The organism is Edaphobacter paludis (assembly GCF_039993895.1).
Lineage (GTDB): Bacteria > Acidobacteriota > Terriglobia > Terriglobales > Acidobacteriaceae > Edaphobacter > Edaphobacter paludis.
The window spans coordinates 690,847-747,811 of sequence record NZ_CP121194.1; the positions used below are offsets into that span (position 1 = coordinate 690,847).

At 59.1% G+C, this 56,965-nt stretch carries 50 protein-coding genes (1 of these 50 cut by a window edge); 23 read left to right on the forward strand and 27 right to left on the reverse strand.

Annotation, left to right across the window (positions count from 1 at the left end):
* Window positions 1–45: 45 nt before the first annotated feature.
* The gene (locus P4G45_RS02525; RefSeq protein WP_348268123.1) at window positions 46–489 is read left to right on the forward strand and encodes a response regulator; all 444 of its coding nucleotides are present in this window, start codon (window positions 46–48) and stop codon (window positions 487–489) included.
* Between the two features lie 42 nt (window positions 490–531).
* Here the strand turns inward: P4G45_RS02525 and recG are convergent, their stop codons facing one another.
* Complete coding sequence (gene recG / locus P4G45_RS02530; protein ID WP_348268124.1) at window positions 532–2,826, reverse strand: ATP-dependent DNA helicase RecG; 2,295 nt, start codon at window positions 2,824–2,826, stop codon at window positions 532–534.
* 69 nt (window positions 2,827–2,895) lie between these two features.
* Between recG and P4G45_RS02535 the strand changes: the two genes are divergently transcribed.
* The 5 genes from P4G45_RS02535 (at window position 2,896) to P4G45_RS02555 (ending at window position 6,910) form a co-directional block, all read left to right on the forward strand.
* The gene (locus P4G45_RS02535) at window positions 2,896–3,813 is read left to right on the forward strand and encodes an ATP-binding cassette domain-containing protein (protein ID WP_348268125.1); all 918 of its coding nucleotides are present in this window, start codon (window positions 2,896–2,898) and stop codon (window positions 3,811–3,813) included.
* Window positions 3,806–5,044, forward strand: coding sequence for an ABC transporter permease (locus tag P4G45_RS02540; protein ID WP_348268126.1), 1,239 nt, complete (start codon window positions 3,806–3,808; stop codon window positions 5,042–5,044). The genes P4G45_RS02535 and P4G45_RS02540 overlap by 8 nt, the downstream gene beginning before the upstream one ends.
* An 89-nt stretch (window positions 5,045–5,133) precedes the next feature.
* Window positions 5,134–6,303, forward strand: a complete 1,170-nt coding sequence (locus P4G45_RS02545; protein ID WP_348268127.1) for a M24 family metallopeptidase — start codon at window positions 5,134–5,136, stop codon at window positions 6,301–6,303.
* A gap of 20 nt (window positions 6,304–6,323) precedes the next feature.
* A complete protein-coding gene (locus P4G45_RS02550) occupies window positions 6,324–6,737 on the forward strand; it encodes a DUF6677 family protein (RefSeq protein WP_348268128.1) in 414 nt (137 codons plus the stop codon).
* On the forward strand, window positions 6,734–6,910 hold the full coding sequence (locus P4G45_RS02555) for a hypothetical protein (protein WP_348268129.1): 177 nt from the start codon (window positions 6,734–6,736) through the stop codon (window positions 6,908–6,910). Before P4G45_RS02550 ends, P4G45_RS02555 begins: the two co-directional genes overlap by 4 nt.
* Here the strand turns inward: P4G45_RS02555 and P4G45_RS02560 are convergent.
* The gene (locus P4G45_RS02560) at window positions 6,900–8,939 is read right to left on the reverse strand and encodes an EAL domain-containing protein (protein ID WP_348268130.1); all 2,040 of its coding nucleotides are present in this window, start codon (window positions 8,937–8,939) and stop codon (window positions 6,900–6,902) included. The genes P4G45_RS02555 and P4G45_RS02560 overlap by 11 nt on opposite strands.
* Window positions 8,940–9,001: 62 nt before the next feature.
* Between P4G45_RS02560 and P4G45_RS02565 the strand changes: the two genes are divergently transcribed.
* The gene (locus P4G45_RS02565; RefSeq protein ID WP_348268131.1) at window positions 9,002–9,337 is read left to right on the forward strand and encodes a cupin domain-containing protein; all 336 of its coding nucleotides are present in this window, start codon (window positions 9,002–9,004) and stop codon (window positions 9,335–9,337) included.
* Between the two features lie 51 nt (window positions 9,338–9,388).
* Here P4G45_RS02565 and P4G45_RS02570 read toward each other — a convergent pair whose 3' ends face one another.
* The 7 genes from P4G45_RS02570 to rfbC all read right to left on the reverse strand — a co-directional run bounded on the left by P4G45_RS02570 (window position 9,389) and on the right by rfbC (window position 18,871).
* The gene (locus P4G45_RS02570; RefSeq protein ID WP_348268132.1) at window positions 9,389–10,234 is read right to left on the reverse strand and encodes an IclR family transcriptional regulator; all 846 of its coding nucleotides are present in this window, start codon (window positions 10,232–10,234) and stop codon (window positions 9,389–9,391) included.
* 112 nt (window positions 10,235–10,346) lie between these two features.
* Window positions 10,347–10,853: a hypothetical protein gene (locus P4G45_RS02575; protein ID WP_348268133.1), complete on the reverse strand. Its 507-nt coding sequence runs from the start codon at window positions 10,851–10,853 to the stop codon at window positions 10,347–10,349.
* A gap of 11 nt (window positions 10,854–10,864) precedes the next feature.
* A complete protein-coding gene (locus P4G45_RS02580) occupies window positions 10,865–11,491 on the reverse strand; it encodes a response regulator transcription factor (protein WP_348268134.1) in 627 nt (208 codons plus the stop codon).
* On the reverse strand, window positions 11,484–14,429 hold the full coding sequence (locus P4G45_RS02585; RefSeq protein ID WP_348268135.1) for a two-component regulator propeller domain-containing protein: 2,946 nt from the start codon (window positions 14,427–14,429) through the stop codon (window positions 11,484–11,486). The genes P4G45_RS02580 and P4G45_RS02585 overlap by 8 nt, the downstream gene beginning before the upstream one ends.
* 18 nt (window positions 14,430–14,447) lie before the next feature.
* Window positions 14,448–16,274, reverse strand: a complete 1,827-nt coding sequence (locus tag P4G45_RS02590) for a CRTAC1 family protein (protein ID WP_348268136.1) — start codon at window positions 16,272–16,274, stop codon at window positions 14,448–14,450.
* Between the two features lie 501 nt (window positions 16,275–16,775).
* Window positions 16,776–18,116: a glycosyltransferase family 39 protein gene (locus P4G45_RS02595; RefSeq protein WP_348268137.1), complete on the reverse strand. Its 1,341-nt coding sequence runs from the start codon at window positions 18,114–18,116 to the stop codon at window positions 16,776–16,778.
* A gap of 185 nt (window positions 18,117–18,301) precedes the next feature.
* Complete coding sequence (rfbC, locus tag P4G45_RS02600) at window positions 18,302–18,871, reverse strand: dTDP-4-dehydrorhamnose 3,5-epimerase (RefSeq protein WP_348268138.1); 570 nt, start codon at window positions 18,869–18,871, stop codon at window positions 18,302–18,304.
* Window positions 18,872–19,252: 381 nt separating this feature from the next.
* Here rfbC and P4G45_RS02605 point away from each other — a divergent pair, with 381 nt between their 5' ends.
* The 5 genes from P4G45_RS02605 to gatA are packed head-to-tail and all read left to right on the forward strand — an operon-like array spanning window position 19,253 to window position 23,285.
* Window positions 19,253–19,987 carry a sugar transferase gene (locus P4G45_RS02605; protein WP_348268139.1) on the forward strand — a complete coding sequence of 245 codons (735 nt, stop codon included), beginning with the start codon at window positions 19,253–19,255 and terminating at the stop codon, window positions 19,985–19,987.
* A complete protein-coding gene (locus P4G45_RS02610) occupies window positions 19,974–21,185 on the forward strand; it encodes a glycosyltransferase (RefSeq protein WP_348268140.1) in 1,212 nt (403 codons plus the stop codon). The genes P4G45_RS02605 and P4G45_RS02610 overlap by 14 nt, the downstream gene beginning before the upstream one ends.
* Window positions 21,185–21,481, forward strand: coding sequence for a DciA family protein (locus tag P4G45_RS02615; protein WP_348268141.1), 297 nt, complete (start codon window positions 21,185–21,187; stop codon window positions 21,479–21,481). Before P4G45_RS02610 ends, P4G45_RS02615 begins: the two co-directional genes overlap by 1 nt.
* The gene (gene gatC, locus P4G45_RS02620; protein WP_348268142.1) at window positions 21,478–21,804 is read left to right on the forward strand and encodes an Asp-tRNA(Asn)/Glu-tRNA(Gln) amidotransferase subunit GatC; all 327 of its coding nucleotides are present in this window, start codon (window positions 21,478–21,480) and stop codon (window positions 21,802–21,804) included. The genes P4G45_RS02615 and gatC overlap by 4 nt, the downstream gene beginning before the upstream one ends.
* 41 nt (window positions 21,805–21,845) lie before the next feature.
* Window positions 21,846–23,285 (forward strand): Asp-tRNA(Asn)/Glu-tRNA(Gln) amidotransferase subunit GatA, encoded by a 1,440-nt coding sequence (gatA, locus tag P4G45_RS02625; protein WP_348268143.1) that lies wholly within the window; start codon window positions 21,846–21,848, stop codon window positions 23,283–23,285.
* 30 nt (window positions 23,286–23,315) lie between these two features.
* Here gatA and P4G45_RS02630 read toward each other — a convergent pair whose 3' ends face one another.
* The 5 genes from P4G45_RS02630 to P4G45_RS02650 all read right to left on the reverse strand — a co-directional run bounded on the left by P4G45_RS02630 (window position 23,316) and on the right by P4G45_RS02650 (window position 29,449).
* On the reverse strand, window positions 23,316–23,939 hold the full coding sequence (locus P4G45_RS02630; RefSeq protein ID WP_348268144.1) for an HPP family protein: 624 nt from the start codon (window positions 23,937–23,939) through the stop codon (window positions 23,316–23,318).
* A 26-nt stretch (window positions 23,940–23,965) separates the two neighbouring features.
* Entirely contained in the window at window positions 23,966–25,633 is a 1,668-nt protein-coding gene (locus tag P4G45_RS02635; RefSeq protein WP_348268145.1) for a molybdopterin-dependent oxidoreductase, read from the reverse strand.
* A gap of 108 nt (window positions 25,634–25,741) precedes the next feature.
* Window positions 25,742–26,485, reverse strand: a complete 744-nt coding sequence (locus P4G45_RS02640) for a hypothetical protein (RefSeq protein WP_348268146.1) — start codon at window positions 26,483–26,485, stop codon at window positions 25,742–25,744.
* Window positions 26,486–26,530: 45 nt separating this feature from the next.
* On the reverse strand, window positions 26,531–27,868 hold the full coding sequence (locus tag P4G45_RS02645; RefSeq protein ID WP_348268147.1) for an MFS transporter: 1,338 nt from the start codon (window positions 27,866–27,868) through the stop codon (window positions 26,531–26,533).
* 90 nt (window positions 27,869–27,958) lie between these two features.
* Window positions 27,959–29,449 carry a TolC family protein gene (locus tag P4G45_RS02650; protein ID WP_348268148.1) on the reverse strand — a complete coding sequence of 497 codons (1,491 nt, stop codon included), beginning with the start codon at window positions 29,447–29,449 and terminating at the stop codon, window positions 27,959–27,961.
* A 128-nt stretch (window positions 29,450–29,577) separates the two neighbouring features.
* Here P4G45_RS02650 and P4G45_RS02655 point away from each other — a divergent pair, with 128 nt between their 5' ends.
* On the forward strand, window positions 29,578–30,252 hold the full coding sequence (locus P4G45_RS02655; RefSeq protein WP_348268149.1) for a thioredoxin domain-containing protein: 675 nt from the start codon (window positions 29,578–29,580) through the stop codon (window positions 30,250–30,252).
* Window positions 30,253–30,344: 92 nt separating this feature from the next.
* On the opposite strand, the gene P4G45_RS02660 is transcribed toward P4G45_RS02655, so the two are convergent.
* The 4 genes from P4G45_RS02660 to P4G45_RS02675 all read right to left on the reverse strand — a co-directional run bounded on the left by P4G45_RS02660 (window position 30,345) and on the right by P4G45_RS02675 (window position 34,241).
* Window positions 30,345–31,403, reverse strand: a complete 1,059-nt coding sequence (locus tag P4G45_RS02660; protein WP_348268150.1) for a radical SAM protein — start codon at window positions 31,401–31,403, stop codon at window positions 30,345–30,347.
* Between the two features lie 45 nt (window positions 31,404–31,448).
* Window positions 31,449–32,423 carry a PDZ domain-containing protein gene (locus tag P4G45_RS02665; protein ID WP_348268151.1) on the reverse strand — a complete coding sequence of 325 codons (975 nt, stop codon included), beginning with the start codon at window positions 32,421–32,423 and terminating at the stop codon, window positions 31,449–31,451.
* Window positions 32,424–32,441: 18 nt separating this feature from the next.
* Complete coding sequence (locus P4G45_RS02670; RefSeq protein WP_348268152.1) at window positions 32,442–33,404, reverse strand: HEAT repeat domain-containing protein; 963 nt, start codon at window positions 33,402–33,404, stop codon at window positions 32,442–32,444.
* A gap of 81 nt (window positions 33,405–33,485) precedes the next feature.
* Complete coding sequence (locus P4G45_RS02675; RefSeq protein WP_348268153.1) at window positions 33,486–34,241, reverse strand: RNA polymerase sigma factor; 756 nt, start codon at window positions 34,239–34,241, stop codon at window positions 33,486–33,488.
* 146 nt (window positions 34,242–34,387) lie between these two features.
* On the opposite strand from P4G45_RS02675, the gene P4G45_RS02680 reads away from it, so the two are divergent.
* The gene (locus P4G45_RS02680; RefSeq protein ID WP_348268154.1) at window positions 34,388–35,068 is read left to right on the forward strand and encodes a ribonuclease HI family protein; all 681 of its coding nucleotides are present in this window, start codon (window positions 34,388–34,390) and stop codon (window positions 35,066–35,068) included.
* Here P4G45_RS02680 and P4G45_RS02685 read toward each other — a convergent pair.
* The gene (locus tag P4G45_RS02685; protein WP_348268155.1) at window positions 35,055–35,516 is read right to left on the reverse strand and encodes a MarR family transcriptional regulator; all 462 of its coding nucleotides are present in this window, start codon (window positions 35,514–35,516) and stop codon (window positions 35,055–35,057) included. The two genes, P4G45_RS02680 and P4G45_RS02685, sit on opposite strands and share 14 nt — an antisense overlap.
* Window positions 35,517–35,682: 166 nt before the next feature.
* Here P4G45_RS02685 and P4G45_RS02690 point away from each other — a divergent pair, with 166 nt between their 5' ends.
* Window positions 35,683–37,494, forward strand: a complete 1,812-nt coding sequence (locus P4G45_RS02690; protein WP_348268156.1) for a TonB-dependent receptor domain-containing protein — start codon at window positions 35,683–35,685, stop codon at window positions 37,492–37,494.
* 110 nt (window positions 37,495–37,604) lie between these two features.
* Here P4G45_RS02690 and P4G45_RS02695 read toward each other — a convergent pair whose 3' ends face one another.
* A complete protein-coding gene (locus P4G45_RS02695; protein WP_348268157.1) occupies window positions 37,605–38,072 on the reverse strand; it encodes a GatB/YqeY domain-containing protein in 468 nt (155 codons plus the stop codon).
* A gap of 77 nt (window positions 38,073–38,149) precedes the next feature.
* On the opposite strand from P4G45_RS02695, the gene P4G45_RS02700 reads away from it, so the two are divergent.
* Window positions 38,150–39,337: an alanine--glyoxylate aminotransferase family protein gene (locus P4G45_RS02700; protein WP_348268158.1), complete on the forward strand. Its 1,188-nt coding sequence runs from the start codon at window positions 38,150–38,152 to the stop codon at window positions 39,335–39,337.
* A gap of 120 nt (window positions 39,338–39,457) precedes the next feature.
* The gene (serA, locus tag P4G45_RS02705) at window positions 39,458–41,074 is read left to right on the forward strand and encodes a phosphoglycerate dehydrogenase (RefSeq protein ID WP_348268159.1); all 1,617 of its coding nucleotides are present in this window, start codon (window positions 39,458–39,460) and stop codon (window positions 41,072–41,074) included.
* Window positions 41,075–41,239: 165 nt separating this feature from the next.
* Here the strand turns inward: serA and P4G45_RS02710 are convergent, their stop codons facing one another.
* From P4G45_RS02710 to rpmE, 3 genes are all read right to left on the reverse strand, one after another.
* Entirely contained in the window at window positions 41,240–41,500 is a 261-nt protein-coding gene (locus tag P4G45_RS02710; protein ID WP_348268160.1) for a hypothetical protein, read from the reverse strand.
* Window positions 41,501–41,502: 2 nt separating this feature from the next.
* A complete protein-coding gene (locus tag P4G45_RS02715) occupies window positions 41,503–42,750 on the reverse strand; it encodes a tRNA-dihydrouridine synthase (RefSeq protein ID WP_348268161.1) in 1,248 nt (415 codons plus the stop codon).
* 71 nt (window positions 42,751–42,821) lie between these two features.
* Window positions 42,822–43,058 (reverse strand): 50S ribosomal protein L31, encoded by a 237-nt coding sequence (gene rpmE / locus P4G45_RS02720; protein WP_348268162.1) that lies wholly within the window; start codon window positions 43,056–43,058, stop codon window positions 42,822–42,824.
* 230 nt (window positions 43,059–43,288) lie between these two features.
* Between rpmE and P4G45_RS02725 the strand changes: the two genes are divergently transcribed.
* Window positions 43,289–44,044 carry an ATP-binding protein gene (locus P4G45_RS02725; protein ID WP_348268163.1) on the forward strand — a complete coding sequence of 252 codons (756 nt, stop codon included), beginning with the start codon at window positions 43,289–43,291 and terminating at the stop codon, window positions 44,042–44,044.
* On the opposite strand, the gene P4G45_RS02730 is transcribed toward P4G45_RS02725, so the two are convergent.
* Window positions 44,010–45,008 carry a DUF72 domain-containing protein gene (locus P4G45_RS02730; protein WP_348268164.1) on the reverse strand — a complete coding sequence of 333 codons (999 nt, stop codon included), beginning with the start codon at window positions 45,006–45,008 and terminating at the stop codon, window positions 44,010–44,012. The genes P4G45_RS02725 and P4G45_RS02730 overlap by 35 nt on opposite strands.
* A 55-nt stretch (window positions 45,009–45,063) precedes the next feature.
* Here P4G45_RS02730 and fdhF point away from each other — a divergent pair, with 55 nt between their 5' ends.
* From fdhF to P4G45_RS02750, 4 genes are all read left to right on the forward strand, one after another.
* Window positions 45,064–48,081 (forward strand): formate dehydrogenase subunit alpha, encoded by a 3,018-nt coding sequence (gene fdhF / locus P4G45_RS02735; RefSeq protein ID WP_348268165.1) that lies wholly within the window; start codon window positions 45,064–45,066, stop codon window positions 48,079–48,081.
* Window positions 48,082–48,103: 22 nt separating this feature from the next.
* Window positions 48,104–48,565 carry a DUF1641 domain-containing protein gene (locus P4G45_RS02740; protein ID WP_348268166.1) on the forward strand — a complete coding sequence of 154 codons (462 nt, stop codon included), beginning with the start codon at window positions 48,104–48,106 and terminating at the stop codon, window positions 48,563–48,565.
* Between the two features lie 223 nt (window positions 48,566–48,788).
* Complete coding sequence (locus P4G45_RS02745; RefSeq protein ID WP_348268167.1) at window positions 48,789–49,901, forward strand: XdhC/CoxI family protein; 1,113 nt, start codon at window positions 48,789–48,791, stop codon at window positions 49,899–49,901.
* Window positions 49,898–50,452 carry a nucleotidyltransferase family protein gene (locus P4G45_RS02750; protein WP_348268168.1) on the forward strand — a complete coding sequence of 185 codons (555 nt, stop codon included), beginning with the start codon at window positions 49,898–49,900 and terminating at the stop codon, window positions 50,450–50,452. Before P4G45_RS02745 ends, P4G45_RS02750 begins: the two co-directional genes overlap by 4 nt.
* An 86-nt stretch (window positions 50,453–50,538) precedes the next feature.
* On the opposite strand, the gene P4G45_RS02755 is transcribed toward P4G45_RS02750, so the two are convergent.
* The 3 genes from P4G45_RS02755 to P4G45_RS02765 all read right to left on the reverse strand — a co-directional run bounded on the left by P4G45_RS02755 (window position 50,539) and on the right by P4G45_RS02765 (window position 56,123).
* The gene (locus tag P4G45_RS02755; RefSeq protein WP_348268169.1) at window positions 50,539–52,902 is read right to left on the reverse strand and encodes a hypothetical protein; all 2,364 of its coding nucleotides are present in this window, start codon (window positions 52,900–52,902) and stop codon (window positions 50,539–50,541) included.
* Window positions 52,903–53,021: 119 nt separating this feature from the next.
* A complete protein-coding gene (locus P4G45_RS02760) occupies window positions 53,022–55,085 on the reverse strand; it encodes a S9 family peptidase (protein WP_348268170.1) in 2,064 nt (687 codons plus the stop codon).
* An 81-nt stretch (window positions 55,086–55,166) separates the two neighbouring features.
* The gene (locus P4G45_RS02765; protein WP_348268171.1) at window positions 55,167–56,123 is read right to left on the reverse strand and encodes an aldo/keto reductase; all 957 of its coding nucleotides are present in this window, start codon (window positions 56,121–56,123) and stop codon (window positions 55,167–55,169) included.
* 673 nt (window positions 56,124–56,796) lie between these two features.
* Here P4G45_RS02765 and rpsL point away from each other — a divergent pair.
* Window positions 56,797–56,965: the 5' portion of a 30S ribosomal protein S12 gene (gene rpsL, locus P4G45_RS02770; protein WP_014263802.1), read on the forward strand. 215 nt of this gene lie beyond the right edge of the window; only the first 169 of its 384 coding nucleotides appear in the window; its start codon is at window positions 56,797–56,799; its stop codon lies beyond the right edge, outside the window.

The window sequence follows — 56,965 nt, forward strand, 5'->3', positions numbered from 1 at the left end:
GCCGCGACCCACCTACCCGTGGCGTCCGGCAGAATGTGAGACCGCATGCGCCCCAAGAAGACGATCCTCTGTGTCGACGACAACGAACAAGTACTCGCCGTCCGTACCTTTCTGCTCGAAACCCGTGGCTATCGCGTCATCTCTGTAACCAGCGCGCAACAGGCGCTCGATATCGTTCACCAGTCGGCTCCCGGCTCACTTGATCTTCTTCTCTGTGATCTTCTTATGCCCCAGATGGACGGCAACGAACTGGTCCGCCGCGCCAAGCAGCATCACCCCTGCCTGCCTGCCATGATCGTCTCCGGCACCGTCAACGCCTTCGACCGTGCCTGCTCCGCCGACGTCTTCCTGCCCAAGGGAGCCTGCTCTGCCGCCGAGATGATCGAGCGCATCCGCGTGCTCGTAGCTCGCAAGCGCGGCCCCAAGAAGGCCTACTCTGTAAATCCGCATGCTCAGCTCTCTGCCTACACCCCGGCCATCGCCAGCTAAAGTTTGGCCGTTAGCTTCACCCGAAAGCTAACGGCTTTTTGCTCAGGCTTCCACCAGCCCATATCGCCGCTGCCACTGCTGCTTCAGCCTCGCCCATACAGCGTCTTTCTCTTCATGCGAAATCGCCGGATCGGGCTGCTCCGCAAACCTCGAAGCCTCCTTCTTGGCCAGCTCCAGCAAAGCGCGATCGCGTATCAGGTTGGCTACACGAAACTCCGGCAATCCAGCCTGGCGCGTGCCGAAGAACTCTCCCGGCCCGCGCTGCTGGAGATCGAGCTCAGCCAGCTCAAAACCATTCTGCGTGCGCACCATCGCATCCAGTCTGGCCTCGGCTTGCTCGCTCACCTTTCCGCCGGTCATCAGGATGCAGTAGCTCTTCGCCGCTCCGCGACCCACGCGCCCGCGTAACTGATGCATCTGTGCCAAGCCAAATCGCTCCGCATGTTCGATAACCATCACCGAAGCATTCGGGACATCTACACCCACTTCAATGACGGTGGTGGCGATCAGCACATCAGTATCGCCCCGTTGAAACCGCCGCATCGCTACCTCTTTGTCGTCAGCACTCAAACGCCCATGCAACAGTCCCAGCCGCAGCCCAGCCAATGCGCCTTTGCGTAACTCCTCATACATATCGCTGGCCGCACGAAGCGGCTTCTTAGACTCAAACAACTTCTCCGTCTTCGCAGCTTTTCCTTTAGAGGTCTTGGCCTTCTTCCCAGCCGCCTTCTCTGATCCCTGTTCTTCCACATCATGCGCAAAATCCAACTCGGGCTGATCGTCCTTTGCTCCTTCAATCACGGGATAGACGATATAGGCTTGTCGTCCAGCCGCAACCTGCTTCCGTACAAATCCCCAGACATCCTCTGCCCGTTCCTCCGTCGTCCTCCGCGTAACAATTGGAGTTCGCCCGGGCGGCAGCTCATCGATCACGCTGGCATCCAGATCGCCATACAAAGTCAGCGCCAGCGTCCGGGGAATCGGAGTGGCCGTCATTACCAGCACGTCCGGGTCGAGCGCAGTGTCCTTCTTCATCAGCCGAAACCGCTGCTGCACGCCGAACCGGTGCTGCTCGTCCACAATCACAAGGCCCAGATTTTCGAAGTCAACCTTGTCCTCAATCAGCGCATGAGTCCCAATCGCCAGATCGGTCTCTCCGCGAAATATTCTTCCGCGCGCCTCCCGCTTCGTCGCCTCATCGAGCGACCCCGTCAACAGCGTTACGCGATAAGGCTTGCCCGTCCTCGGCGAAAGCACATTCCCCAGCAGCTTTCGTGCGGACAGATAATGCTGCGTCGCCAGAATCTCCGTCGGAGCCATTAGCGCGGTCTGGTAACCGTTCTCGATCGCCACCAGAGCCGCCTGCATCGCGACAATCGTCTTGCCCGAACCCACATCGCCCTGCAACAGCCGCCGCATCGGTTGTGGCTTGCGCATGTCGTCGGCAATCTCTCCCAGCACGCGCTTCTGCGCGGCGGTGGGGTGAAAGGGAAGCACCTGCTTGATCGCTTCGCGGACTTTTACATTCGTCACAAACGCGGTGCCCTCGCGTTCGCGCATTCTGCGTCGCTTCAGCTCCAGCCCCAGTTCCAGATAAAACAGCTCCTCGAAGATCAACCGCCGATGCCCCGGAGTCGCCGCCGACATCAGCTCCACCATCGGCGTTCCCGCCTCGGGAAAATGAATCGACCGTAGCGCCTCCATCCTTCCCGGTAGCTTCAGCCGCTTCAGCAGCGCCGCCGGTACAGTCTCCGGAACAGCGCCCGTCTTCTCTTCCAACTCCTCGAAGATCCCCCAAAGCACTCGCCGCAGCCATCGCGAGGTCAGCTTCGCGCCCCACGCCGTAGTACCGCCGAGAAACTCATACACGGGCACGATTCGTCCCATCTCCAGCCGTACAAACTCAGCCTCAGGCCCATCCTGAGCAGGCAGAATCTCAAACTGAGGCTGGATCATCTTGAATCGACCAGCGGTGGACCGCGACGCCTCAACGCGCCCGTATAGCGCCACCATCTGTCCCACGCGAAACTTATCGCGCAAATACTCGCCGTGGAACCACATGCACTTCACCGTGCTTAGTCCCTGCCCGACGGTCATCTCAAATAGTGGCATGCTGCGCGTCTTCAGCAGTGCCGTACCGCGCACCTCGCCGATCACACTGGCCATCGCCCCGGCCTTCAGTCCGCTGATCGGCAACGGATTCAGCCGGTCTTCATAACGAAAGGGCAGATGATAAAGCAGATCCTCGACGGTCTCCACGCCCCTCTTGGCCAGGGCTTCGGCGACGCGTTCCCCCACGCGCTTCACATATTTAATTGGAGTCGAGAGTTCCAGCACAGACCGATGCTATCAAGAAGCCAGTGGACCATCGGAATCACCCTGCTAAACTTGAACTTAAGAGAACCCATGCACATCGTCGAGCTCCACAAAGTCCGCAAGGTCTACGACACAAAAGTCGCCGTCAACGACATCAGCTTCAACATCGAACCCGGCACCATGTTCGGTCTCCTCGGCCCCAATGGCTCCGGAAAAACCTCCACCATCCGCATGATGATCGGCATCACAGTGCCCGACTCCGGCTCCATCAGTCTCTTCGGACAGCCGTTCACCCGCAAGAATCTCCATCGCGTCGGTTATCTGCCCGAGGAACGTGGCCTCTACAAAAAGATGAAGGTGATGGACCAGCTCATCTTCCTCGGTCAGCTTCACGGCCTCAGCGCGGCGACTGCCAGCAAGCGAGCGCATGACTGGTGCGAACGCCTCGGTATCTCCGCATCCATCGGCAAAAAGACCGAAGAGCTCTCCAAGGGAATGCAGCAGAAGATCCAGTTCATCTCGACCTTGCTGCACGAGCCCGAGCTCATCATCATGGACGAGCCATTCAGCGGACTCGATCCCGTCAACGCCACGATTTTGCAGGACACCCTCGTCGATCTCCGCAGTCAGGGTCGCACTATTCTCTTCTCAACCCACCGTATGGACCAGATCGAAAAACTCTGCGACTCCCTCACGCTCATTCACAATGGAAACCTCGTCCTCTCCGGCTCCATGCGCGACATCAAGTCTCGTTACCCCCGCAACCGCGTCGAGATGCTCTTTGAAGGAGACACCAGTTTCCTTCAGCATCCCTCCATCGAAGAGGCCAGGACCTACAGCGGCCGCGCCGAGATCAAGCTTCGCACCGTCGATGGTATCCCTCCCGATGCCCAGCCGCTGCTTGCCGATGCCATCCAGCGCGGCACCCGCATCAACCGCTTCGAGGTGAAGGAACCCACACTCGAAGAGATATTCATAGAGAAAGTTGGAGGCAAGGTCGATGCATAATGTCTGGCTCATCGCAAAGCGCGAGTACCTCGAGCGCATCCGCACCAAGGCCTTCCTCTTCTTCACCATCATCTTCCCACTGCTCATGGGCGGCGGAATCATAGTCGACGCCATAACAACTACCCATGCGCGAGCGACCTCGCACATTGCGGTCGTCTCGCACGATCAGCAGCTTGCGACCGATCTTCAGGCGGAACTTGAGAGCGGCAAAGACAGCACGATGACGGTCGACGTCATCTCCCCTCCCGGCACGGACACCCGCGCCGTGCTCGACGGCGAACTTGCAGATAAAAACCTCGACGGGTATCTATGGATCACCCCTGCCACTCAGTCGAACGCCCGCCCGAGCTTCGCCTACACGCCGCGCTCCGCACGCGATGTCTCCACCAGGAACGCCATCAGTTCTGCCCTGCGTGCGGTGCTTCTGCGGGAGCATCTAGCTCACCAGGGCATGGTCGCCTCTGATGTCAACTCGCTGATGCAGCCGGTTGAGGTCGATTCGACACAGGCCGGCAAGAACGCCGACACCACATCCACGTACATCGCCATCTACGTGCTGTTTTTCCTCATGTACTTCGTCATCATGCTCTATGGCATGAACGTCGCCCGCTCCATCATTGAAGAGAAGACCTCGCGTGTCTTCGAGGTCCTGCTTGCCACCATCAAACCCGAGGAGATGATGGCCGGCAAGATGATTGGCGTCGGTTCGGTCGGGCTAACTCAGGTCTTCATTTGGCTGATTGCCGCAATTCTGTTGACCAGCACCTCGCTGGTCTCGTCGATCGCGGGCGGCAATGTGCACGTCACGCTCAGCGCCATGCAGATCATCTTCTTCGTCGTCTACTTTGTCCTCGGCTTCATGCTGTATGCCAGCATCGCCGCGGCTCTCGGTGCGATGACGAACTCGGAACAGGAACTGCAGCAGCTCAACATGTTCCTCGTGATGCCGCTTGCCTGCTGCTTCTTCGCGATGGGCATCATCGTCTCGAACCCCAATTCGGTCCTGTCGACTGTTCTTTCGCTCATCCCCTTCATGACGCCGCTGATCATGTATCTGCGCATCTCGCTGGCCACGCCGCCAATGTGGCAAATCGCGCTCTCCGTCGCCCTTATGGTGGCCACGATTTACGGAATTCTCTGGGTAGCGAGCCGCATCTACCGTGTGGGCATCCTCATGTATGGCAAGAAGCCGACGGTCTCGGAGATTCTCCGATGGCTGAAGTACAGCTAGCGACCACAAGACTAGCCGCAGCAATCGCTTTTGCTCGTAACCTTTGATCCTGTATGCCGCTCTTGGGGCGGAACAGATAAGATTGCGGCATGAATCTTGCTGCCATTCAGTCCGCCCTTCGTGACCAGAAATTTGACGGATGGTTGTTCTATGACCACCATTACCGCGACCCGCTGGCGTATCGCATTCTGGGGATGGCCGAGGGGCCGCTCGTCTCGCGCCGCTGGTTTTATCTGATTCCGGCCGAGGGCGAGCCGAAGAAGCTGGTGCACCGGATCGAGTCAGGAAAACTGGATGCGCTGCCCGGCTCGAAGGCGGTGTACTCCTCGTGGCAGGAGTTGGACGCCCAGGTAGAGGCGATGTTGGCAGGCCGGACCCGGATTGCCATGCAGTACTCGCCGCGGAACGCCATCATGTATATCTCGCTGGTCGATGCCGGAACAATCGAGTTGCTGCGGGGAATGGGCAAGGAGATTGTCAGCTCAGCCGATCTCGTCAGCCAGTTTGAAGCCGTGCTCTCCGAGCAGCAGATGGCCTCCCATTTTGTGGCGCAACAGAAGATTGACGCCATTCTGGACGCCGGATGGAAGGAGATGGGCAGCCGTGTTCGGGCCGGGGGGACCGACGAGTTTGCCATGGTGGAGTATTTTTGCGAGGCGATGGGGCGCGAGGGCTTGCTCTGGGACCATGGCCCGAATGTAAGCGTGGGCGCGAACTCTGCTGATTCGCACTATGAGCCGAGCGCGGCGACTTCCAAACCCATTCGCCGTGGCGATTTTGTTCTGATCGATATCTGGGCGAAGCTGGAGCGGGCGGGCGCCTGTTTTTATGACATCACCTGGACGGGAGTGGTAGACCGCGAGCCGACGGAGCGCGAGCAGATGATATTCGCGACCGTCCGCGATGCCCGTGACGCGGCGGTGACGGTAGTGCGCGAGGCGTTCGCGGAAGGCAAGCCAATTGCCGGCTGGGAGGCCGACGACGCCGCGCGTGAGGTGATCCGACAGGCTGGGTTCGGAGAATGGTTTACCCACCGGACAGGGCACAATATCGGCACCGTTCTCCATGGGAATGGAGCGAATCTCGACAACCTTGAGACGCATGATGAGCGCCTGATTCTGCCAAATACCTGCTTCTCCGTCGAACCGGGAATTTATTTTCCCGGCGAGTTCGGGGTCCGGAGCGAGATCGACATGATCACCCGGCCAGGCAAGGCCGAGGTTACTGGCAGGATACAGACCGAATTGGTTCGGGTGTAACTGCTATGATGACAACTGAAATGGCGAACACTGTACAGGTCCCGGCGCGCGCCGCTGGTAGGTCTTCTTCGATGGCGCTTCTGGTGCTGATTGCCGGATGGCTGGTTCCGGGCGCAGGACACTTTTTGCTGGGCAAATGGGTGCGCGGACTGCTGCTGTTTGCGACGCTGGTGCTGATGTTCAGCATTGGGATTGCGCTGCATGGCAAGATCTACTCGCCGAATACGGGCGATCTGCTGGATATTCTCAACTTTGCGGGTGACCTGGGAACTGGCGTGCTGTACGGCGTGGCCAGAATCTTCGATCTGGGCGCGACGGCGGTGGTAACGGTCTCGGCTGACTACGGGACCAAGTTCGTTGTTGTGGCTGGGTTGTTGAATGTGATTGCGGCAGTCGACGCGCATTCGCTGGCGACCGGAAGGAAGGCCTCTTGACGATTACGCATTTTGACGCGGTACTCTTGTTCTCTCTGTTCACTTCGATTGTGTTCGGCATCACCCAACGGGCCGAGCCGCGAATGATGATCCGTTTCGGCGCATTCTGCTTCGGTCTGTTTGTGCTGGGAACGGTGGCGGCAAGCTGGCTGATGTGGCTGATTAAGCATTAGTCTTTGCCGCTTTTAATTGACGCTCCAACTCTGCTATGCGGTCCAGGAGTCTTTGTTTTTCCTGCACTGCATTGTCGATGTCCTGAATAGAGAGCGCAGCCCCCGCAATGCCGCCGCTTTTTCCGCGAACAGGAGCGGCGGTGACCCTGATCCAGGCTTTGCTGCCATCACTGCGGCGATAGAGGAGATCTTCAGGTTCTGTGGTTTTGCCACTCCGGATAGCGCATTCCATGGGGTATTCGCCGGACTCCAGGTCAAGTCCATCGGCATGGGAGAGGATTAATTGACGATAGGTGTCGAGGTTGGCGCCGGGGGGGAGCAAGCGCTGAAAGATCTCTTCTGCGCGACGATTGCACATGATAATGCGGTTGCCGGGGAACTCCGAGATGATGAGACCCACTGAGACGGCCTCAAAAACCGCCCGCAGCAGAGCCTCACTTTCGCGGAGCGCGCGCTCTGCCTTTTTGCGATCGTCGATATCTTCGACGGTGCCATACCAGCGGATAATTTTTCCCGTCTCGTCGCGCCGTGGGGCTGCGCGGGAACGCATCCAGCGCCACACTCCGTCGCCGCGGCCGATGCGAAATTCGACATCGATGGGTTTGCCGCTTCGCAAATGTTGCGCCCATTTGCGCAAGGTTGGTATGACATCGGCCGGGTGCAGGGCCTTCACCCAACCCTGATCGAGCGCCTGCTCCCTCGTCCATCCTGTGGAATTCTCCCAATGAGGGCCTGCTTCAAGAACCCTTCCTTCGGCATCGCTGGTCCATGGAATCTGAGGATTTAATTCGACGGAATTGCGGTAGTGGTCTTCACTTTCGCGAAGCGCTTCTTCGGTGAGCTTGCGACTGGTGATATCGACCACAGCAACAGAAACACCAACGATCTCCTCGGCTTCATCGCGAACGGGCTGATAGGTAACGATCAAGGTAAGATTGCCCCCTTCGGCATTCTTACGGGGACTGGTTATTTCGAGATCGTTGATAGTCTCGCCCTGAAGTGCCCGGCGGAGATACGGCTCAATTCTGAAGAAGACTTCGGGAATGACCTCGGCGACGCTTCTTCCAAGATGTTCGGCGATGGGCACGCCGTTCATCTCGGCGAGCCTCCTGTTGATGCTGACATAGCGCAGATTGCAGTCGAGAAAGCAGAGGCCGACGGGAGCGCTCTCGTAGATGGCCTGCAATTGCGCGAGCCGCTGTGCGGGATGGGCCTCCAGGTTCGGTAGCCTGTTGCTCGAAGGAAAGCTGCTGATAGCGTGGATGGGGGACAGTGAACGTCTCGAAAGGAAGTCAGAGAGATCATCCGGAGGAACGGGAGGGCCATAAAGCCAGCCCTGGCCTATGTCGCAGCCCAGACGGACCAGCATGTCTGCCTTGTCCTTTGTCTCAATGCCTTCGGCGACCGTGGTGAGGCCCAGGCTATGTCCGAGTCCAATAATGGCGGCGACGATTTTTCTGCTCTCTCTCGTGTCCGATATCTCGCGGACGAAGCTGGCATCGACTTTAAGCTCGTCGAAAGGCAGCGACTGGAGATGACGAAGGCTCGAGTAACCGGTGCCGAAGTCGTCGAGTGCAAGGGAGATGCCGTGCGCCTTCCAATCCTGAGCAATGGACTGCGCCTGGTCGATATTGTCGATGAGCGCGCTTTCCGTGATCTCGAGGATGAGACGCTTCAGCGAAAACCCTGCTAATTGAGCAGCTGAATCTATCTGCCGCGAAAGTGATGGGTCCCGAAACTGGAGCGGAGAGATGTTGAATGAGATGCAAAGCTCTTGGGGGAGGGAGGCAGCAACGCTGAAGACCCGGCGTAATAGATTTCCGGTAAGCGTGCCGATGAGCCCATGCTCTTCAGCGAGAGGAATGAATATCTCCGGTGAGATGGGGCCGTGAACCGGATGCCGCCAGCGCGCGAGAGCCTCAAAACCTGTGAGAACACCGGTACGTAGTTCAACAATAGGCTGAAAGTAAGGAACGATTTCATCCGCATCGAGAGCTCTGCTTAAATCGATTTGGCGAGTGGCTACCATGGCTGCGCAGAAGGATACACTGTCTCCGGTTGTGATGCACTTTTTTGAAGGGTCGGCTTGAAATGAGTTCAGTTAAATCACAGGATGCACGAAGCTTCACCCCAGAGCCGGGAATGACGCGGCAGGTGCTGGCCCATAGCGATGAGTTGATGCTGGTGCGGCACTATTTTGAGCCCGGTTGGTCGGGAGCGCGGCATAGCCACCCGCATCATCAACTGGTGTACGTCATCCGCGGTGCGCTGCGTGTGGACCTGGGGGGCGAGACGTTCGATGTGTTCGCCGGGGACAGCTTCGTCGTCAATGGAGGCGTGGAACATCAGGCCTGGGCACTGGACGCCTCAGAGGTGCTGGATGTGTTTACGCCGGTGCGAGAGGACTATCGGGAGTTGCTGAGGTAAGGCAAATCTCTCTTGTTCCAGTGATGAAGGTCTTCGGTTCTGCTCATCGGCCTATTCTGGCAGGGCTTTTGGGGGGCGCTTTGTCGCTCGCTTCGGCGCCTTCTGCTCTTCCTCTTCGACTGGCGACAAAGCGCCGATCGCCTCCGATATCTGTCGGCTGGCTTTGCGCAGCGTAACGATGATCTCTGGGATGCCAATGTTGTCCTCAATACGTTTTACGTAAGGGACAGTGAGGCCGGCCACGGCGTTTCCCTGCGCGTTAAGGATGGGGAAGCTGATGTTGACTACGCCTGTGACCTCGTAGCTGGCGCGCCGTTCGTATCCACGAACGCGAATCTTCGCAAGATGCTCGTCTAGATCGGCGGGTTTCTTCTTCTTCGTCTCAAGCTCCCATTCTTCAATCGCACGCTGGCAGGAGTCTTCGTCCTGATGCGCGAGGATCACGTGACCAGTGGCAGCGTGCATCAGGTCAACCTTGGATCCAACTTTGACGAAGAAGCCGGTTGATTCTGGTGAATCGACCTGGGCGAGAATGACGACGTGTCCTCCATCGAGTACGCCAAGATGACAGGACTGGCGAAGTTCGTGGGCCACCCAATGCATGGTGGGCAAAGCTTCGGTGATGAGGCGCTTGGTGGGAGGATGCTCCTGTCCCAGCCGAAAAAGGCGAAGCGTGAGCTGATACCGTTCTTTGTTCGCCGATTGAGCGAGGTATCCACGTTGTTCCAGGCAGAGCAACATACGGAAGATCTCGGACACTGTACGGTTCAATCTTCTTGCGACTTCGCTCACCGTAAGGCCGGCTGGCGTGCTCGCGAAGAGCTCCAGAATATCCAGACCTTTTTCCAGGGCAGGGGTTGGGTAGTATCGCTTTCCTGCGGATTTATCTTTAGCCATGAATGTGCTCGGGAGTGGGTAGATTAAGCATCCCCCCACGGTAACAAATGTTCTATCAGGTGTGTCGAATATTCACGGAAGAATGATCGTCAACTCGCGTAGTGAGCAAAATTTATGCGCCCGGCGTGTAGGAAAGCGTGAAGCGGCCAATCTGAATCATCGAATGGTCCGAAGGTGGCCAGATGCGAAAGGATTCAACACGCGACCCTGTAGGCAGGCGATGTGCGGTAGCGGTGCCGCGCTCTTCGCCGGTCGCGGCATCATAGAACTTGACGATGAGGCTCTCTCCGCTGCGCTGCCAACCGAGAACGTAATTGCCCGCCGGGAGAGCGATATCGCCGATAGTGATCGGCGCCTGCACCAGGAAATAATGGGAATATTTACCGTCGGCGGAGTACCCTGCGGTGATAAGGACGACGCCGGCAATGATCTTGCCCTGTCCGTTGATGATGCCAGAGGCGGTGCGCATCTCGGTTTCGATACGCTCTTTTTCAACCTGGGCACGGGCGGGCAAAGCATTTTGCAGCTCTGCCGATGTCGCTGAACGCCAGGAGGATTTTGGCTGCGCAATCAGAGGCGTCAGCGTAGTGAGAAGCAGGGCAAGGGCAAGGAATTTCATGGAGGACCGTTTCATTTGAGATGTACTATACCGCGCTGCAGTGCGACGGTCGCAGCGTGCGTACGATCGCTGACACCCAACTTGCTCAGCAGGTTATTGATGTGCGATTTGACCGTCGCTTCGCTGATGTCGAGATCCGCAGCGATTTCTTTATTGGCGCGGCCGGCGACGATGCGCTCCAGAACGCCCAGTTCGCGTGCAGTGAGGGCGTGGCTGCTCATTCTTTCGGCAAGCTTCTCTGCAATGGCGGGCGAGATGCGGGTCTTGCCGCTGTGCACAGCTTGAATGGTCGAGAGCAGTTCTTCGATGGTCATGCCTTTAAGCAGATAGGCCTTAGCCCCCGCCTGGAGTGCGCGGAAGATATCCTCGTCTCCGTCGAAGGTGGTCAGGACGACGAAACGTGCAGCAGGGTCATCGGCGCGAATTCTTTGGATGGCCTCGACGCCCCCCAGTTTCGGGAGTTGCAGGTCCATTAGGGTGATGTCCGGCCGCAGGCTGCGATAAAGTTCGATTGCCTGCAATCCATCACTGGCTTCGCCCACCACTTTGATCGCAGGCATGATGTTGAGCAGCGCCACGAGGCCTTGCCGGACGACGTGGTGGTCATCGACTACAAGGATGCGAATCGGTTCAGCCATTGGATGTAGCGCCTTTCTGTGTGGCGATTGGAGCTTCCAGCTTAACAGTAGTGCCCCGTCCGGGCGAACTCTCAATGCTGAGTCGAGCGTGAATCTGTGCCGCCCGTTCGCGCATCCCCTGTACGCCGAAGTGGCCCTTGGCTGGAAGTGAATCGTCTGCTGCCTCGAAGCCTCGGCCATCGTCGGTGATGGTTAATGTCAGCCGGCTTGAATGATAACGCAGATCGATGGAGACATGGGTGGCGTTGGCATGGCGAGACACATTGCTGAGCGCCTCCTGTGCGATGCGGAGAATCTCGTCTTCAAACACCGGAGCAAGAGCGCGATAAGTGCCTCCGATGTCGATCTTGATGGGGAGACTCTCCGTGCTCGATTGCTCCGCCAGCCGCGTGAGGCGCGTTGGCAGCGTGTGCTGGGCTGTGATGGCACGAAGGTCCCAGATGCTGCGGCGAGCCTCGGCTAAGCCCTCGCGCACATATTCGCGAGTGCGGTCGATCTGCTGACCGGCTGCGGCGACCTGGGATTGAGCGAGAAGCTGCGCGGTAAGTTCGAGCTGCACGGAGACGCCGACAAAACTCTGCGCCAGCGTGTCGTGAATCTCACGGGCCACTCGGTTACGTTCGGCTAGCACTGCCTGAAATTGCGAGTGAAGACGGCGCAGGCGCAGGCGATAGAGAAGGATGGCGATTGCGCCGACGAGAAGCACAGCCAGCAAAAGGAACCAGGGCTTGCGGTAAAACGGAGGCCGCACATAGAAAGCCAGAGATGCTCCGGCTTCATTCCATACGCCATCATTGTTTGCAGCCTGCACGCGAAACCGATAGTGGCGCGGCGGCAGGTTGGTGTAATAAGCGATGCGCCGTGAACCGGCCTGCGTCCATTGCTTATCGAAGCCTTCGAGGATATAGCGGTAGCGAACTTTAGACGGCGCTGCGTAACTGAGCCCGGCGTATTGAAACGCGAAGCTGTTGTGGCCGGGAGGAATGTTTTGTTCGGCGGTTGCGAGCGGAAGCTCTATGTCGTCGAGCGTAAAGCGTTCGATAACAACAGGCGCAGGAACGCGGTTCTCGGATAGGTGATCAGGATCGGCGGTGGCAACGCCCTTACGTGTTGCAAACCAGAGCTTTCCCTGCGCAGTCTTCCACGCCGCCGGGTGGCCGATTGCGGAAGCCTCTTCGGTAGGCATCCCGTCGGAGCGCCCATAGGAGATGGGACGTGGGTTGCAATCAGGGGATACACCGCAGGCGATCAGGCTGGATGCTGAGACGCGCGTAATGCCGTGGGTTGAGCTTAACCAGAGATTGCCGTGATCGTCCTTCAGAATGGAATCCACCGTCAGCGGGAGGTCGTGCCGCTGGAGAGAGGTCAAGACGCCGTTGGAATAGATGCTGAGGCCATCGCCGTTGGTTCCGATCCAAAGCGTGCCGTGTTGGCCTTCGGCGAGCGAGGTGATGACGTCTCCGGAGAGGCCGTCTTTCGTGGTGTAGGTCGATATCTTGCCGTCGTGAAGCCGTGAGAGACCATTGAGTGTGCCGATCCATAGATCTTGGTGAGAATCGGAAGTATGAGGCTGGAGAAGAGCTCCGATGAGGTTGCTCTTCAGTCCATTGGTTTGCGTGAAGATGGTGAAGCGGTTGTTCTGCCAGTGCGCGAGGCCGCGGCGCGTGCCGATCCAGAGAGAGCCGTCGCTGTCGACGAGCAGCGAGCGGATGAGGTCGTCGGGCAAGCCATCGGCCGAAGTGTAAGACGTGACTTTGCCGGCTTCGATGTGGTTCAGTCCGTCGGCAGTGCCGACCCAGACACTGCCGTTGGCTCCGGGAGCAAGGGCGAGGATGATCTCGCTCAGCAGGCCGTCGCGGATTGCGTAATGCCGCAGCTTTCCTGACTGCCAGCGGTCGAGACCGTCGCCGTTGGTGCCGACCCACATCGCTCCGTCCGAGGTTTGTACGATGGCGGTGATGACGTGATCGGAAAGTTCAGGAATCGTGCGGAAGTTCTGCTGCCGGAGGATGTCGAGGCCGCTGGTTTCGGTGCCGATCCAGAGATTGCCCTCGCGGTCTTCGAAGGTGGAGAGAATGCTGCTGGAGCCAAGTGCCAGTTGGCGTTGCGGCTGGCTGCTGCTTTTGTCCAGCATGAAGAGGCCTTGATTGGTTCCGATCCATAGGTCTCCGCGCGAGTCGGACAGCGCGGACTGGATGCGCGCGGCGGGTAGATCGCGGCCTGCCTGCAGAGTGCGTTGATGGCCGTTCTGAATGAGGGTAAGGCTGTTCGTGCTGCGTATCCAGATGCCGTTGGCGGGAAGTGCTCCGATGCCTTCGATGTTCGTCAGGTTGGGAGCGAGAGATGCTGGCCGAAGCTGATCGTGCTGGTATTGAAAGATTCCGGCGGTCGAGGCGATCCAGAGGCTTCCGTCGGCTGCTTTGGCGATTGCGGTTGGCGTGGCGCCGGAGGGAAGCGGCAGCGGCGTGAAACCGTTTCCGTCGAAGCGGAGGACGCTGCTGTTGGTGAGGACGACGAGAGTGCCGTTGTCTGTTGTCGAGAGCGAGACGATGTGCTCGGCGATGGGAAGATGGCGGAACGTGCCCGATGCGAATTGGACAAGACCGTCGGAGGTTCCGATCCAGAGAGAGTTGTTTGAATCCTGCACGATGCAGCAGGTATCGCTGCTGGTAAAGGCGGCGGTGTTTTCGTGGTTGAAGATTTTGAAGTCGATGCCGTCGAAGCGGGCGATGCCGTCTTCGGTGGCGATCCAGATATAGCCGTCGCTTGACTGGAAGACCTGATGGACGCTGTTTTGCGGAAGTCCGTTTTCAGTCGACCAGGATTGATGGCCGAGACTATTGACGCTCTGCGCGCTGGCGGAGAGGGCGATAGTTCCGCAGAGTGTCCAGAAGAAGAGGCAGCGCAGGACGGCATGGAGATTGGGAATTGGTTTCATGCGGATTGCAACGGCTGATTACATCCTGTTTCCTTTGCCTTCTGTGAGAGTAACGATCTGATCGACCTTTGCGATAGAGAATTTTTCTTTCGCTCCGCTGGGCCAGTGCACTTCTACGGAATCGACTTTGGTGGAGTCGCCGAGGCCGAAGTGGACGCGTGGGTCGTGGGTGGAAGCAAAGCTGCCGCCTGAGAAGATATCGTCGCGCTGGCGCATTCCGTTTGCCGTCACGAATACCTTAGCGCCCATGGCGTCGCGCGGGCTCCTGGGGCCGCCTATGAGCTTGAACTCGATCCAGTGATGATGGTCGGAAGACACGTTACGCAGAAGCGCGGGATGACCGTCGAGGACGTTGATGACGACGTCCTGTTTGCCATCGTTGAAGAGGTCGCCGACGGCCAGGCCACGGCCAACGTAGAGTGAGGCCAGGGCGGTGCCTTCCACGGCTGGTTCCACTTCGAACTTTTTGCCTTCCAGATTGTGAAAGAGCAGTGGGCGCTGCTTCCAGGTGGTGCCCCAGGTGGTGTGATCAACCTGCGGATAGACGTGACCGTTGGCGATGATGATGTCTTTCCAGCCGTCGTTATCGAAGTCAAGAAAAGCGTCCCCCCAGCCGAGGAAGGGAATGGTCGGTTCGGCCATGCCCATCTGGTAGCTGACATCGGTGAAGTTGGCGTCGCCGTCGTTGCGGTAGAGCGGGTTGTAGTCGTCGGAGAAGGTGGTGTTGTAGAGGTCGAGCAGACCGTTGTTGCGGTAGTCGCCGATGGCGATGCCCATGGAAGCTGTCTCGCGGCCATTCTCGTTCAGCGCGTAGCCGGAGGCGTAGCTGTCATCCTCGAAGGTTCCGTCGCCCTTATTGATGTAGAGGTAGTTTGGAGTGGAGTCATCTGCAACGATCAGGTCGGGCTTGCCGTCGTCATTCACATCAACAAAAGCAGACGCGAGGCCGTAGTAGCCGTTTTTATCCGAGACTCCGGCTTTTTCGCTGACATCGGTGAAGGTGCCGTCGCCGTTGTTATGGAAGAGGTGGTCGGGTTCGCCTTTGAGGCCGCGAGGGCCGCACATCACCTTTTCGCCGCGGAACTGGCAGCCATAAGCAGGCTGGTTGGCCATGTCGTAGTGGACGTAGCCGGGAACGAAGAGGTCGAGTTTGCCGTCGCCGTCGTAGTCGCCCCAGGTCGCTCCGGTGGACCAGTTGCCCAAGGTAACCCCTGCTTTTTCTGCCACATCGGTGAAGGTTCCGTCGTGGTTGTTGTGGTAGAGGCGGTTCTCGCCGAAGTTCGAGACGTAGATGTCGGGCCAGCCGTCGTTGTCGTAGTCGGCGATGGCGACACCGACGCCCCAGCGGTCGTTGGTGACTCCGGCTTTGGCGGCTACGTCGGTGAAGGTTCCGTCGTGGTTGTTGTGGAAGAGTGCGGCGTGCGGCGGGGTGGTCTTTCCGGAGAGCGCATCGTAGGTCGAGCCGTTGAGGAGATAGATGTCTAGCCAGCCGTCGTTGTCATAGTCGAAGAGGCCCACGCCGGAGCCGTTGGTCTCGATGATGAAGTTCTTTTCGGGTGTGCCCATGGTGTGGGTCCAGGTGGTGAGCCCGGCTTTTTGCGCGATGTCCTGAAACAGGATGGGACCGGTTTTGACGAAGCCGCCAGCGGTGATGGGTCGGTGCTCGCTATCGAGGACAGCTTCGTGAGCGGCTCCGGTATTGACGCTCATGCCTGCTGGGGGGCTTTGTTGCGCCGGCGCGGGTGATTGCGCGAGCAATGCTCCTATGGCTCCAGCGCCGAGGAAGATGCAGAGAGCGAAGATAGATAAAGCGGAGCCGGATTGCGAGCGGTGGAGATGGGGCATTGGGGCGAATTCCTGACGCGGTATCTATTGGGTGGGTTGCGGTTCTGTTTACGAATCCGCCAAAAGGGCCAAATCGTTCCGGCATCAGGTTTATCACAGTGCAGGAGCTACTTTTTCGAGGTACCCCCCTCTGGGTACTTTTGATGTAAAGTCTTCATTATACAGTAGTTAATTTTCAAAGTATTGATTCTAAAGGTGTTACTTGGTTTGGGCTGAAACTTCTGTTATTTCTGAGCCTTCTTTTATTTTAGCGAGTGGAGGGGAACTGATTTGCAGTTGGGGGGAGATTTATTTCACAGAATTAAACTGCTTATTTTGTGTAACTTATCAGGTTGTGAGCAGCGAAGTTGATGACTTTGGGGCTTGACAGAGTTTCGCGAGGGATAGGGGTGGAGTAGAACAAGCAACGGCAAAACCGAAATGCAGGGGTCTCTCCACTCCGGCGGCAAAGGCGCTGCCTCCGGTCGAGATGACGTGAGTTGTAGTGGGGTTTCGGGCGTTTCAGGCGGGGATGAAAACGGTTTGTGAATCTTCGTCGCGGGGTTGCTGATTGGCTTTGAGGGCGGGACGGTTGAACCTCTTTAAGGAGAGGATGCCGGTGCTGACCAAGGCGATAATCTCGGGTTCGATGGGCTGACGGTAGTCCGGTGAAGCGTGGGTGAAGAAATAGGTGAAGGGAAAGAGTGCCATCAGGATGACATAGGGGAGCGCCGCGGTCTTGTCCCTGAGCCATAGTTTGCGTGCACCGACGAGCATGAAGATCGTGAGGCCGATGGAGAAGAACATGTCGGGGATCTGGGTCGGCTGGTCTGCGAGGTAAGCTCGGCTGAAGCTCCAGTAGGCGGTCCAGAAGCAGAGGGCGCGGCGGAAGGAGTTTTTAAGGAAGACGACCGGATGCTGGCGGATGAAGGTGACGGCCAGGGTGTGTTTTTCGGCCAGATAGCGGGCCTCGCCAAGAGACTCGAAGCGCTGCATCTCGGTGGGGTTGCTGGCTGGATGGGCCCAGCGGTCGTTGGACTCGAAGGTGCTGCCGTCGTTGCCCGCCCAACACTCGAGCCAGAAGTTGTCGCGGACCGGGGTGAGCATGTGCAGGGCGCGATAGTTGCGGACGGTCCAAGGAGTAAGGACGGCGAGGACACCGAGGGTGGCGACGAGGCTGTGCGCCAGCCACTTTTCTTTGCGGCGATGGAGGACGACGGCGGTGAGGATGAGGAAGACCGGAAACATCGAGAGAACGGATGGGTTGGAGAGTCCGGCGATACCGTAAAAGACGCCGAAGCCCAGCCACGCGAGGACTCGGCGTTGGCGGTGAAGGCGTTGCGCGAGGCAGAAGCAGGTGGTGAAGAGGAGGCCGGTAAGGGCGTAGTCCCACACACGGGCGGCGGAGAAGTAGATGGCAAAGGGATAAAAGACCCAGGCCCAGGCAGCGAGGGTGGCTGCGCGATCTCCAATGGCATAGCGGGTGCTGAAATAGAGCGGAATGCAGGTGAGGGCGGAGAAGAGACTATTGATGGAGAGGATGGCGATGGCCGAGGCAGCCGTGTATACGCCGAAGATGCGAAAGATGGTTGCAACAAAGTAGGGAAAGATGGGTGGGACAAGGGCGGTGGGTCCCGTGGAGGGCCAGAAGGGTGAGCTGAAACCGTGGCCCTGGGCGATGGAACGGGCGACCCAGCCCATCTCCCAGCCGAACTCATCGAAGTGATCGGTGGGGTCGACGGTCTGACGGAAGATGCAGGCGACGAGGATCAGCCGGAGGGTAAGGGCGGCGAGGACGATGATGGAGAGTTGGGTGCTCGTCGATTTCTGGCGGAATGATCGGACGAGAGGGTTGTTCAGCAAACAGGGTTCTCCATCTTGGGCATCGGTAAAGTGCGAACCGACCACGGATGATTGGGGGATTAAGACTGATAGATACGGCTCTCTATCATCTTAGAGTGTTTCCCATGGGATGACCCGGAAACGATGACCGTATCCTCCGCCTGAGGCAAAGGATGACAATATTCGGTGCTGGATTGCCTGGACGACTATACGGGGGGCAGATCGGCTTCTAGGAAAGCTTTGCCTTGGGCGTCTTTGGGACTGACGGAGGGGGCGACGCCGTTGAGGGCGTCGAGCGGCCAGGCGATGTTGAGGGTGGGGTCATTCCAGAGAATCGAACGCTCGCCCTGGGGATAGTAGAGGTTAGTGGTCTTATAGAGGACTTCGGCGGTCTCGGAGAGGACGAGGAAGCCGTGGGCGAAGCCTTCAGGGATCCAGAGGGAGTGGATTTCGCCTTCATCGGTGAGCGGCTTGAGGTGGAAGCCGGCCCATTTGCCGAAGTCGGGGGAGTTGCGGCGGAGGTCAACGGCTACATCCCAGATATGGCCGGAGAGGACGCGGACGAGCTTTCCCTGCGGCTGGCCAAGCTGGTAGTGGAGACCTCGGAGGACGCCTCGGGTGGAGAAGGACTGGTTGTCCTGAACAAATTGGGCCGGGAGGTGGGCGTCGCGGAAGGAATTTTGGTTGAAAACTTCAGTGAACCATCCACGATTGTCGCCAAAGCGTTTGGGTTGAATCAGTTTGACATCAGCAAGCGCGGTGTTGAGAATGAGCATCCAAGTAGTTTACCGGGGCGGGGTGGGAGATGGAAGTCGTTGAACCTGCTACCGAAATGGAACGAAGAAAAATGGTCCGGCTACGAAATTGGTTCGCATCGGGGCATCGTCCTAGTAAACTGGCTGAACTGAAATAAAGCGACTGCATTTCCTTTTCCGGGTTGAGGATAGAGACGGCCGACTGGTTCCACCAAGAAACCAGCGCGAACAATGCAGTAACGAATGAGAAGGCATAACGGATTTGTGGACGTTTGCGGGCTGGTTCGGCTGCAAACGCGGGCGGCAGACAGCACGCCGCAAAACTTGGATGAACGAGTAACCGTACAAATTGCATAACGCAGAGGACGGCGTGGCCGCAGTTTGTTCAGACACAGGATTGCAATGCAGGCTGAATCTACCGAATCGCCGGTTGCGGTAATAGAAGATTCATACTCGTACGCGGAACTGGCGGGTTCTTCCCTTTGGAGAACGCCATGGACGGCGGAATCGCCGACCCAATATTTCCGCTATCGAGTCATCAAGCGCGGGCTTGACCTGCTGCTGGTGGCGGTTTCGATACCGGTGACGCTGCTGGTGTTGGGAATCGTGGCAACGATGGTCGCTGTGAGCTCTCCGGGTCCGATCTTCTATTCGCATCGGCGTATTCGCAAACACGGAGCGTTTTTTTCGATGTGGAAGTTCCGTACGATGTGCGTGAACTCGGCTGAGGTGCTGGAGAAGTACCTGGCAGAACATCCCGAGGCGAAGGCGGAGTGGAGCAAGACGCATAAGCTGCGGAATGATCCACGGATTACGAGGGTTGGGTCGTTTTTGCGGAGATACAGCCTGGATGAGCTGCCGCAGATGTGGAATGTTGTCACCGGCCAGATGAGCCTGGTGGGGCCGAGGCCGATTGTGGCGGCGGAAGTAGAGAAGTACGGTGACTGTTTTAGTTGTTATTGCAAGGTGAAGCCGGGGTTGACCGGTCTCTGGCAGGTCTCGGGGCGCAGTTCGTTGACCTACGACGAACGGGTGGCTTTGGATTGCGAGTATGTGGGGAACTGGTCGCTGGCCAAGGACGCCGTGATCCTGTTGAAGACGTTCTCGACGGTGGTGAACCAGGATGGCGCATTCTGAAGGCGAGCGCCGCGGGGAGTTGGGGCGGGGGGAATTGGGACGACGGGTGCGGGTCGCTATAGTTCATCATTGGTTTGTGACGCGGGGTGGCGGCGAACGCGTGGCAGAGTGCATCGCGTCGTTGTTTCCTGAGGCGGAGATTTTTACGCTGGTGGCGGACGCTCCGGGAATTCCTGACGGGTTGCGCGGACGGCGGCTGCATACATCGTTTTTGCAGCGGATTCCGCTGGCGAAGAACTATCATCGGCACATGATGCCGCTTTATCCGATGGCTACGGAAGGGCTGGACTTAAGGGGGTTCGACCTGGTGATCTCGTCGGACTCGGGGCCGGTGAAGGGCGTGCGCGTGGACGCGGGAGCGGTGCATATTTGCTATTGCCACTCGCCGATGCGATATCTGCATGACGGCTATGAGGCTTACCGAGCGCAGATGGGAGCGGTGACCCGAATGGTGTTTTCGGCCACGGCGGGGTGGGTGCGGGCGTGGGATGTTCGGGCGGCCCAGAGGGTGTCTTACTTTATTGCAAACTCGAAGTATGTGGCCGATCGGATTCGACGGTGCTATGGGCGGGAGAGCGTGGTGATTCATCCTCCAATTGATCTGGACCGGGCACGGATGGCGGTGCCGGGAGAGCATTATCTTTGTGCTGGACGGCTGGTGGGGTATAAGCGCACCGAGTTGATGGTTGAAGCTTGTTCGCGGTTGGGGCGGAGACTGAGGATTGCGGGGACGGGCCCCGAGGAGGCTCGGCTGAAGCGGCTGGCTGGGGGAGCGGACGTCAGGTTTCTGGGCGAGATGACGACCGAGGCGCTTTGGCAGGAGTATGCGGCGTGCCGTGCACTTTTGTTTGCTGCGGACGAGGATTTTGGCATGGTTCCGTTGGAGGCGCAGGCCTGCGGTCGGCCAGTGATTGCTTATGGGGCGGGCGGTTCGCTGGAGACGGTGCGGGGGCTCGGCGTGGCTGCGGATGGTGCTACCGGGATATATTTTGCGGAGCAGACGGTGGAGTCGGTGATGGACGGGATTCTGCGGTTTGAGGCTGCGGAGGCCGCAGGGATGTTCGATGCGGCGGTCGCCCGGCGATGGGCGGAGGGGTTCGCTACGCCGGTGTTTTTGCGGAAGCTGAGAGAGTTCGTGCTGGAGAAGATGCCGGAGGCGGCGGGTGCGATGGTGCCGGTTGCCGCGGAGACAACATAATGGCGATGGAAGGAATGCGGGATTTGTTGCGCGGGTCGCTGGGGCGGAGCCTGAAGGCGATGCGGCCGGAAGATAAGCTGGCTGCGGCGTGGCCGGTGGCCTGTGGCAAGGCGCTGGCGGAACGGGGAGAGGTGGTGGGCTATGTCGATGGAGAGGTCTGGATTGAAGTGCAGGACGGTACCTGGCTGCGGCAGATGATGAGTATGCAGGGTCAGTTGGCGGGCCAGATGGCGCGGATCGCAGGGGTGAAGGTGGGCAGGATACACTTTAAAGTGAAGAGGAATGACGGGCGATGAGTGAGCAGACGAGCGTAACGATTGAGGATGTTCGACGGGTGGCGGAGCTGGCCAATCTGGAGCTGACGGCGGAGGAAGAGCCGCGCATGCAGCGGGATTTGAATGCGATCCTGGGGCATATTGCTCAATTGAATGAGCTGGATACGAAGGACGTTGTTCCCATGGCGCAAGTGGGCGAGATGCTGGGTGGGGCGGGGCATGACTGGGGCGAGACGCTGCGGGAGGACGTGGTGCGGCCTTCGCTGGACAGGGCTGTGGTGATGGCGACGGCTCCAGAGACAGATGGCCGGTTCTTCAAGGTTCCAAAGGTGATTGAGCGTTGATAAAAAATATTTCCGAGAGCTCAAAAGGGATAGGCACTGAGATGGATTTTACGATTGATGGGGTGCGGGCTGGTGTAGCGGACGGGTCGGCCACTGCTACGGCTTTGGCGGAGCTGCACTACTCGCGAATTGCTGCGGATGACGGGAACGAAGGCAAGGCAATCAATAGCTTTCTGGCTTTGAGCAAAGATCGGGCGCTTGCCCAGGCGGCGAAGATCGACGCGCTGGCGGCAAAGGGTAAGGAGCTGCCTGCGCTGGCCGGGGTTCCGGTGGGGATCAAGGACGTGCTGACGATGCAGGGTGCTCCGGCTACGGCTGGATCGCTGATTCTAAAGGGATATTTGCCTCCTTATGACGCTACCGCGGTGACGAAGCTGGAGGCTGCCGGGGCGGTTTTGCTGGGGAAGTTGAACTGCGACGAGTTTGCGATGGGATCGTCGAATGAAAACTCGGCTTATGGGCCGGTGCTGAATCCGCGGGCTCTGGATCGGGTTCCGGGTGGGTCGAGCGGTGGTAGTGCGGCGGCGGTGGCGGCGGGATTTGCCGTGGCTACGCTGGGGACAGATACGGGCGGCTCGATTCGCCAGCCTGCGGCTTTTTGTGGCGTTGTGGGTGTGCTGCCGACTTACGGGCGGGTTTCGCGGTATGGGCTGATTGCGTTTGCTTCGTCCCTGGACCGGGTGGGGCCGTTTACCAATAATGTGAAGGATGCCGCCACTGTTTTGCAGGTGCTTGCCGGGCGGGACGTTATGGACGAGACTTCGTCTGATCGTCCGGTTGGAGATTATATTGGAGCTCTGCAGAAGCCAGTGGAAGGGCTGCGGATCGGGGTGCCGAAGGAGTATTTCGGAGAAGGTTTGGACCCCGAGATCCGGGCTGCAATCGAGCGGGTTCTGGACGGACTTAAGGAAGAGAAATGCGTGATCAAGCCGATCAGCTTGCCGCACACAAAGTACGCGATTCCGACCTATTACGTGCTCGCGACGGCGGAGGCTTCGTCGAACCTGTCACGGTTCGATGGAGTGAGGTTCGGTTTGCGAGACGCCGAGGCGAAGACGCTTTCGGCGATGTATCGCAAGACGCGGGATGCCGGGTTTGGGCCGGAGGTGAAGCGGCGGATTCTGCTGGGGACGTATGGGCTTTCGGCTGGATATTACGACGCTTACTACAAGAAGGCGCAGCAGGTTCGGGCATTGCTGACGAGGGACTTTCTGACGGCGTTCAACGAGGTCGATGTGATTGTAGGGCCGATGACTCCTACTCCCGCGTTCAAACTGGGGGAGAAGACGGACGATCCGGTGGCGATGTATCTGGCCGACATCTACTCAGTTGCGGCCAGCCTGGCGGGAATCTGTGGAGTGAGTGTGCCTTGCGGGGAAACCAAGGACGGTTTGCCGATTGGGGTGCAGGTGATGGGACGGCACTTCGACGAGGGGACTATGTTGCGGGTTGGGTTGGCGGTTGAGGAGATGCAGGGCTGAGGTCTGCGGTGATTGCTCTCCAGAACGTGACTATACGGTGGATGGGGCGCTCGGCTTCCGCTCCCAGAGGGGATAGTCGAGGCCAGCGATGCGGTTGATGGCCCAGGCTTGCGCGGTCAGCAGGATGACGGCGATCTCGATGATGACGAGATACTCGGGCTTGGTGAGGATGCCGAGGGAGACGATCAGCGTGGTCGCGCCTGCAGGGGGATGGCTGACGCGGAGGAGTACCATGATGGCTCCGGTAGCAGCGAGAGAGAGTGCGGCGGCCATCGCTTCATGCCAAGTGACCTCTGAGAGGGCCGCGGTGATAAAGCCGTGACTGCCCATCACGATATAGGCGGCGTATCCGCAGATGAGGCCGATGGCGTGGCCGAGAATCGCATGGCGCGGGCTGGAGGATCTGCCGAGAGGCGCAAAAAAGAAGAGATAGGCGGTAGGGCCGAGCGAGGGGAAGACGAAGGGGCTGCCGGTGATCGTTGCCAGCAGGGAGAGAAGCATGATGGTGAGGAAGCTGTTGAAGAAGACGTAGGCCGCCCAAACGATACGCGGGGGCAGGTGTTTCAACAGCCAGTGCAGGCGGATGCGGTGTAGCAGTTCGACGACCTGCCGTGCTGCCTCGTGTTCTTCTTCGGCGAACCAGGAACGACGCATTCTTTACCTCGGCAGATCGTGTCCGGTTAGATGTTGGGGAGGAGGTCGAAGTATTCGTCGTCTTCGTTCGATCCGCCTTCGCCTTTGCCTACGGTTTCGATGGATTCGATGAACTCGATTCGTTCGATCCATTTGACCATCTTGTAGCCGAGCTGGTTTTCGACGCGCAGGCGCAAGGGGGCGCCGTAGACTCCGGTGAGTGGCGCGCTATTCATGTCGAAGGCGAGCATGGCTTGCGGCTTCATGGCGTTGTAGATGCTTTGCGTGTCATAGTAGGCGTCGCCGTAGAGTGAGTCGCCGAAGGAGTAGAACGCCAGCACATGAGCTCCGGGGCGGGGCTTGACGTGCTCGATGAGCTTTTGCAGCGAGAGGCCGCGCCACTCCGCGATGCCCGACCAGCCCTGAATGCAGTGGTGCATAGTGATGGTGTCTTCTGCCTGCATCGCGCGCATGTCGTCGAGCGATAGCTCAACGGGGTTTTCGACCATGCCGCCGACTTTGAGGCGAAAGTCTTTGAAGCCGTCAGCTTCCATTTGTTTCCAGTCTTCGCGTGTGGGCATCTTGCCGTTGGGCCAGAAGCGCGGGGAGATCTGCTCGCGGGTATAGGTCTGCTGCGGGATGAGGCGGTCGAGCGTCACCAGCCGGACCGGCTCGGTGACGGCGCGCTGGGCGTGTTGCAGGCCGCGGGGAAAGTACCACGAGATGTAATGCGCGGCGATCCACGAGAGCACGACGACGGCGATGCCTATGAGGCCGAGCACAAGCCCTGTCCACTGCATGTTATCGACACCGAGGACGATGTGGTTCATGTTGCGGCGCAGGCCGGTCAGCGCGATCAGCGTTACATGCACGACGACGAAACCGGCGAAGCCCACCAGCATGAGGAAGTGGATGGAGCGGGCGCACTGGCGGCCTCCGAAGAGCTTGGCGTAGCGCGGCCAGCGGTTGACCAGCGCGGGGGACATCGCCATTCCGGTCAGGATCGAGAGCGGCGCCATGACGAAGACGGTGGCGAAGTAGGCGAGTTGCTGGAGGGCGTTGTATCCGTAGAAGCCGTTGGGCTCGGGCGGGAAATGGAAGTTCGCGTAGTGGACGAAGGTGTTCCATGCATCGACGAAGACGGCGGTCGAAGTCGGTACGAGGCGCTGCCATTGCTCACTGGTGAGTAGTCCGCAGACGAAGAAGATTCCGGTGAGGACGAATCCATAGACGGTGATGAAGTGCCAGGCGCGAGCGATGCCTATGGTGTGGCGATAGCCGGGCGTGGACACCATGGGCGAGATGTAACGGGCGTCGTCTTTCGCGGTCCACACGCGGTCTGAGGGCACCTTCAAGGGGGTGAAGCGGAGCCACTCGGTGCCGGGGGTACAGTGGTCGTTGAGATAGAGGCGCGGGTGGTCCATCAGGATCGAGAGGCCGCTGCGCATGAGCATAAAGAGGAAGAACATGTTGAAGAAGTGCGTCCAGCGTATCCAGACGGGGAAGCCATGCGGTCCGCTCATCGCGCCCTCGATGGAGGCGGAGGAGGATGCGATGTAGGGCATCCCAAAGATCGCTACCTCAAGCCATGCCAGCATCAATGGCACGGCTACAAGCAGGATCAGGATTGTCAGGACAGAGGGGCGAATCCAGATGCGGAAACGCCGGTCGGGTGGGTAGTGCACGGCACGGTGCGCATTATCGAACGGGATCATACGGTACCTCGGTCAGCGACCCCATCCTATAGTGCTGCGCGGGTAATAGTGTGAAAGAGGGGCTTAATACCGATTTGCACCGATGAAATCCGATTTTATCGGTGGGTTCTAGAAGCCCTGGTCGGCGCGGAAGGCGGTGACCTTGTTGTTAACGAAGGTGACAGCCATGGGGTGGCCCGTGTTGGCGAAGACGACCATGCGGTTGCCGTAGTCCTGACTGACGCTCTTGCTTACCTGGCCGAGCGCGAGTTCGACCTGGCGCTCGTTCATGCCGAGGATGACCTGGTGGGAATCGACGGCTTTCCAGATCTCAGGGCCCCAGTGTTTGTAGAGGACGTGCGGGTCGTCGTAGAAGAAGATTTCGTCGTTGTAGAAGGTATATTGGCCATCCTGCCGGTAGCCTACGGGCGTGGCATATTCCTTGGCAGGATCAGACGACTTGGGCAATGTGAAGACGAGCGATACCTGACGGTCGCCGCCGGGGATGCGGAAGGTGGCGCTCTTGGGGGCGACCTGTTCGACTGCACCTTTGATGAGCAGAGGCTCGGCACCGAGAAGTGTTCCTGCACTCTTGGCGTAGACGACCTTGTGGCCGACGTAGGGGTAATAGTCCAATTGGCCACCGGCCGAGATCCATACGGTGGTCCCGAAGAGCGTCTTGATGTCGGCCATGGAATCGGGGCGCTCTTTCTTCAGGAAGACGAGATCGTCATCGGAGAGCTTTGCGGTCGCCGCAGCGGGCGGAAGTTTTATAGGGGCGTTGCGCTCGTGGTAGATCATGCCGATGCGTCCGCCGACTGCCGCCAGCAAGATGATGGTTCCTGCGATTGCTGCTTTTGCGCCGTTCTGCATCCAGTGCCTCCCTCGAGCTGTTGGAACTATTCACTACTTTCTCATTCAATCGACACGTTCGGCCAGACTCAATTCTCTTTCCGGCCCCATCAACGACTCTGCTGTCAGGGCGTCGGCGCGGCGAAGGGCGGGGAAGAGCGCTGCTCCCGCGCTCATGACGACGAGTGTGCCGATGCCTCCAACGACGACGGCGCGGACTGCTCCCCACCAATGGGCGGTAAGGCCGCTTTCGAACTCGCCAAATTCGTTGGATGCGCCGATGAAGAGCCAGTTGACGGCGCTGACGCGGCCACGCATCTCGGGGGGCGTGGCCAACTGCAAGACGCTGCCCCGGATGACGACGCTGACCATGTCGCTGCCGCCGACGATGACGAGCGCGATGAGGCTGATCCAGATATTTTTTGAAAGTCCGAAGACGATAGTGGCTGCACCGAAGATTCCGACGCAGCTGAGCATGAGCCATCCGGCGTTACGCTGGATGGGCTTGACGACCATCAGCAGGGAGACGGCGAGAGCCCCTAGAGCGGGCATGGCGCGGAGCAGGCCGAGACCTCGCGGGCCGGCGTGAAGAATGTCTGTCGCGAAGATGGGCAAGAGCGCTACCGCCCCGCCCAGAAGTACGGCGAAGAGATCGAGCGAGATGGAACCGAGCAGCAACTTTGTCTTCCAGACATATTCGAGCCCTGCCAGCATGCTCTTTGCGTTGAACTGCGTCTTCGTGGCGCGATCCATCTTGGTTCGGATCATCCCTGCCAGAATGAGGAAGCCGAGCAGCGTGAAGAGCGTGAAGGCATAGACGATGGCCGCGCCGTTCCAGGGTGTCATCATGCCGACCAATGGCAGAGTGAAGAGCAGGCCGCCTACGGTAGGGCCGACCATGTTCGCGGCCTGATAGATGGTCGCTCCCCAGGTGACGGCGTTGACGAAGTGGCCTTTGGGGACGAGGCTGGGCAGCATCGCGCTTGAGGCCGGGCCGCTGAACGCCCTGCCCACTCCGATGCCGAGCAGCACGGCGTAGATGGGCCAGACGCGGCCGTTGGAGATGTGGGTTTTGGTCAGCGAGAGCCAGAGCAACGCCATGGTACAAAGCGCCTGTAGACCGTAACAGGCGAGGATGATCTTTCGGCGATCGAACCGGTCGGCGATATGGCCGGCGGGCAACACCATGAACAGACCCGGAAGGAAGAGGGCCAACCCCGTGAGGCCCAGATCGAGTGCGGAGTGGGTGATCGCGTAAACCTGCCAGGCTACGGCAACTGACTGCGCCTCGGCGCCGACGATGACCATGAGACGCGCTGACTGATAGAGACGAAAATCCCGCGAGTGGAAGGCACTTCCCGCCTTCGCTTCCGTTACCGCTGCCTTACTGCCACCCTCAGACATACCGTATGTTTTCACATTTCAGGGAGAAAGGGCGCGAAGCCAATGGTTTATCCGGGCAAATGCAATGTTGCTTTTTGAGTATAGGTACGCTTAGCGGCCCAGATAAACTTGGTACTGAGTTTCGACTACGCCGGTGTTGCGGGCGAGGGTCAACTTCGACTGGTTGTATTGATAGAGCGTCTGCACCAGCTTGGTCTGCGAATCAGCCAGCATGGCCTGGGCCTCCACCACGGGAAGATTGTCCGAGACGCCGGCCTGAAAGCGGTCGATGGACTGCTGCAGCTCCTGCGTGGACAGATCGACATTGCTGCGGGCTACCTTGACGAGTTGAGCGGAGGACTGGACATCGAGCATGGCGGAGCGAATCTGCTGCTCGATGGTGACTCGCAGCGATGTAATCTGCTGGTGAAGTGCGTTGACCTGCGCATCGGCGACCTCGCGCTCTCCGCGCAGCTGGGCTTCCTGGAAGATGGGAATCTTTACGCTGCCCGTGGCCGCAAATACACCGTGGTACAGTCCGTGAGTTTCGCCGAGAACTCCATAGTGGCCGCCGAACGAGAGTGTCGGCAGGCGCTCGTACTTCACTGCTTTCTCCGCACGTTCAGCTACCTCCATCTGCGCCTGCAGGCTGAGCAGGTCCTTGCGCCGCTTATAGGCAAGCGACTTGGCATCTTCGAGAGGAAGCTCGGCGAACTCCGAGTAGGGAGTCTTGTCCGTCAGCGTCAGCTCCTGGTCCGCCGGCAGGCCGATCAGACGGCTGAGCGCAATCTTGTCCTTTGCAAAGGTGTTTTCGGAGTTGATGACGGTCTGCTGCTGCGCCTGGAGCTGCACGCGGGCGCGGAGCACGTCGAGGTTTGTGCCTACGCCAGCGTCGTGCGATGCGATGGCCTGGTGAAGTACTAGTTCATCGGCCTTTTCGAGTGCCTGCGCGTTTTCGATCTGCGAGGCGTCGGCCAGCGCTCGCAGATATTGTGTGCCTACCTGGAGGACCACCGTGCCCTCAGCATTGAGGGTCGTCATCGAAGCGACGGTATCGGCCTTTTGCGCGGAACGGTAGAGGTAATATGCCGGGACATTGAAGAGCTGCTGGTCGAGATTCAATTGCGCGCCCGTCGTGTCCAACTTGACGATTGTTGAAAAGCTACCGGGAGCGACCCCGAATTGATGCAGCAGAGCGGCAAGCGACTGGGGCTTGAAGCCCAGCGCGGCGAGGTTAATCATCTGTGTCTGGGTGAACGCCTCCGCGGTGACCGACGGCAGAAGGTTATTGGCCACTGTCAAAACCTGGCCATGAACCATACGCTGGTTCTGGCGGGCGAGCTCCATCTGCAGGCTGTGCTGAACACCCCAGACGATGGCCTCGTCAAGGCTAAGCGGCAGCGCAGAGGGTGTCGCCCGGTTGATGGTCACGCCGCCGGGAAGCGTTGGGGTCAGGACGTGAGGAGCGGGAGCAGAGGGCAGATCCTGACCTGAACTCGGCGCGGAAGACTGTGCAAACGCAGGCACGCTCAGGCTGGCGCAGATTGCCAGCAGCAGACACACCTTCATATTGGTAGCAAAATAACGCAGAGATCCTCTCAAGCTTACTTCGTTAGATTACTTAGACTGCCTTCCGGTTGCGAAATCTAAAGCGCAAATTAAAGGCAGGTTCAGAAGGGCAATCGCTTTTCGTCTAAAATACTTAACACAATCCTATGCGTCTTACATCCATGAATCGCATTGCCCTCGTCGCTGCCAGCCTGTGTGTTTCCCTTTCGCTCTCCGCGCCCGTGTTTGCGCAATATTCTGCGCCACCAAACACCGGGACGCCCTTCAAAGATACTTCGATGCTTAAGCCGCCTGCCGGAGCGCGGGTCGCGATTATCGAGTTCGAAGACCTGGAGTGCCCCGCCTGTTCCCACGCGTTCCCAATCACGCGCGGTGCCGCCGAGCACTACAAGATTCCGCTGGTACACCATGATTTTCCGCTGAAGATGCATATCTGGAGCCTGGATGCGGCGATCACAGCGCGCTATATGCAGGACAAGATCTCTCCGCAGGCGGCTGAGGATTATCGCCGGGCAGTCTTCGCGAATCAGAATTCGATCGCCTCGAAGGAAGACCTGGAGAACTTTACACGGCACTACTTCCAGACGCATGGCCGCGAGATGCCCTTCGTGGTCGATCCGACAGGCCAATTCGCCCGTGAGGTCCATGCGGATTACGAGCTTGGCGAGCGTGTCGGCCTGACGCAGACGCCTACGATCTTCGTGGTCACGCCCAAGCATTGGACGCAGGTCACTGATGTCAATCAGCTTTATCAGACCATCGATACGGCTTTGGCTGAGACTCCCGCAACGACGGTACGCAGCAACCTGCGTCACGCGTCGAAACCACAGCGATAGAGCGATTTTTTAATAGGATGGATCTCAAAAACAAATCCTCCGCCAAAGGGCGGAGGATTTGTTTTTGAAGTATAGCTTCTTTGCTGGCCGCTTTAGCGGATCTGGACAAGCTCCGGATCGGCTTTGTGTCCTGCACCGCCAGGAGTGATGGTGGTTTTCTGCGGGGCGCGCCAGTGGTCGATGTAGCTGACCTGATGCACGCAACTGATGGTGCAGTTAGGGGAGCAGCTCTTCTCGGTGAGAAACTCGCGCTTGACGTCGGCGGTCTGGTAACCAGCTAACGGGACACCCGGGTAGCCGCGCTGCTGGCTGCAATAGTGCACCAGGCCGAACTCGCAGATATACAGGTAGCGGCTTCCGGCACGGCAACGCCAGTCATTCGTTTTGCCGTTGGCGATTGCCTCCTGAAAGTGGTTGAAACGCGAGTAGCTGCGGCGGGTAAGTTTACGAACCTTGTCCCAGACGGTGCGTTCGGCTTCGCCCAGCGGCTTCAACTGCCCGCTGCCATCGTGGATGATGCCGATGGTGGAACTGAATCCCAGCCCCAGCGCCCGTTCGCTTACGGTCAGCGCATCGTTCGGGTTGGCGATGCCGCCGCCGACGACGGAGTTGATGTTGACGTGAAAGTCGGCGTGCTCGGCGAGCATCTGGAGCTTCTTGTCGAGCACCTTCAGGCTCTTTTTGGAGACGGCATCCGGCATCACATTGTCGATGGAGATCTGCATGTGGTCGAGGCCGGCCTTGTTCAGGCGCTCGATGCGGTCGGGCATCAGCAGATAGCCGTTGGTGATCATTCCGGCGATGGCGCCGGTCTTACGGATGCGCGCGATGATCTGGTCGAGCTCGGGGTGCAGCAGCGGCTCTCCGCCGGAGATGGTGATGACGGAGGTGCCCAACCGGCCAAGGTGGTCGATGCGGCGCAGCATCTCGTCGAGCGGCACGGGGTCGGAGACATCATCGAACTCGTTGCAGTAGGTGCAGGCCAGATTGCAGCGGCGCATCGGCACGATATGCGCCATGTACGGGTGTCCGGTCGAAGCCAGTGCCGAGCCGATTGAGCCCAGCTCACGCATCTTGCGCGTGATGGCCTTCCATCGCCGCTTTGCAGTCATGGGACGGCGGCCAGTTCCTGAGGTAGAGGGAGATTCCATACTTACTTCTAAGTATATAGAAACAGTCTTGATGCTGAATGGGCGCTACAGCTCTGCGACCTGATTGTGGTCTGCGCAAGCAAACGGCCACACTACGCTGGAGCGTTTCTTGCTGTCCGGAGTGAGAGTCATGGTCTGCTCGTGGCGGTCGCGCAACACCAGTAAGACCACCGGCTTGCCCCGGTTTTGGTGCATGGTCTTTGACCACTCGTTTCCGGTCGTCACTGGCACCTGGTTTACCTGCATGACGACGTCGCCGGCGCGCAGGCCCGCATCCTCTGCCGGACTATTGGCCTCAACGCTTCTCACCAGTAACCCGGCATTACCTTCCACACCGAAGAACTCCGCCAGCTGCGGGCCCATGACCTCAAGCTGCGCTCCGGTGAATGAGGCGTTCAGGACCGTCGTTGCGCCGAGAAAATCCCGATGCGCTTTCGCTCCCTTGCCGACGGAAGTATCGGAGTGGAAAAAGCCGTTCCCCACCGGGGGTACAGGCCCATTATCAGGACCGGGGTCGGGCACCACGAGGTGCTGCTCCCATGCCCGGCGCTCGACCTCCTGCCGGTCGGCGAGCTGTGTCGTCAGCGTATGCTGCTGACCGTCCCGGATGATCACAAAGGTGACCGATCGGCCCGCGGGAGTCTCGCGAAGTAACTGGCGGAGGTGCTCTCGCCCCTGAATTTGTACACCGTTCATCTGCAGGATTACGTCGTGCTTCTGGAGCCCCATCTTCCCCGCCGGACCGTCATGGTCTACATGGATCACCTCGGCGCCGTTGGTGTCGTTCAACTTCAGGGGACCCACCTGGTCCTGGGTGACATTGCGAATATCGACGCCAAGATATCCCTGGGTCATGTGGGGTGCTGTGCCGGAACGGGCGGCTCCGTGAATCTTTGCGGAGAGAGGGAGGGCAACGGTCATGGCAACGGCGGGGCGGCAGAGGCCTATCGCCGCCAAGCCTAGCGGCAGCACCAGTGGAAGTACCAGCGCAGCGGCTTGCGGTAGTGCATAGTGCTTCATCTTCATGGGTCTCATTGCCTACTGAATGTCCGCGGCATCCTGCAAGGCCTGATAGGAAGCAGTTCGGATGTAGGGATTCTCATCCTGGGTCGAGACCGTCCGCAGCACCTCGCGTACGCTCGAGTCCGCCTGTACCGGCTCCAACATGCCAATTGCCGTCGTCCGTATCTTGGCATCGGAGTCATGCATCAGAGCCTCCAGCACGCCATCGCGGACCCGCTGATCTTGTCCAATGTAGTGTTGCAGTCCTTCCAGCGCCTTCATCCGAACACTGGCATTCTTGTCGTAGCGCAGTGAGACCAGCAGCGCACTGCGAATGTCCTGGCCATCGTTTTCGCCCGTGCAGGCGTGGCCTGCCTTGCACTCATGCGCGAGCAGGGAGACGGAGTCGGCGCGAACCCCGTTGGTTGCCGCCGCATTCGTGCCTGCCAGCAGCAGCTGGCGAATCTCCGGCGAGTCCAGCGAACCTTCCATCGTCTCGGGAACCAGCTTGTTGTATCTGACCTGCACCAGCTCCGAGTTCGGCGTTTGGACGATCCCCGTCACGTTCGCAATCGTGGCCTGCGTGGGGTTGCTCAGGGTCACCGTGCTTTTGGGCTTGGGCGCGTGCGCCACTTCATAGCGATAGGTAAAGTTCCCTGCGAGAAAACCTACACCCAATAGCAGAGTCGCCAGCGCGGGTGCGCTTTGAAGATGGCCCATCCATGCAATCAGGCCGCGGCGAAACTGGGTGAAGATGCCATGCGGAGGGATCGCGTCCAGCTCTTCGTCCAGCCTGACTCTCGCCTGTGCCAGCAGGTTGGGAGAAGGCTCGACTACAGGGAGCAGCGCGAGATGCTCATCCAATTCACTAATTGCGTCCAGTTCGCTGCGACAGTCCTCGCATCCGTCGAGATGCTGCTCCAGCGGGATCGCGTATTCATCCGGCAACTCGCCATAACTTGCTAGAAGGATGTTCTCTTTTGCGGTTTCGCACTTCATCGCCCTACCTCAACCAGCCTCAGAAATTTATTACTGCCAGCGGGTCTGTCATGTCTGCCCGTCTTTTTATTCATTTGCTGTCTACCGCACACCGGCGAGGTTCGCGCGAAGCTTGCGAGTGGCCCGGAACAGCGTGTTCTTTGCCGTCTCTTCGGTGGTGCTCAACATCTCGCCAATCGTCCGTAGCTTCAGTCCCTGGTAGTGCTTCAGCTCAAATACAGTGCGTTCGCGGGGCGTCAGCTTATCCAGCGCCTCGCTGATCCTCAGGCTCATCACCTTCCGGTCAAGCTCCCGTGCGGGGTTCGCCATGGAACGGTCGTCAGTGATGTTCGCCATCAGGTCCATCTCGCCGCCGCTCGAATCGAGCACGGTTGCCGGATCTTCCCGGCGGCTCTTTCGCCTGCGTAACTGATCCAGGCAAAGGTTCGTGACAATACGGTAAAGCCACGTATAGAACGAGCACTCGAATCGGAAGTTTCCCAGGTGGCGGTATGCCTTGATAAAGGCCTCCTGGTGAACATCCTGCGCATCCTGCTCATTGCCAAGCATATGCAGCGCCAGCCGAAGCACAGACTGGTCATAGCGGCGTACCAGCGCGTCGAAGGCGGTCCGCTGACCTCGCTGGGCCTCACGGATCAACTCGTCGTCTTCAATGCGCTGCTGAGCGCGAGCCTCGATCTGCGCCTGCGTCAGCTTGCCACCATTTCTGGTGCCGGATTGTGTGACCGCTTTTGCCATGCCTGGCAATGATTCTACCGCTGCGGCATCACGCAATCCCAAGGCGAACGGACTTGGCCGCCGCCCAACTGGATTTACCCCAATTGCTTCAACGCTCATTTGTCTGACTCCGGAGTCAGGAAATCGAATTCACTTCAATAGACCGGTTGCCGAACCAAAAGGTAAGCAGGGCACAATTTTAAATAGAAAAATATCCATCTGAAGGGCATCGACCGACGTACCGGCCCATCCAGTAAACTCACAAAATGTCCTCAAGCAGCCTTTTTCCCCGACAAGACCAAAAGACCGACTGGATCTCTGCCCACTGCGATGGCGGAGCCCGCGGCAACCCCGGCCCCGCCGGTTACGGTGCAATGATCCAGGACGCCAACGGCATGGTCATCGCCGAACTGAGCGAATTTTTGGGCATCCGGACTAACAACTTTGCCGAATATTCCGGGCTGCTCGGCTGCCTTCAGTTTGCCCTCGACAACCACTACTCCCGGCTCCGCGTGGTTTCGGACTCGGAGCTGATGGTCAAGCAGATTCAGGGGAAATATCAGGTAAAAAGCCCCGATCTGAAGCCTCTGTATGAAGAGGCAAAGCGCCGCATCGCCAGACTCGAAAAGTTCGAGATAAGCCATGCCCTTCGCCATAAGAACAAAGATGCTGACCGCCTTGCCAACGAAGCGATGGACCGTGGCATGAACCGCTCTCCCGCTAAAATTCCGGTGGCCACAAAACCGGGTGCCCCTCGTCCGGCCATTGCGAACATAGGCGAAGCGCCGCTCAGAGCCACGCCCTACCCACAGAAGGCCGAAGCCCCACCCAATCCTTACGCCAAAGCTGACGCCATGCTGCGTGGCTTCACCAAAGATGGAGTCATCCATGTGCTCGGTGGCGCGACTTTGCCGGATGGGATCTTCGTCAAGATCATTCGCGAATAGAGGGGGCCTCGGTGTTGATCTCAGGCCGTTTGTCAGCCTCGTCAGCCGACCGCGCCAGTCCTGAGCAAAGGGACTCCACGGCAAACATCCGCGCCAGCATCGATTCCAGCCCCGATGTCCCGACGATTTGCTCGAACTGGCCTTGCATCAGATGAAGAATTCCTACCACACGGGTGGCCCGCTTCTTTCCGGCAGGTTGCAGCGTCAGTTGGAATGCCCGCGCGTCCTCTGGATCGACCCGCCGCCTCACCAGCCCTTTGGCCTCGAGCGACGAGATGCAGTGGCTCACATTGCCCCGCGTCGTGTGAAACGTCTTCGCCAGCTCCGACGGCTTGATGCCGCGCTTCTTCTCGAAGAAGATCGCTGCCAGCACCAGCGCCTCAAAGAATGTCACTCCCTCCCGGCGAAGAATTCGGGTAAGCATCGCGTCCAGACGGCGAGCGCTCACGCCGATCTGAAAAACCGGACTTTGTCTCAGAAACGATTCGATTCTCATAGAAGGTCTGGAGCCAATATAGTTGAGATACGAAATAGTTGAATCACTAAACTATTTAGGATTGAACAAAACTATCTCCCCAACTCCGATCTTTCGATAGATCATCGAAAAACAAACCATGTTGAAGATCGCAAAATTCCTTCCCGTCTGCCTTCTCTGCCTCGCTGCCACCGCGCAACAAACGCCTGCTCCCGTCGCCCAGTCCGTCACGGTCACGACCACCGTCCAGCCAATTCCGTTGTCCGAGAGCGACCGTTCCGTGCAGACGCTCGACACCCGCCAGTACCCGCTCCTCTTCAATAGTGTCGTCGATTACCTCAGCCTCGACTCCTCGCTTAATCTGCAGTCCCGCGCGCCTTCCGGTGTGCAATCGGATCTCTCCATTCGAGGCACCACTTTCGAACAGTCCCTTATTTTGCTCAACGGCCTCCGCATCGATGATCCGGAAACCGGCCACCTGAACCTCGACATTCCGGTTCCGCTTGATGCTGTCTCCCGCATCGAGATCCTGCACGGCTCCGGCTCTACCTTTTATGGCTCCGACGCTATCGGCGGCGCTGTCAATCTGATCACTACGGAGCCTACTGCACCGCTCACGGGAGGCCCCTTCTCGCTTACCGTCAAGGCAGGGGGCGGCAACTACTCCTCGGCAGAGCAGTCTTTTCGGGCCGACTACGCCACCAAGCCTTTCTCGGCGGAACTGAGCGGCAGCCGCGACAGCTCCGGCGGCTTCATCGCCGACCGCAACTATGCCAGTAACGCCATCTCCGCCGAAACCTGGCTCAATCTCAAGCCTGGCACGACCGACATCCTCGTCGCGGCCAGCGATCGTCCCTACGGAGCCAACCAGTTTTATGGCCCCTATCCCTCGTGGGAGCGCACCAAGGGCTGGTTTGCCTCCATCCAGCAGCAGCTTGGCCAGAGTACCGCTGCCAACTTCGCCTATCGTCGCCATACCGACATCTTCGTCCTCTTTGTCGACGATCCCAGCATCTACGAAAACAACCACATCGATACCGCTTGGCAGTCCGCGCTGCGCCGCGTGGACAAGCTTGCCACCAACGCGACTCTCTCTTACGGCCTCGAAGCTAACGGAGATGCTATTCAAAGCACGAATCTCGGCCGCCACGCCCGCAACCAGGGCGCAGGATACGCCAACCTCTCACTGCCCTCGCTGGGCCGTTTCTCGCTCTCGCTCGGGGCTCGCGAAGAGATCTTCTCCGGCGGCGACGCTATCTTCTCTCCTAACGCTGCCGCCGCCTTCTCGCTCACCCACACCGTTCGCCTGCGCGCCTCGGCTGGACACGGCTTCCGCCTGCCGACGTACCTCGACCTCTACTACTCCGACCCCGTCAACATCGGCAATCCCAATCTCAAGCCGGAGTCTTCCTGGAGCTATGAGGGCGGCGTTGATTGGACTCCTGCGAGTGGCCGCCTCACGCTTACTGCTACGGGCTTCAGCCTTCATCAGAAGGACGGCATTGACTACTCGAAATACTCGCTTTCCGCTCCATGGCAGGCCACTAACGTTGGCAACTTTAATTACAACGGGGCAGAGACCCAACTTCGCCTACGCCTTCCCGGTTCAGAGCATCTCGACCTGAGCTATACCGCTGTGCGGGCTACGTCGCCGCCGAAGGGGCTTATCTCCGAGTACGCCTTCAACTATGCTGCGCAGAACGCCATCTTTGCCTGGACGGGAGATTTTCACCAGCTCACGGCGCATACGCAGGTAGGCGTCATCCAGAAGACAACTCGAACTGCCTATCCACTATGGGATATTTCGTTGGCTCGCAACAGTGGCAGGCTGCGCCCATACGTCCGTCTTTTGAACCTGAGCAACACCGGCTATCAGGACATTCCCGGCGTTCCGCTGCAGGGCCGCACTATTATGGCGGGCACGGCCTTTACCTGGCCGCGCAAGCAGTGAGTGCAACTGCAAATACAGGGTCTCTCCACTACGCTGCGCTCCGGTCGAGATGACGTAGCTTTAGGCAACTGAGCGCGCAGACAGCTTTTTACTTCTTTTCTTCTTTCTTCTTACTTCGCCAACTCTGCCTTTACGATCTCGCTTACCAGCTTGCCGTCGGCTCGCACTCCGCTGGCCTGCAGTCGCTGTTGAACCACACGCATCGCCGTTCCCAGATCCTTGGGGCCGAGCTTGCTTCCATCGTGCGTAAGGTGTGAGATGGCGCCTTGAACAACTGCGCGGATGTCATCTTCGCTGGCGGCCTTGGGCAGGTAGCCTTCGATCATAGCGATTTCAAGCTGCTCTTTTTCGGCCAGTTGAGGGCGGTTGCCCTTGGTGAACTGCTCCACCGACTCTCTCCGCTGCTTGATCAGCGTGGTCAGAATCTGGGTCTCTTCGGCATCGGTCAGGGGCTCACGCTTGTCGATTTCCTTGTTTTTCAGGGCGCTTTTTACCATCCGCAGTGTGGTCAGGCGATGCTCATCGCGTGCCTTCATCGCCGTCACTATGTCCGTCTGAATCTTTTCGCCAATACTCATCGCAAACATCTCCTCAGTCGCTAAACACTTCATTATAGAAAACCCGCAACCGGGCTGGCCGCCGCTACAATAAAAGCATGATCCGCAAAACTCGCCTTTTCACTCCTGGACCGACCCCTCTTCTTCCCGCCGCCCAGTTTGCCATGGCCGCCGCAGACATCCATCACCGCACTGCTGAGTTCCGCGCTCTTTTCACCCGCGTCCTCTCCCAGCTCAAGGATTTCGTCGGTACCACCAACGATGTTCTTATCCTTGCCAGCTCCGGCTCGGGAGCGATGGAAGCCTCTGTTTCGAACCTGACTTCGCCGGGAGATCGTGTTCTCGTGCTGACCGCCGGAAAGTTCGGCGAGCGCTGGACCGGCATCACCAAGGCATTTGGCTGCCACGTCGATGTCGTTGAAGCTCCCTATGGCAGCACCTTTACGCTCGACCAGATCAAGGCCGCTCTCAAGCTTGAAACCCGCGTTGTGTTCGTGCAGGCTACTGAGTCCTCCACTGGCGTCAGCCACGATATCGAAGCCATCGGTAAGCTGCTCAAGGATGAAAAGTCGGAGGCGCTCTTCGTTGTCGACGGCATCACCGGCCTCGGCACCACCCACCTCGACATGGACGCCTGGGGCATCGACGTTCTGATCGGCGGCTCGCAGAAGGCCCTTATGATTCCTCCCGGCCTCTCCTATCTCGCGGTTAGCCCGCGCGCCTGGGACCGTATGGAGTCGACCTACAACCCGCGCTACTACTTCGACCTTCGCAAGGAGCGCAAGAACGCAGCCAAGGGTGAGTCTGCCTACACGCCTTCCGTCGCTCTCATCGCGGCCATGGGCGCAGCGCTTGACTACATCGCTGGGCAGGCTGAAGGCAACCTCGTCGAGGGCCGCAAAAAGCTCGTCGACAACGCTCAGACCTGCGCTGCCATGACCCGCGCCGCTGCTACTGCGATGGGCTTCAGGCTCTTCGCACCCAAGGGCCGTGAGGCTGGCGCTGCTACTGCAATCATGGCGCCCGAAGGTACGGACTCCGGCACCATCGTCAAGGGGCTCCGCTCCAAGTTCGCCATCATCGTCACCGACGGTCAGGGCGAGATGAAGGGTTCGCTCTTCCGCATCGCTCACATCGGCTTCTTCGACTACATGGACACGATCGCCATCATCGGCGCGCTCGAACAGGTAGCTATTGCAGCCAAGCTTCCGCTTCCCAATCTCACCTTCGGCACCGGCCTCATCGCCGCGCAGAAGACCTTCGCAGAAGACCCTACAGTTAAGTAAGAGATCGTTGCTTCGCCATCGTTAGCGGATGCCCTTTCATCGAAGGGCATCCGCAACTAACCCACCAGCAGTACCGAACCGTCTGTACCGTTTCCCGCACTCATGAGGAGTCGCCGCAACATGAAGATCGTTCTCGCCGAAAAAGTCTCGCCTGCCACCCTTGCCGTCTTCCAGCAGGAGCCAGGCTGGAACGTTGTCACGCCCGATCAGATTAAGAACGGCCTCGCCGCCGAACTGGCCGACGCAGACGCTCTCGTCGTCCGCTCTGCCGTTCAGGTGGACGCCAAGCTGCTTGAGTCCGCGCCGAAGCTGCGCGTCATCGGCCGCGCTGGTGTAGGCGTCGACAACATCGACACCCCCGCTGCCACGCATCGCGGCATCGTGGTGATGAACACTCCGGGCGCCAACGCCGTCGCCGTCGCGGAGCTTACGCTTGGCCTGATGGTCTCCATGGCTCGCTCGGTTCCCCGCGCCAACGCCACCATGCACAGCGGCAAGTGGGAGAAGAAGTCGCTGCAGGGCCAGGAACTCCGCGGCAAGACACTCGGCATCATTGGCCTGGGCCGCGTCGGCCTTGAGGTTGCCCGTCGTGCCAAGGCCTTCGGCATGAACCTTATCGGCTACGATCCCTTCATCGCGCCGGTCATCGCGCGCGAGAACGACGTCACGCTCGTTCCTATCGACGAGATCTTCAAAGAGGCCGACTATCTCACCCTGCACGTCGGACTGACCACGCAGACGGAGGGCCTCATCAATGCTACCTCGCTCGCGATCATGAAGAAGGGCGTCCGCATCGTCAACTGCGCACGCGGCGAACTGATTGTCGAACAGGCGCTCGTCGATGCGATCAAGTCAGGCCACGTCGCCGGTGCCGCACTGGACGTGTTCCATCAGGAGCCGCTCAAGGACTCCGCTTTCTTCAACCTCGACAACGTCATTCTCTCTCCGCACATCGCCGGCTCGACCGATGAGGCGCAGGAAGCTATTGGCATCCAGCTAGCGATGCAGGTGCGCGACTACCTCAAGCTTGGTGTGGTGCAGAATGCCGTCAACCTGCCCAGCCTGTCGCACGAGGAGTACATCGAGGTGGCGCCGTACATCGAGATGGCGGAGCGCCTTGGCCACTTCCTCTCGCACGCCACGCCGGGTAATCTCGAGAACATTCAGATCACTTATACCGGACGCATCGCGCAGGGTAAGACCGACCTGATCCGCAATGCGGCTATCGCTGGTGTCTTTGCCGAAGAAGAGTCTGTCAACCGCATCAATGCCGCAGCGATTGTGGCTGAGCGCGGAATTCGTATTCAGGAAGACAAGAAGGAGTTCACGACAGGCGGCGCAGGCAGTGTGCTCAAGCTCGTGCTGCACTCCTCGGATGGCGAGGCCAGCGCTTCGGCGACGGTGCTCCACGGAACATCGCCACGGCTGCTTACCTACGATGGCATCGACATTGAGGCTCCGCTGAACGGAACCCTCGTCGCCATCCGCAACCACGATGTTCCCGGCGTTGTTGGGCGCATCGGGACGATCCTCGGGGAGCACCAGATCAACATCGCCAACTTTGCGCTGGGCCGCTCCAATGGACCTAGCCGCTCGAAGCGCGTTCCGCAGGGCCAGGCACTTGCCGTGGTGCAGATCGACGTTCCGAGCGCGGCTTCGGCGAATGCTGCTGTCGAAGCGCTGCGCAAGGTGGAAGCGATCGCCAGCGTGCGGCTGGTGGAGCTTGGCAAGATCTAGTTGCTGATGGCACTACTAACTTTCAAAGCCGTGAACCGACAAGGTTCACGGCTTTGTTATTGGGGATGGCTACCAGCTCAGGCATGATGTGCCCGGAGATAAAGCAGGTCCTCCGCCTGCGGCGAAGGATGACAATGTTTGGGGTATAGCTTCTCTGAAACTGCGTTAGTGGGGCTTTATGAGGCCGGAGAGAAGATAAATTCCGGCGGTTACAACGGCGGCAGTTGCTCCAACTCCGATGCCGACGAGAACGCCCGAGGTGAGCGCGCTCAGAAGGTTCTGGGTGTCGGCGGGGAACTGGGCGGAATAGTGCCTGTAAAAGAAGAAGCTCGATACGGCGATGGTGAGGATGCCGATGGAGAGGCCAGCCAGAACGGAGATGGCAAGACATTTCGCCCATCGCGCCGTCTTCGCAGGTGTTTGCATCCTTAGGCGAGTATAGCTTCTGCGTTTGCTTCTTCGACCGCTTGCTTCGTTTCGAAGAAGTGCTCAACCGCACCCAGCACCGCCGCACCATTTTTAGAATCGAAGATCTGTTTGCGCAGTGCAGAGCCGCCAGGAACTCCGTGGGTGAACCAGCTGGCGAACTGCTTCATCTTGCCTACACAGTCGCGGTGCCTCTGGTCGCGTGCGATCTGGCCGGAGGCGGTGATCGCAGCAGCACGGGCGGCTTCGGCCTGCTCTTCGATGGCTAACTCGTCGACCATCATTTGAAAGTAGGTGCGGATCATGCGGTAGCGATCATCGTTGGTCGGGTGGTCGTAGGTGCCGACGCCGGTGGCTTCCTTCGATGCGGTGTACTGCGCGATCTGGCGGAAGATCCAGGGATTTGATGGCGCGGTGCGGCCGATCATCACGGCATCGCAGCCGGTGGCGTCGACCATGGCGGCGGCGTCCTCGGGGGTGCGGATGTCGCCGTTGCCGATGACGGGAATCTTCACGGCATCTTTGACGGCGGCGATGTACTCCCAGCGTGCCTGGCCGGTGTAGCCGTCCTCGCGGGTGCGGGCGTGGAGGGCAGCGGCGTTGAGGCCGCAGTCTTCGGCGAGCTTCGCCAGTTCGACGCAGACGATGTTGGCATCGTTCCAGCCGATGCGGAATTTCACGGTGAAGGGAATCGTCACGGCGGCGCGGACGGCCTTGAAGATGGTCTCGATCAGCGGCAGGTCGCGCAGCAGGCCGGAGCCGCCGTTGCAGGCGACGACGCGCTTGGCAGGGCAGCCGAGGTTGAGGTCTACGAGGTCGAAGCCCGCGTCCTGAACGATGCGCGCGGAATCGGCGAGCGTCTCGGGGTTGGAGCCGAAGAGCTGGGCGGAGATGGGATGCTCGTCGTCGTAGTAGGTGAGGTAGCGCTTGCGCTTGGTCTCCCTCATGCGCGAGAGGCCGTCAGCCGAGGTGAACTCGGTCATGATGAGGCCGCAGCCGGACTGCTGGTTCGAGGTTGCTGCCTCCACGTTGGCGGCATTGGAATCGGCGTCAGCGGAGAACTGGCTGGCGTTTTTGATGAAGCGGCGAAAGACTGTGTCGGTGACTCCGGCCATGGGAGCGAGGACGGTCGCGGGAGCGATCTTCACGTTGCCGATGGTGAGGGTCGCGGGGACGCGGGCGTGCTCGGGCATGGGGTGGTCGGCTGGGTTGTCCCAGTGCTTCTGCTCGAGGGTGTAGCGTTTCTTCATAAGGTCAAAACAGGCTTTAGAAAACGAAAGGCCTCCGACAAAGCGGAGGCCTTCGGGTAATGGGTCTCCGCTTACTTGGCGGCGGTTTCTGCTTTGCCGGCGTCGGACTTGGCGAACTTGCGGCGGAAGCGCTCGACACGGCCTGCGGTGTCGATCAGCTTCTGCTTGCCGGTAAAGAACGGGTGGCAGGCGGAGCAGATTTCGAGGACGATGTCGCCCTTGTGCGTGGAGCGGGTCTCAAAGTGGTTTCCGCAGGCGCACTTGACGGTGATGGTGTCGTACTTGGGGTGAATACCTTCTTTTGGCATGAATCGATTATCCTTTGGCTGATTTTGGTGCTGATTAGCGCTTGCCGGGTCGCGGTTCGCTTGCGAACGGTATGGTCACGTCACATCGAATGCCTGTCGCGATGCCGGGCAGACTCGGTTTGGGAGGCTGCGGGCGCTTCTATTATTTTATCCTACTTACTTTGAATACATATATTCAGATTCGCACAGGGGGCAAATCGATTCAGGTGCTGCCATACTAGGGTACGGCGATGATTGAAATTTGTCCGATATGCGAGGGGTCCGGGCTGGAAGTGGTCCGGGAAGAGGGACGGCAGTTTGTGCGCGACTGCACCTGCCGGGTGCAACGGCGGGCGGCGCGGATGCTGGAGCGCACGCGCATTCCAAAGCGCTACGAGAACTGCCTGCTGGAAAACTACGATACGCACTTTCCCTCGTCGCACCGCACGCTGGCCGCGGCGCATCTTCGAGCACGCAAATTCGTGGAGGGCTATCCGGTCGAGACGGCGGGGACAGGGCTTCTGTTGACCGGTTCGATTGGCGTAGGAAAGACCCATCTTGCTGTCGGAATTCTGCAGGCGCTGGTGACGGAGCGCGGGGCGACGGGGCTGTTTTTCGACTATCGCGACCTGCTGAAGCAGGTGCAGAACAGCTATAACCGGCAGGTGTCGGCGACGGAGTTGGAGATTCTGGCTCCGGTGTTCGAGGCCGAGGTGCTCGTGCTCGACGAACTTGGCGCATCGAAGCCTACGGACTGGGTTTGGGACACGGTGGCTCACATCCTGAATACCCGCTACAACGATCGCCGCACTACGATCATTACAACGAACTATGCGAACGTCGGGCCGCTCGGGGTCGAGGCCGGTGTGCGGGTTTCGGCACGTGAGGAGACGCTGGGCGATCGCATCGGCGAACGTATGCGCTCGCGGTTGCAGGAGATGTGCGTTGTCGTTGAGATGCAGGGTGAAGACTTCAGACAAAAGGTGAAACGGGCGAGCTTCGGGTAAAGCTTGTGCCCAACAGCTTGTCTACACGGTCGCGTAGTCCTTGCGCGTCAAAGGGCGCCCGTACCTTGATGTCGTTGTCGAAGTAGACGTAGACGTCCCTGGGGCACACGTCTGCTCCAACGGCGCTGGCTCTGCGGCCTTCCGGCTGTCCGCCGCTGGCCCAGGTAGCGATACGCTGCGCCCATACATCCAGCGCAGCATCGCCATATCCGCTGGCATAGAGTTCTTCTGACCCATGCAGACGGCAATACACAAAATCCGCGGTCACATCCATCAGCAAGGGCCACTCCACTGTGTCGGCGACTACCAGGCCGATGTCGTACTCGCGCAGCAGATCGACAAAGTCCGGGACTACGAAACTTTCGTGCCGAATCTCGACGCAGTGCCGCAGCGGAAGATCTTGAAGATCCTTTTGCACTCGAATGGCCGCGGGATCTTTCATGCGATCAGCGTGGCGACGAGCGAGCGCAGCCGCCTGCTTCAGCGACCGGGGCAATAGCTGGAAGAAGGCAGCAAACCGATCGCGTTCATATTTCATTTGTGGGGGAAACTGCCAGAGTACAGGGCCGAACTTCTTTCCCAGCGCAAGCATTCCGCTGCCGAAATAGTTGGCCAAGGGCACCTGGCAGTTGCGCAGCTTCAGCATGTGCGTGATGTAGCGCGAGCCCTTCAGGGAGAACACCATATCCTCGGGGGTCTCGCTCGCCCATGCGGCAAAGCTCTGCGGCCTTTGCAGCGAATAAAAGGTGCCGTTGATCTCAACGGTATCGAACGCGTTGGCGGCAAACTCAAGCTCGCGCCGCTGCACCAGTCCCTTCGGGTAGAAGACGCCGCGCCAGCCGGCATATCGCCAGCCGGAGATGCCAATTCTCACGCGGCCAGTTGCGCCGCATGCTGCCGTTGTATCGCGGTCCATCTCCGGTTGGATGCAGCAACGCAAATGGGGATCGACGCAAGTTGGCATGCTTTCGGGAAAACGCCTACCATGCTCCCACGCATCTTAAGCTACAGGGGACTTGATGAAACCACTGCTTAACACTCCTGCCGACCATAGTCCGAACACGCAGCTCAGCATCGATGGCCAGCATGTTCCGATTCGATCGGGTGAACTGCTCATCGATGTCATCAATCTCTACGCGATGACTCATGACCGAAAGCCCGTTCCGCAGGTCTGCTACCTGTCGCAGATGGGACCGATCGAGACCTGCGACACCTGCATGGTCAAGGTCAATGGAGAGCTTGTCCGCGCCTGCGGCACGCGTGCCGTCGCGGGGATGGTCGTCGAGACGATGGGGGAGGCAGTCGATGTCGCGCAGCGCGAGGCCTTCGACCGTATCCTGCAAAACCACATGCTCTACTGCACGGTCTGCGACAACAACAACCAGAATTGCACCATCCATAACACCACCGCCGACCTTGACGTGAAACACCAGTCGCGCCCCTACACGCCCAAACCTTACCCGCAGGACCACTCCAATCCCTTCTACCGTTACGATCCCGACCAGTGCATTCTCTGTGGCCGTTGCGTCGAAGCCTGCCAGAACGTGCAGGTGAATGAGACGCTCACGATTGACTGGGAGAGTGATCATCCGCGCGTGCTTTGGGATGGCGGAGAAAAGATTGAAGGCTCCAGTTGCGTCTCCTGCGGTCACTGCGTGACGGTCTGCCCTTGCAATGCGCTCATGGAAAAATCCATGATTGGACATGCGGGGTATCTGACGAATCTTCCTACGCAGGTGCTCGACGACATGATCGATGTGGTCAAAGCCATCGAGCCTCCCATCGGCTACGGTCCCATTCTAGCGCTCTCTGAGGTGGAGTCGGAGATGCGCAATGCGCGGGTCAAGCGGACGAAGACCGTCTGCACCTACTGCGGTGTAGGTTGCAGCTTTGATGTGTGGACACGCGACCGCCACATCCTCAAGATCGAGCCGATGCATGGCCCTGCGAACGGCATCTCTACGTGCATCAAGGGGAAGTTTGCGTGGGATTTCACTAACTCCGATGATCGCCTAACTAAGCCGCTGCTGCGTCAGGGCGACACTTTTGTAGAGATCACCTGGGACGAAGCGCTCGACGTTATCGAGAAGAAGTTTACGCAGGTCAAAAAGGACCATGGCCCCGATGCGCTCGGCTTTATCGCCTCCTCCAAATGCACGAACGAGGAGAGCTATCTTATGCAGAAGCTCGCCCGTCAGGTCGTAGGGACAAACAACATCGACAACTGCTCGCGCTATTGCCAGACCCCCGCATCGAAGGGCCTGCAACGCACCGTCGGCTATGGTGCAGATTCGGGTTCTATCGCCGATATCGAGCAGGCTGCGCTTGTGGTCATTGTTGGCTCCAATACTTCGGAGAGCCACCCGGTCCTCGCCACTCGCATCAAGCGCTCGCACAAGCATCGCGGGCAGCGGCTCATCGTCGCCGATCTGCGCAAGCATGAGATGGCGGAGCGCGCCGATATCTTCATCCGCCCCAATCCTTCGACCGACGAGGTGTGGCTGTCTGCTGTTGCAAAATACATCCTCGACCATAATCTTCACGCCAAAGAATTCATCTCGCAGTGGGTGAACCACTTCGATGAGTACGCCAAATCTCTTGAGCCGTTTACTCTCGAATTCGCGGAGAAGACCACTGGGATTCCCCAGGCCACGCTCATCACGGTCGCCAACGAGATTGCCGCTGCGAAATCCGTTTGCATTCTGTGGGCCATGGGCGTGACGCAGCACTGCGGCGGCTCCGATACATCAACCTGCATCGCCAATTTGCTTCTGCTGACGGGTAACTTCATGCGCACCGGAACGGGAGCCTACCCGCTGCGCGGCCACAACAATGTGCAGGGTGCCAGTGATTTTGGCTCGATGCCGAACGTCTTCTCCGGCTACCAGCATGTGGACGATCCAAATGTCCGCGCCAAGTTCGAGGCCGACTGGGGCTGCACTCTTCCGACCACCAAGGGGCTCGATAACCACGAAATGATCGAGGCGATTCATCAGGGCAAGCTGCGTGTGCTCTACATCAAGGGAGAGGACACGATCACCTCGGACGCCAACGCCAATGATGTCGGCGAGGCCTTCCGCCAGCTTGAGTTCTTCGTCGTGCAGGACATCAACTTCTCCGAGACCTGCCGCTATGCCGACCTCGTCCTGCCAGCTAGCCCCTCGCTCGAAAAGGAGGGCACCTACGTCAGCACCGAGCGCCGCATTCAGCGTCTGTACAAGGCGCTCGAACCGCTGGGCGAATCCAAACCCGACTGGGAGATCATTCAGCTTATTGCCAATAAGCTCGGCGGCAACTGGAAGTACAAGCATCCCTCCGACGTTATGGACGAGGTGGCGCGGCTTACGCCATCGCTTGCCGGCGTCACCTACGAACGCCTCGAAGGCTACAAGTCGCTGCAGTGGCCGGTGGCCGCTGATGGCAGGGACACGCCGCTCTGCTACACCGAGAAATTTCCATTTCCCGATGGCAAGGCGCGGTTTTTTCCACTCGAATACCTCCCGCCTTCGGAAGAGGTCAATGCGACCTATGACCTGCATCTGAACAATGGTCGCCTGCTCGAACACTTCGAGCAGGGAAGCATGACCTACCGGTCCGCTGGAATCAAGGAGATCACGCCCCGTACGTTCGTCGAGGTTTCACCAGAACTGGCCGCCGAACGCGGCATTACCAGCGGCCGCCATGTTCAGCTCACGTCGCCCTATGGCAGAGTCCGCGTGCAGGTGCTGGTCACGGATCGTGTCGAGGGCAAGCAGCTCTACATGCCGATGAATTCGATCGAAGAGCCGGTCAATCTCCTCACCAGCAGCCATACGGATCGTGCGACTCACACGCCTGCCTTCAAGGAGACCTCGGTCAGCATGACGGTGCTTCCTGAACAGGGCGACAATCCGCTGCCGCGCAAGAACTTTCGCTACGGTACCCGCACTCCGCAGAGTGGGGTCGAGGTCGAGCGCAAGTGGGCTCGCGCTGACTACCGCATTCCAGGAAGCTCCCCCAGCGATAAGCTGGTCCAGATCAAATCAACAACGGTATAAAGCGGCTGCAGAGGAGTTCCTTATGTCCAATCCTATCGCCTTCAAACCCAAACCAGTCGATCCGCACCTCGAGCTGGAGCGCCGCCTCCATGCTGCTCCTCGCGAACATGCGGAGGCGCTGCTGGTCGTTTATGACATTCTTCAGGCCGCCCATGACAACGGCCTGCTCGACACCGCTCATGGTCTGATCAGCGCGCGCGACACCATCCTTGGCAAGCTTGCCGAGTACGCCAAAACCCCGGAGGGCGAGACTGGCATCCGTAACATTCTTGCCGCAGCTAAAGTTTTGGGTGCTCTCGATCCTGAGGTTCTCGACCGGTTGTCACGATCGATCGTCACGGCTTCGCATGAGCACGGAGAGGAGCAGAAGCCGCCGAGCCTTTGGCAGCTCTTCAAACGCACGAACTCTGAAGATAGCCGCCGCGGCCTCTCGTTCCTGACGCTTATGCTCGCGGGCTTGGGCAAATCGCTCAAGAGGCGATGACAATCCTGTATCAGGAGGGTCAAATTGTGCAGGAGGCGAAGATAGATAGAGTGGTATCTCCACTGCGCTTCGATCGAGATGACGTGGCTTGGCGAAACCAAAAGCAGGCCCTCCGCTTCGCGAAGGATGACAACTTTTTGATGGCTTCGGTCGTGATGGCGTGTTTTCTTCGCATGTGTGGACCGATGAAGATGGTTTCGCGGGAAAGGACTAAGCTTTTTACATGAGGGAGCGACGGCAGATCGTGGGGCTTTGGCGGCAGGGCGGGAGCGCTGTGCTGGTAACGCTGGTACGGGTTGCGGGGTCAAGCTATCGGCGGCCTGGAGCGCGATTGTTGATCGGTGCGGGTGGGGAGTACGCGGGGACGATCAGCGGGGGGTGTCTCGAAGCCGAGGTGACGCGCAAGGCGGCCTGGATGGTGCGCAATGGCGCGGTGGTGGAACAGTATTCGACGATGTTCGACGATACGGCAGAGATTCCGTTTGGACTGGGGTGCGGCGGGGTGGTCGATCTGCTGGTTGAGCCTGCGGATACTCCCGAATGCGTTGCGCTGCTGGAGGCAATGGAGCGGTCTCTGATTGGCCGGGAGGCAAAGGTGGTGACGTGGCTGCCGGGGGAGGGAAAGGGGCTGCGACGGGTGGTGCTAGGTGAGGATGGGGCGGTGAGGTTCGCGAGCGATGGGCTGAGCGGCGGGAAGGTCGATTGCGCGAAGGAGTTGCTGGAGGGTGGTGAATATGAAGGGCGATTCGTGGAGGAGTTGCGTTCTCCCCAGCGTCTGTTTGTGCTGGGCGCCGGAGACGATGCGAAGCCGTTGGTGAGTATGGCTGCGCTGCTGGGATGGAACGTGACGGTGGCGGATGGGCGGGGACAGTTGGCACACGCAGCGCGGTTTCCTGAGGCCGAGCGTGTGGTGGTGGTGGGGCAGGACGGCGCCGCAGGGTTGGGGATCAGGCGGAATGATGCTGCGGTGTTGATGACACATAGTTATGAACAGGACCGGGCGATTCTGGCTTCGCTGCTGCCGGCTGCTCCCGGCTATATGGGATTGCTGGGGGCGCGGCACCGTAGCAGTCTGCTGGTGAGCGAGGCGGCGGCGATGATTGGCTGGACGGTGGCTGAGTGCTGCGAGTTGATTCATGCTCCCGTGGGGCTGGACCTGGGCGGGGATGGAGCGGAGGCGATTGCGCTGGCGGTGATCGCCGAGGTACAGGCTTTCTGCCAGGGGAAGATCGGGGTTTCGCGGAGACTGACGGCGGAGAGTGTGGCAGAGCAGATTGCGCGGGGTGGCGCTTCACAGTACCTGCAGGTGCAGTGCTCGCTGGCTGAGTCGCGGTGAGCGTTGCGGCGGTGGTGCTGGCGGCGGGGGCTTCACGGCGGCTGGGTTCACCGAAGCAACTTGCGATGCTGTCGGATGAGACGCTGCTGGGGCGAGCAGTGCGAGTGGCGCGGGAGGCGGGCTGCTCTCCGGTGATCGTGGTGCTGGGGGCGGAGGCTGAATTGGTGTCGCGGGGTCTGCCTGAGGATGTCCTGCCGGTCATGAATGAACAGTGGAGGGAAGGCATGGGGGCCTCCATTCGGGCGGGGGTGGGGGCTTGCGAAGGCGCTGCTGAAGGGGTGTTGGTGATGACTTGCGACCAGCCGGCAGTGACGATTGGGCATCTGCGATTGCTGATGGCGGGGAGGGAGATCAAGGCTTCGCGGTATGCAGCGAGGAAAGGAGTTCCGGCGTTTTTTCCGCAGAGGTATTTTGAGGAATTAATGACGCTAAAAGGAGATGTGGGTGCGCGGGAGTTGCTTGCTTCTGCGGAGTTCGTGGATCTGGAAAGTGGGGAGCTGGATGTGGATACGGTGGAGGATTTGGCGCGGGCCCGGGAGATGTTTAGGTAGCCCGTCTTTGCTGCAGAGTGAGGATCAAAAAAATGCAGCCCGCCGAAATTATCCCGGCGGGCTGTTTTGTGGCTGCTAGTGCGAACTTAGGATGTGCTCGCTCTTGGGCGCTGTACCAGCAGATTGGGTACGGCTACGCCACCGTTTATGCCGGGTAGCTTCGGAGCAATCGTCTTGGTGGGCTGATCTGTCAGAGTGGTGCGATCGATGAGATGGACGTCGTTGTCGCCGGAAGTTCCGACAAAGAAGGTGGAGTTATCAGCGCTTACGACTCCTGCTACTGGGGCAATGGCAGAGCCGGAGAGCTGGATGTTGGCGAGGGTCCCAGTTCCGGGTGCGTAGTAGGGTACGACGCTGCCGGTGCCGGTGTAGGTGACGAAGGCGATGCTTGAGTCCGAGGTGGGATCAATGCCCGTGATTGCGGTTGTGGTGACGCCTGGGAGAACAAGGGGAGCGCCGGGGGTCGGATTGAACTTCGTCCCTGCAGGATCGCAGGGGCCGGTTGGAACCCCGGGTGGTGAAAATACGAAATCGGTCAGGCTGTTAGTTGCGACGGTAGCGCCGAGAATATGCAGGCCGTCGTTTGTTGCCGCAAGACGATCAGTGGCCGGGCCGCCGGAGTAGGCCTGAGGATAGAAGACGTTCGAGGTCGTCGGCAGGCCATTGACGGTGGTGGTGGTAGTGATGGGGCATTGACCGCGTGCAGTGGTCGTGGAACCGGCAAGGAAGGCACCCGCGCTGGGCACGGTGATCGCTACGTCGTTTGCCGGATTCGTCAGGGGAACGCTTGTCCAACCAGTCAGCGTTGAATGAACCAGTAGTTGATTGGTAGTGGTGGTGATGTAAACAGTCTGGCTATCGGGAGAGAACTCGGCGTGGGTTCCGACACCGCCATACTGTGTCTGAATGCCTGACGCTGTAGCCGTGGGGCCAGTGGAAGTGTAGAGATAGACCAACTGCCGCGTGGGATCGGTGACTACCAGTGTGGTGTTATCGGGCGATACTGCAAGTACCTGCCCCATAACGGTGGCGTCCTGACCGGAAAGGCTGTTGGTCAAAGCGTTGAATGTCATGAGCTCGTTGGAACTGCCCATGTAGATGGACGAGCCATCGTTGCTGATGACCATTGAATTGGGAACGTAAGGCAGGCGTATTGGGTTGCCAATGACATTGGTGGTGAAGTCCACGGGGACAATGTATTGCGAGCTGGTGCTTCCGATGTAGAGCGCGGTGCTGTTTTTGCCGGGCGCGGTGACCTTGAGTTCGTTGGAGAGGACCGGGGTTCCGTTGCCAAACAGGCCAATCTGGTTGAATGGCGAGGGATTGCACGAAGGCGGCTGGCAGATGGCAGTGATGCCGGCGGCGCCGGGGAAGGGCGGTGTGATGGTCGAAGCGCCGGGAATCGTCGTCGGTGTTGTGGACACGTACTCCAGGGTAAGGCCTGTGAGGACGGTGCCATTCTTGTCCTTCACGATGGTATTGAGCGGGAGTTGATTGTTGGGGGTAACCGTTGCGTCGCCACTAAAGCCGGGGGCTGAAAGCGCGATCGAGACCGGCGGGCAGGTAGAGAAGAAGCCGGCCGAGCTGCCGGCGTTGGCGAGGTTCGAGGTGATGATGGTCGATCCCGGGGCCTGCGCGGTGGCGACGCCGTTCTGATCGATGGTCACAATGGATGCGGTCTCTGGCGTAAAGGTGGGGTGTCCAACCTGGCAGCTGATGTTTTTCTGCGACGCACCTGTTCCGGCATAGACACGAGCCGCGAGCTGGCCTGTGCTTCCCTGCGAGAGGCAGGCATTGGCTACATAAGACGTGCTGGTTGCCAAGGGCGTGGTGCAGCATCCGTTGGCGGGGTTGATGGTGCAGCTTGTCGCGGACGTGGAGTAAGCCGCAGGACTGCAGTTGGTTGCCGGATCAGGACCGTTACAGTTATTGGGATCGGTCGGATCGGACGACGAGGGAGGGCCGAGGACGACGTTGGTGACGGTGGGATGCACGTACACAGGTAGCGGATTGCTGTTGGTGCCGCCGCCGCTGGCGATGATCGAGAACGTCCCGCTCGTGGTCGCTGGAATGCAATAGGTGAAGTCCGCGACGCCGGCGCCGGAGTTTCGGTTCCAATGACCCGCGCAGATGCGGCCCGTCGTGGGCTGCACATCGACGATCGAGAGGCTCTTGTCGGTGGTGCCGTAGGTGTAGGAAGGGACGCTGACCGTATTGCCTTTGCAGTCCGTCGCCGCGGGTGGGCTGATCTGTCCGATCGAGCCGTAATTAAGCGAAACGCCATAGACCTTCGGCGACAGCGTAATCGTCGTGACCTGACCAACAACGGGGCCGGAATCTCCTCCATTGCAAAACTGCACTGCTGCAGCTTTCTTTGCGCAGCCTGAGATCGAGATACCAAAAGGGATCGTAAAAAGAAGAAGAATTACTAAGCCAACGAACCTACGCATTGAACCTCCCCGTCCAACCGGAACCTCAGTTGAACGGTCTCACCGCACTCTGAATTACCGAAGCACCAGTGTAAAAGGTGGGGAGATGGGAAGCAAATGCGAAGAGCAGGGATGAGGACTCAGGGCATTTCGGTTTCGAACCAGTTGAGGGCGCGTTCGAGTACGTCGCGGCGGTGATCGGCGTTGACGAAGTGATGGCCTTCATCGGGGTAGACGACGAGTTGCGTCTTGACGCCTTCGGCGCGGAGGGCGTGCCAGAACTCGAAGCTCTGGGGAGCGGGACATTCGCCGTCGCGATCGCCGACTACGAGCAAAGTTGGGGTCTTTACGTTTTGGATGTAATTAATGGCGGAGCTTTTTGCGTAGATGGTTGGGTCGTCATAGACAGATTTGCCGAAGAAGGGAATCATCCACTGATCAATGGAGTTTTCGCCGTAATAGCTCTTCCAGTCGCTGATGCCTGCTCCGGCTACGGCTGCTTTGAAGCGGGTGGTCTGGGTGACGCTGAACATGGTCATGAAGCCGCCGTAGCTCCAGCCGGTGATGCCTTCGCGGGACTTGTCGATGGGGAAGCGCCTTTCGAGGAGGTCCATTCCGCTAAGGGTGTCGCGCAGGTCACCGTAGCCGAAGTCCTTGACGTTGGCCTGGGTGAACCTTTCGCCCTGGCCGAAGCTGCCGCGCGGGTTGGGCATGAAGACGAAGTAGCCGAGGGCGGAGAAGGGGACGCCACCGTAGCCTACTTCCGGCCAGCGGGGGGTGACCGCGGCGGAGGGGCCTCCGTGGACATAGACGAGGAGAGGATACTTCTTCGCGGGGTCGTAGTCTGCGGGGTAGAGGAGCCAGCCCTGCACTTTGAGGCCCTCATTGGTCCAGTCGATGTTCTCGGACTTGCCCCAGAGAAGTTTCAGGTCGTCGTTGAGATGCGTGATCTGCTTGAGATCGTTGATGGGACCGGCCCAGACCTCGGGAGCTTTTTCAAAGGAGCTTCGGACGAGAGCGACGTTGCGGTTGCGGGACGTGGAGATGCTCATGACCAGCTCGCTTGCCCAGATGGTCTCGGGAAAGGTGATGTCGACTGCTTTGATGTCATTGCCTGTCTTCACGTTGATGGACGCGATGTGGGTGCTTCCACCTGCATGCTCAGCGAGGTCTATGACCTCCGGAGAGAGCCAGTGGATGAATGCTACGGAGGTGGGTCTTCCGGGGGTAAGGTCTTGCGGCTCGCCACCTGTAGGCGGGATTAGATAGATGTCGCCGCCGGTTGAGCCCTGGTCGCTCATCAGGCCGCCGATGAAGGCGATCTGCTTGCCATCCGGCGACCAGCGAGGGACAGCGATTTGAAGGTTGTGCAACGAGCCGGAGATTTCGGAGGGGTTGAGGATCGGTTGCGGAGTTGCTGACTTGTCTGCCGTTTGCACATAAAGCTGGGCGACCCACCAATTGTTTTCGCCGGGAGGATTGGCGGCGATATAGGCAAGGCGCTTTGAATCGGGTGACCAGTCGAACTCGTAGACGTGCAGGTTTGCCGGAGAGATCTGTGAGACGGTACTGGTGGCAATGTCTACTGCGGCTATTCGCTGGACTTCGACGCCGTCCTCGCCGATGACGCCGCTCCACGGCTTCATCGCGGCGAGCGCGCCGGCGTTGCGTGTGGCGTTTTCGACGAAGAGAAAGCCGATCGAGTGACCATCGGGCGACCATGCGGGCATATCGATTTCGCCGGTAACCCGGGTGAGTTGTTTGCACTGGCTGGTCTTTTTGGACCAGATGAAGATTTGCTCCTGATCCGGCTTGTCTCCTTTGGCGGCACAGGTTGATTCGAAGGCCAGCCATTGGCCGTCGGGCGACCAGATGGGATTTTCGTTGGAGCAGTCGGTTGCTTCAGCTTCTGTTCGAAGGATGGTGTCCTTTGCGGGGTTCGCTATGTCGGTAAGGTGAATCTCGGTTCCGTCTGACGTTTCCACTGACCATGCCACGATCTTTCCATCGGGAGAGATGGCAGCTTCGCTTGGATTCCGGGTCTTGCCGATCATCTCGATCAATGAGCCGATGCGCGCGTCTTGCGGATGCGCTGCGCCCGTCTCCTGCGCGCAGAGCGGCTTGGCGACGGCGAGGAACAGAATGAACGTGGAGACAGTCAGGAAAGTGGCCGAAACGCGCAGTCGGATGCGAGCGAAATTCATGCGAAAAGGCTAGCACGGACGCATGCAGTGCCTCTTCCGACAGGATGAATTTGACGTCAAGCTCCCGGGACGAGGGCGGTGCTATACGTCGTTTCCAAGGTGGAAGATTGGCTCCACGCCGGTCGCTCGGGCCAAGAGTGCCTGCTCCTCGTGTTGTTCAAGAGGCTTGTAGTTTTGAGCGACGTCCATTGCGAGGCGGAAATATTTTTCGTCGCCCGGAGGCAGCGCAGCCGTGACGGGGTGCCCAAGCGTCCAGCGCAGTCCAAGCGAAGCCTCGTCGGGGAAGGCCGCAGGCTGATACCAGCACTTTGGCTCAGGATGATTTTGTTTCTGGTCGGCAGGCCAGACTGTCTTGGCCATCGACTTCAGGGCCAGGATGCCTATGCCTTTTTCCTGCGCACGCTTGAGAATCTGCGGGCCGAAGTTCGCCTGCGAGAAGAGCACAAAGTTCACGGGGAAGAGCACAGTATCGAAATTGTAGCGATCCATCGCTGCCAATGCGGTCTCGGCTGAGTGCACTGAGAAGCCGATGTAGCGAATCTTACCTTCCTTCTTCGCCGCTTCCATCGTCTCCATTGCGCCGCCGGGGCCTAGAACTTTGTCCAGGTCGGTCATCTTTGTCAGCGCGTGGAACTGGTAGAGATCGACGTGATCGGTCTTGAGCAGTCGCAGCGATTCTTCCAGCTGCTTGCGCGAGTCATCCTTCATTCGGCCTTCGGTCTTGCAGGCGAGGAAACAGTTCTTGCGATAGGGTGCGAGCGCGGGGCCCAGACGCTCCTGCGCGTTGCCGTAGCTGGGGGCGATGTCGAAGTAGTTCACGCCGCGGTCCACGGCCTCGGCAACGATATTCTTCGACTGGCTGGGATCCTCGTTCATGACGACGATGCCGCCAAATCCGATGATGGAGAGATGCTCCCCAGTCTTGCCTAGAGGACGACGCGCAATCTGATTGGTTGGTGTAGCAGCACTAGAGATTCTGGTAGTGGCGGCAGCGGCAGCGGTAAGCGCGCTCTGCTTCAAGAATTCACGACGTTCCATAGGAGGACCTCGTCAGAAGAATTGTTCTAAATCGCCAGCTTGCTGAAAGTATTCTCTCAGACCTGGAGTGTATGTGTGAAAAGGCGGAAAATAATCTATTTCCTCCTTCCAGAGACAGGCGTGCAGCGTCACTCAAGGAGCTGGAAGGTATCCCGGATTTATTGGTTCGAAGTGGACAATGAGAAGTCTCAGGAATTTGTTGACGGAACGCCAGGGAATTGCTATTGTTAGAAGGTTCCGCGAGTATCCGGATTGCGCTGTCAACTACCGTTGGCGTGCAAATGGGGTGGAGACATACCCCGCTCAGGCAAAGAATATCCGCTTGGGTTACACTGGATACAAGAGATTTCACCGCAGGACATTCCTCAGGTTCGATTCGGAATGTCGTAATCTGCGGCCTATCGCAATCGTGCCTGCGACACCCTCCACCCAGGATGGGCTATGCGGGCCGGGACAGCGAAACGGAGTCGGCTCTTCCTTTAGTTGGGAAATACGCTCGGCCACCGTCGACTGTTTTCGTCTGGTTATAGTTTTACAGACGCGAAGCAGGGCAGATCTTCGCAAGAGGCGCTTCAGCGTCCTCATTCTTTTTGTGTGTAAAGCACAACTTGCGAAGTCACTCACCCTTCTGCGCGGCTGACAAAAGTTTAGGTTGCAATACCAAGGAGTTCGAGTGCCTACGTTCCATCAGCTCGTTAAGCAGGGCCGCACGCCCACCCGTTATAAGACCGCCAGCCCGGCATTGCAGGGTTCGCCCCAGCGCCGTGGAGTCTGCACCCGCGTTTACACCCAGACCCCGAAGAAGCCGAACTCGGCCCTCCGTAAGGTTGCCCGTGTTCGCC

Excerpts from the sequence above, each read along its gene's own strand:
- P4G45_RS02525 (WP_348268123.1), top strand. The coding sequence starts at position 46 with ATGCGCCCCAAGAAGACGATCCTCTGTGTCGACGACAACGAACAAGTA.
- P4G45_RS02535 (WP_348268125.1), top strand. The coding sequence starts at position 2,896 with ATGCACATCGTCGAGCTCCACAAAGTCCGCAAGGTCTACGACACAAAA.
- P4G45_RS02540 (WP_348268126.1), top strand. The coding sequence starts at position 3,806 with ATGCATAATGTCTGGCTCATCGCAAAGCGCGAGTACCTCGAGCGCATC.
- P4G45_RS02545 (WP_348268127.1), top strand. The coding sequence starts at position 5,134 with ATGAATCTTGCTGCCATTCAGTCCGCCCTTCGTGACCAGAAATTTGAC.
- P4G45_RS02550 (WP_348268128.1), top strand. The coding sequence starts at position 6,324 with ATGGCGAACACTGTACAGGTCCCGGCGCGCGCCGCTGGTAGGTCTTCT.
- P4G45_RS02560 (WP_348268130.1), bottom strand. The coding sequence starts at position 8,939 with ATGGTAGCCACTCGCCAAATCGATTTAAGCAGAGCTCTCGATGCGGAT.
- P4G45_RS02565 (WP_348268131.1), top strand. The coding sequence starts at position 9,002 with ATGAGTTCAGTTAAATCACAGGATGCACGAAGCTTCACCCCAGAGCCG.
- P4G45_RS02570 (WP_348268132.1), bottom strand. The coding sequence starts at position 10,234 with ATGGCTAAAGATAAATCCGCAGGAAAGCGATACTACCCAACCCCTGCC.
- P4G45_RS02575 (WP_348268133.1), bottom strand. The coding sequence starts at position 10,853 with ATGAAATTCCTTGCCCTTGCCCTGCTTCTCACTACGCTGACGCCTCTG.
- P4G45_RS02580 (WP_348268134.1), bottom strand. The coding sequence starts at position 11,491 with ATGGCTGAACCGATTCGCATCCTTGTAGTCGATGACCACCACGTCGTC.
- P4G45_RS02585 (WP_348268135.1), bottom strand. The coding sequence starts at position 14,429 with ATGAAACCAATTCCCAATCTCCATGCCGTCCTGCGCTGCCTCTTCTTC.
- P4G45_RS02590 (WP_348268136.1), bottom strand. The coding sequence starts at position 16,274 with ATGCCCCATCTCCACCGCTCGCAATCCGGCTCCGCTTTATCTATCTTC.
- rfbC (WP_348268138.1), bottom strand. The coding sequence starts at position 18,871 with ATGCTCATTCTCAACACCGCGCTTGCTGATGTCAAACTGATTCAACCC.
- P4G45_RS02605 (WP_348268139.1), top strand. The coding sequence starts at position 19,253 with ATGCAGGCTGAATCTACCGAATCGCCGGTTGCGGTAATAGAAGATTCA.
- P4G45_RS02610 (WP_348268140.1), top strand. The coding sequence starts at position 19,974 with ATGGCGCATTCTGAAGGCGAGCGCCGCGGGGAGTTGGGGCGGGGGGAA.
- P4G45_RS02615 (WP_348268141.1), top strand. The coding sequence starts at position 21,185 with ATGGCGATGGAAGGAATGCGGGATTTGTTGCGCGGGTCGCTGGGGCGG.
- gatC (WP_348268142.1), top strand. The coding sequence starts at position 21,478 with ATGAGTGAGCAGACGAGCGTAACGATTGAGGATGTTCGACGGGTGGCG.
- gatA (WP_348268143.1), top strand. The coding sequence starts at position 21,846 with ATGGATTTTACGATTGATGGGGTGCGGGCTGGTGTAGCGGACGGGTCG.
- P4G45_RS02630 (WP_348268144.1), bottom strand. The coding sequence starts at position 23,939 with ATGCGTCGTTCCTGGTTCGCCGAAGAAGAACACGAGGCAGCACGGCAG.
- P4G45_RS02635 (WP_348268145.1), bottom strand. The coding sequence starts at position 25,633 with ATGATCCCGTTCGATAATGCGCACCGTGCCGTGCACTACCCACCCGAC.
- P4G45_RS02640 (WP_348268146.1), bottom strand. The coding sequence starts at position 26,485 with ATGCAGAACGGCGCAAAAGCAGCAATCGCAGGAACCATCATCTTGCTG.
- P4G45_RS02645 (WP_348268147.1), bottom strand. The coding sequence starts at position 27,868 with ATGTCTGAGGGTGGCAGTAAGGCAGCGGTAACGGAAGCGAAGGCGGGA.
- P4G45_RS02655 (WP_348268149.1), top strand. The coding sequence starts at position 29,578 with ATGAATCGCATTGCCCTCGTCGCTGCCAGCCTGTGTGTTTCCCTTTCG.
- P4G45_RS02660 (WP_348268150.1), bottom strand. The coding sequence starts at position 31,403 with ATGGAATCTCCCTCTACCTCAGGAACTGGCCGCCGTCCCATGACTGCA.
- P4G45_RS02665 (WP_348268151.1), bottom strand. The coding sequence starts at position 32,423 with ATGAAGCACTATGCACTACCGCAAGCCGCTGCGCTGGTACTTCCACTG.
- P4G45_RS02670 (WP_348268152.1), bottom strand. The coding sequence starts at position 33,404 with ATGAAGTGCGAAACCGCAAAAGAGAACATCCTTCTAGCAAGTTATGGC.
- P4G45_RS02675 (WP_348268153.1), bottom strand. The coding sequence starts at position 34,241 with ATGAGCGTTGAAGCAATTGGGGTAAATCCAGTTGGGCGGCGGCCAAGT.
- P4G45_RS02680 (WP_348268154.1), top strand. The coding sequence starts at position 34,388 with ATGTCCTCAAGCAGCCTTTTTCCCCGACAAGACCAAAAGACCGACTGG.
- P4G45_RS02690 (WP_348268156.1), top strand. The coding sequence starts at position 35,683 with ATGTTGAAGATCGCAAAATTCCTTCCCGTCTGCCTTCTCTGCCTCGCT.
- P4G45_RS02695 (WP_348268157.1), bottom strand. The coding sequence starts at position 38,072 with ATGAGTATTGGCGAAAAGATTCAGACGGACATAGTGACGGCGATGAAG.
- P4G45_RS02700 (WP_348268158.1), top strand. The coding sequence starts at position 38,150 with ATGATCCGCAAAACTCGCCTTTTCACTCCTGGACCGACCCCTCTTCTT.
- serA (WP_348268159.1), top strand. The coding sequence starts at position 39,458 with ATGAAGATCGTTCTCGCCGAAAAAGTCTCGCCTGCCACCCTTGCCGTC.
- P4G45_RS02710 (WP_348268160.1), bottom strand. The coding sequence starts at position 41,500 with ATGCAAACACCTGCGAAGACGGCGCGATGGGCGAAATGTCTTGCCATC.
- P4G45_RS02715 (WP_348268161.1), bottom strand. The coding sequence starts at position 42,750 with ATGAAGAAACGCTACACCCTCGAGCAGAAGCACTGGGACAACCCAGCC.
- rpmE (WP_348268162.1), bottom strand. The coding sequence starts at position 43,058 with ATGCCAAAAGAAGGTATTCACCCCAAGTACGACACCATCACCGTCAAG.
- P4G45_RS02725 (WP_348268163.1), top strand. The coding sequence starts at position 43,289 with ATGATTGAAATTTGTCCGATATGCGAGGGGTCCGGGCTGGAAGTGGTC.
- P4G45_RS02730 (WP_348268164.1), bottom strand. The coding sequence starts at position 45,008 with ATGCCAACTTGCGTCGATCCCCATTTGCGTTGCTGCATCCAACCGGAG.
- fdhF (WP_348268165.1), top strand. The coding sequence starts at position 45,064 with ATGAAACCACTGCTTAACACTCCTGCCGACCATAGTCCGAACACGCAG.
- P4G45_RS02740 (WP_348268166.1), top strand. The coding sequence starts at position 48,104 with ATGTCCAATCCTATCGCCTTCAAACCCAAACCAGTCGATCCGCACCTC.
- P4G45_RS02745 (WP_348268167.1), top strand. The coding sequence starts at position 48,789 with ATGAGGGAGCGACGGCAGATCGTGGGGCTTTGGCGGCAGGGCGGGAGC.
- P4G45_RS02755 (WP_348268169.1), bottom strand. The coding sequence starts at position 52,902 with ATGCGTAGGTTCGTTGGCTTAGTAATTCTTCTTCTTTTTACGATCCCT.
- P4G45_RS02760 (WP_348268170.1), bottom strand. The coding sequence starts at position 55,085 with ATGAATTTCGCTCGCATCCGACTGCGCGTTTCGGCCACTTTCCTGACT.
- P4G45_RS02765 (WP_348268171.1), bottom strand. The coding sequence starts at position 56,123 with ATGGAACGTCGTGAATTCTTGAAGCAGAGCGCGCTTACCGCTGCCGCT.